Origin of the sequence: Vibrio sp. Vb1127 (assembly GCF_033338735.1) — a bacterium.
Classification (GTDB): Bacteria; Pseudomonadota; Gammaproteobacteria; order Enterobacterales; family Vibrionaceae; genus Vibrio; species Vibrio alginolyticus.
Genome location: NZ_JAWOTF010000005.1, coordinates 173,015 through 230,685 on the forward strand (window position 1 = coordinate 173,015; position 57,671 = coordinate 230,685).

Annotated in this window: 43 protein-coding genes and 1 pseudogene (2 of these 44 running past the window's edge); 27 read left to right on the forward strand and 17 right to left on the reverse strand. The window is 45.5% G+C overall.

Features of this window, described 5'->3' with window-relative positions; all coding sequences use genetic code 11:
• The 5 genes from R7H07_RS09855 to R7H07_RS09875 all read left to right on the forward strand — a co-directional run.
• Window positions 1-789: the 3' portion of an MATE family efflux transporter gene (locus tag R7H07_RS09855; RefSeq protein ID WP_206958975.1), read on the forward strand. The gene continues 516 nt to the left of window position 1, outside the view; 789 of the gene's 1,305 nt are visible here — the last part of the coding sequence; the start codon falls outside the window, past its left edge; it ends in the stop codon at window positions 787-789.
• Window positions 790-961: 172 nt separating this feature from the next.
• Window positions 962-1,723 carry an ATP-binding cassette domain-containing protein gene (locus R7H07_RS09860; RefSeq protein WP_081008274.1) on the forward strand — a complete coding sequence of 254 codons (762 nt, stop codon included), beginning with the start codon at window positions 962-964 and terminating at the stop codon, window positions 1,721-1,723.
• A 20-nt stretch (window positions 1,724-1,743) separates the two neighbouring features.
• On the forward strand, window positions 1,744-2,592 hold the full coding sequence (locus R7H07_RS09865) for an ABC transporter ATP-binding protein (protein ID WP_054577077.1): 849 nt from the start codon (window positions 1,744-1,746) through the stop codon (window positions 2,590-2,592).
• Complete coding sequence (locus R7H07_RS09870) at window positions 2,582-4,096, forward strand: ABC transporter substrate-binding protein (protein WP_054578660.1); 1,515 nt, start codon at window positions 2,582-2,584, stop codon at window positions 4,094-4,096. The genes R7H07_RS09865 and R7H07_RS09870 overlap by 11 nt, the downstream gene beginning before the upstream one ends.
• A gap of 4 nt (window positions 4,097-4,100) precedes the next feature.
• On the forward strand, window positions 4,101-5,855 hold the full coding sequence (locus tag R7H07_RS09875) for an ABC transporter permease subunit (protein ID WP_405537427.1): 1,755 nt from the start codon (window positions 4,101-4,103) through the stop codon (window positions 5,853-5,855).
• A gap of 178 nt (window positions 5,856-6,033) precedes the next feature.
• Here the strand turns inward: R7H07_RS09875 and R7H07_RS09880 are convergent, their stop codons facing one another.
• Window positions 6,034-6,792, reverse strand: coding sequence for a DeoR/GlpR family DNA-binding transcription regulator (locus R7H07_RS09880; protein ID WP_005375354.1), 759 nt, complete (start codon window positions 6,790-6,792; stop codon window positions 6,034-6,036).
• A gap of 274 nt (window positions 6,793-7,066) precedes the next feature.
• On the opposite strand from R7H07_RS09880, the gene ltnD reads away from it, so the two are divergent.
• The 6 genes from ltnD (at window position 7,067) to R7H07_RS09910 (ending at window position 13,206) form a co-directional block, all read left to right on the forward strand.
• Complete coding sequence (ltnD, locus tag R7H07_RS09885; protein ID WP_005375356.1) at window positions 7,067-7,975, forward strand: L-threonate dehydrogenase; 909 nt, start codon at window positions 7,067-7,069, stop codon at window positions 7,973-7,975.
• Window positions 7,976-8,000: 25 nt separating this feature from the next.
• The gene (gene otnK, locus R7H07_RS09890) at window positions 8,001-9,257 is read left to right on the forward strand and encodes a 3-oxo-tetronate kinase (protein ID WP_005375358.1); all 1,257 of its coding nucleotides are present in this window, start codon (window positions 8,001-8,003) and stop codon (window positions 9,255-9,257) included.
• A gap of 11 nt (window positions 9,258-9,268) precedes the next feature.
• Complete coding sequence (locus R7H07_RS09895) at window positions 9,269-9,916, forward strand: aldolase (RefSeq protein WP_005385078.1); 648 nt, start codon at window positions 9,269-9,271, stop codon at window positions 9,914-9,916.
• Window positions 9,916-10,692, forward strand: coding sequence for a 2-oxo-tetronate isomerase (gene otnI, locus R7H07_RS09900; RefSeq protein ID WP_005375365.1), 777 nt, complete (start codon window positions 9,916-9,918; stop codon window positions 10,690-10,692). The genes R7H07_RS09895 and otnI overlap by 1 nt, the downstream gene beginning before the upstream one ends.
• 61 nt (window positions 10,693-10,753) lie before the next feature.
• Window positions 10,754-11,713: a D-erythronate dehydrogenase gene (denD, locus tag R7H07_RS09905; RefSeq protein ID WP_005375367.1), complete on the forward strand. Its 960-nt coding sequence runs from the start codon at window positions 10,754-10,756 to the stop codon at window positions 11,711-11,713.
• A complete protein-coding gene (locus R7H07_RS09910) occupies window positions 11,713-13,206 on the forward strand; it encodes a GntP family permease (protein WP_005375369.1) in 1,494 nt (497 codons plus the stop codon). Before denD ends, R7H07_RS09910 begins: the two co-directional genes overlap by 1 nt.
• Window positions 13,207-13,472: 266 nt before the next feature.
• Here the strand turns inward: R7H07_RS09910 and rcnR are convergent, their stop codons facing one another.
• Window positions 13,473-13,745, reverse strand: a complete 273-nt coding sequence (gene rcnR / locus R7H07_RS09915; RefSeq protein ID WP_005375370.1) for a Ni(II)/Co(II)-binding transcriptional repressor RcnR — start codon at window positions 13,743-13,745, stop codon at window positions 13,473-13,475.
• Between the two features lie 135 nt (window positions 13,746-13,880).
• Here rcnR and R7H07_RS09920 point away from each other — a divergent pair.
• Window positions 13,881-14,956 (forward strand): annotated as a pseudogene (locus tag R7H07_RS09920) (nickel/cobalt efflux protein RcnA).
• A 548-nt stretch (window positions 14,957-15,504) separates the two neighbouring features.
• Entirely contained in the window at window positions 15,505-17,064 is a 1,560-nt protein-coding gene (locus R7H07_RS09925; RefSeq protein ID WP_017635256.1) for a methyl-accepting chemotaxis protein, read from the forward strand.
• A gap of 147 nt (window positions 17,065-17,211) precedes the next feature.
• Here R7H07_RS09925 and R7H07_RS09930 read toward each other — a convergent pair whose 3' ends face one another.
• Window positions 17,212-18,111, reverse strand: coding sequence for a LysR family transcriptional regulator (locus R7H07_RS09930; RefSeq protein WP_064376759.1), 900 nt, complete (start codon window positions 18,109-18,111; stop codon window positions 17,212-17,214).
• A 141-nt stretch (window positions 18,112-18,252) separates the two neighbouring features.
• On the opposite strand from R7H07_RS09930, the gene accD reads away from it, so the two are divergent.
• The 3 genes from accD (at window position 18,253) to R7H07_RS09945 (ending at window position 22,660) form a co-directional block, all read left to right on the forward strand.
• Window positions 18,253-19,116, forward strand: a complete 864-nt coding sequence (accD, locus tag R7H07_RS09935; RefSeq protein ID WP_206958973.1) for an acetyl-CoA carboxylase, carboxyltransferase subunit beta — start codon at window positions 18,253-18,255, stop codon at window positions 19,114-19,116.
• 605 nt (window positions 19,117-19,721) lie between these two features.
• On the forward strand, window positions 19,722-22,148 hold the full coding sequence (locus R7H07_RS09940) for a M9 family metallopeptidase (protein WP_206958971.1): 2,427 nt from the start codon (window positions 19,722-19,724) through the stop codon (window positions 22,146-22,148).
• A gap of 281 nt (window positions 22,149-22,429) precedes the next feature.
• Window positions 22,430-22,660 (forward strand): PAS factor family protein, encoded by a 231-nt coding sequence (locus R7H07_RS09945; protein WP_005375384.1) that lies wholly within the window; start codon window positions 22,430-22,432, stop codon window positions 22,658-22,660.
• A 77-nt stretch (window positions 22,661-22,737) separates the two neighbouring features.
• Here the strand turns inward: R7H07_RS09945 and R7H07_RS09950 are convergent, their stop codons facing one another.
• Both R7H07_RS09950 and R7H07_RS09955 read right to left on the reverse strand, forming a co-directional pair.
• Window positions 22,738-23,115 carry a carboxymuconolactone decarboxylase family protein gene (locus R7H07_RS09950; protein WP_206958969.1) on the reverse strand — a complete coding sequence of 126 codons (378 nt, stop codon included), beginning with the start codon at window positions 23,113-23,115 and terminating at the stop codon, window positions 22,738-22,740.
• A 58-nt stretch (window positions 23,116-23,173) separates the two neighbouring features.
• Window positions 23,174-23,530 (reverse strand): MerR family transcriptional regulator, encoded by a 357-nt coding sequence (locus R7H07_RS09955; RefSeq protein WP_005375386.1) that lies wholly within the window; start codon window positions 23,528-23,530, stop codon window positions 23,174-23,176.
• Between the two features lie 520 nt (window positions 23,531-24,050).
• Here R7H07_RS09955 and R7H07_RS09960 point away from each other — a divergent pair.
• Entirely contained in the window at window positions 24,051-25,400 is a 1,350-nt protein-coding gene (locus R7H07_RS09960) for an alpha-amylase family protein (RefSeq protein ID WP_206958967.1), read from the forward strand.
• A gap of 108 nt (window positions 25,401-25,508) precedes the next feature.
• On the opposite strand, the gene R7H07_RS09965 is transcribed toward R7H07_RS09960, so the two are convergent.
• The gene (locus tag R7H07_RS09965) at window positions 25,509-25,802 is read right to left on the reverse strand and encodes an ArsR/SmtB family transcription factor (RefSeq protein WP_005375388.1); all 294 of its coding nucleotides are present in this window, start codon (window positions 25,800-25,802) and stop codon (window positions 25,509-25,511) included.
• Between the two features lie 245 nt (window positions 25,803-26,047).
• On the opposite strand from R7H07_RS09965, the gene R7H07_RS09970 reads away from it, so the two are divergent.
• The gene (locus R7H07_RS09970) at window positions 26,048-26,341 is read left to right on the forward strand and encodes a hypothetical protein (protein ID WP_005375389.1); all 294 of its coding nucleotides are present in this window, start codon (window positions 26,048-26,050) and stop codon (window positions 26,339-26,341) included.
• 92 nt (window positions 26,342-26,433) lie between these two features.
• Here R7H07_RS09970 and R7H07_RS09975 read toward each other — a convergent pair whose 3' ends face one another.
• The 3 genes from R7H07_RS09975 to R7H07_RS09985 form a co-directional block, all read right to left on the reverse strand.
• Entirely contained in the window at window positions 26,434-28,398 is a 1,965-nt protein-coding gene (locus R7H07_RS09975) for a monovalent cation:proton antiporter-2 (CPA2) family protein (RefSeq protein WP_206958965.1), read from the reverse strand.
• Window positions 28,395-29,012 carry an NAD(P)H-dependent oxidoreductase gene (locus R7H07_RS09980; protein ID WP_005375391.1) on the reverse strand — a complete coding sequence of 206 codons (618 nt, stop codon included), beginning with the start codon at window positions 29,010-29,012 and terminating at the stop codon, window positions 28,395-28,397. Before R7H07_RS09980 ends, R7H07_RS09975 begins: the two co-directional genes overlap by 4 nt.
• A 166-nt stretch (window positions 29,013-29,178) precedes the next feature.
• A complete protein-coding gene (locus R7H07_RS09985; protein WP_005375398.1) occupies window positions 29,179-29,604 on the reverse strand; it encodes a universal stress protein in 426 nt (141 codons plus the stop codon).
• Between the two features lie 445 nt (window positions 29,605-30,049).
• Here R7H07_RS09985 and R7H07_RS09990 point away from each other — a divergent pair, with 445 nt between their 5' ends.
• From R7H07_RS09990 to R7H07_RS10020, 7 genes are all read left to right on the forward strand, one after another.
• A complete protein-coding gene (locus R7H07_RS09990) occupies window positions 30,050-31,621 on the forward strand; it encodes an ATP-binding cassette domain-containing protein (protein WP_203345628.1) in 1,572 nt (523 codons plus the stop codon).
• A gap of 206 nt (window positions 31,622-31,827) precedes the next feature.
• Window positions 31,828-33,987, forward strand: a complete 2,160-nt coding sequence (locus R7H07_RS09995; RefSeq protein WP_065275416.1) for a prolyl oligopeptidase family serine peptidase — start codon at window positions 31,828-31,830, stop codon at window positions 33,985-33,987.
• Between the two features lie 527 nt (window positions 33,988-34,514).
• The gene (locus R7H07_RS10000; RefSeq protein WP_017635247.1) at window positions 34,515-35,306 is read left to right on the forward strand and encodes a hypothetical protein; all 792 of its coding nucleotides are present in this window, start codon (window positions 34,515-34,517) and stop codon (window positions 35,304-35,306) included.
• 90 nt (window positions 35,307-35,396) lie between these two features.
• Window positions 35,397-36,539 carry an efflux RND transporter periplasmic adaptor subunit VmeP gene (gene vmeP / locus R7H07_RS10005; RefSeq protein WP_053303798.1) on the forward strand — a complete coding sequence of 381 codons (1,143 nt, stop codon included), beginning with the start codon at window positions 35,397-35,399 and terminating at the stop codon, window positions 36,537-36,539.
• Between the two features lie 10 nt (window positions 36,540-36,549).
• Window positions 36,550-39,690 (forward strand): efflux RND transporter permease subunit VmeQ, encoded by a 3,141-nt coding sequence (gene vmeQ, locus R7H07_RS10010; protein WP_206958963.1) that lies wholly within the window; start codon window positions 36,550-36,552, stop codon window positions 39,688-39,690.
• 120 nt (window positions 39,691-39,810) lie between these two features.
• A complete protein-coding gene (locus R7H07_RS10015; protein ID WP_017635244.1) occupies window positions 39,811-40,896 on the forward strand; it encodes an OmpP1/FadL family transporter in 1,086 nt (361 codons plus the stop codon).
• A gap of 176 nt (window positions 40,897-41,072) precedes the next feature.
• The gene (locus R7H07_RS10020; protein ID WP_005385112.1) at window positions 41,073-41,870 is read left to right on the forward strand and encodes a hypothetical protein; all 798 of its coding nucleotides are present in this window, start codon (window positions 41,073-41,075) and stop codon (window positions 41,868-41,870) included.
• Window positions 41,871-41,917: 47 nt separating this feature from the next.
• Here R7H07_RS10020 and speG read toward each other — a convergent pair whose 3' ends face one another.
• On the reverse strand, window positions 41,918-42,457 hold the full coding sequence (gene speG, locus R7H07_RS10025) for a spermidine N1-acetyltransferase (RefSeq protein WP_005375417.1): 540 nt from the start codon (window positions 42,455-42,457) through the stop codon (window positions 41,918-41,920).
• 246 nt (window positions 42,458-42,703) lie between these two features.
• Here speG and R7H07_RS10030 point away from each other — a divergent pair, with 246 nt between their 5' ends.
• Window positions 42,704-42,856 (forward strand): hypothetical protein, encoded by a 153-nt coding sequence (locus R7H07_RS10030; protein WP_005375418.1) that lies wholly within the window; start codon window positions 42,704-42,706, stop codon window positions 42,854-42,856.
• A gap of 112 nt (window positions 42,857-42,968) precedes the next feature.
• Here R7H07_RS10030 and R7H07_RS10035 read toward each other — a convergent pair whose 3' ends face one another.
• The 7 genes from R7H07_RS10035 to R7H07_RS10065 form a co-directional block, all read right to left on the reverse strand.
• Window positions 42,969-44,018, reverse strand: coding sequence for a sensor domain-containing diguanylate cyclase (locus R7H07_RS10035; protein ID WP_025998663.1), 1,050 nt, complete (start codon window positions 44,016-44,018; stop codon window positions 42,969-42,971).
• A gap of 282 nt (window positions 44,019-44,300) precedes the next feature.
• Complete coding sequence (locus R7H07_RS10040; RefSeq protein WP_005375420.1) at window positions 44,301-45,152, reverse strand: carbenicillin-hydrolyzing class A beta-lactamase CARB-42; 852 nt, start codon at window positions 45,150-45,152, stop codon at window positions 44,301-44,303.
• A gap of 326 nt (window positions 45,153-45,478) precedes the next feature.
• Window positions 45,479-46,045: a copper-resistant cuproprotein CopI gene (copI, locus tag R7H07_RS10045; protein WP_054578673.1), complete on the reverse strand. Its 567-nt coding sequence runs from the start codon at window positions 46,043-46,045 to the stop codon at window positions 45,479-45,481.
• Window positions 46,046-46,121: 76 nt separating this feature from the next.
• A complete protein-coding gene (locus R7H07_RS10050) occupies window positions 46,122-49,331 on the reverse strand; it encodes an efflux RND transporter permease subunit (protein WP_054578674.1) in 3,210 nt (1,069 codons plus the stop codon).
• Window positions 49,332-49,333: 2 nt separating this feature from the next.
• Window positions 49,334-51,052 carry an efflux RND transporter periplasmic adaptor subunit gene (locus tag R7H07_RS10055; protein WP_206958961.1) on the reverse strand — a complete coding sequence of 573 codons (1,719 nt, stop codon included), beginning with the start codon at window positions 51,050-51,052 and terminating at the stop codon, window positions 49,334-49,336.
• Between the two features lie 164 nt (window positions 51,053-51,216).
• Window positions 51,217-52,608 (reverse strand): TolC family protein, encoded by a 1,392-nt coding sequence (locus tag R7H07_RS10060; protein WP_104029242.1) that lies wholly within the window; start codon window positions 52,606-52,608, stop codon window positions 51,217-51,219.
• Window positions 52,609-52,743: 135 nt separating this feature from the next.
• The gene (locus tag R7H07_RS10065; protein WP_064354572.1) at window positions 52,744-53,166 is read right to left on the reverse strand and encodes a hypothetical protein; all 423 of its coding nucleotides are present in this window, start codon (window positions 53,164-53,166) and stop codon (window positions 52,744-52,746) included.
• Between the two features lie 315 nt (window positions 53,167-53,481).
• Between R7H07_RS10065 and fdhF the strand changes: the two genes are divergently transcribed.
• On the forward strand, window positions 53,482-57,671 hold the 5' portion of the coding sequence (gene fdhF, locus R7H07_RS10070) for a formate dehydrogenase subunit alpha (protein ID WP_206958959.1). Its footprint extends 49 nt past the window's final position; 4,190 of the gene's 4,239 nt are visible here — the first part of the coding sequence; its start codon is at window positions 53,482-53,484; the stop codon falls past the right edge of the window.

Below are 57,671 nucleotides of genomic sequence, written 5' to 3' on the forward strand. Positions count from 1 at the left end.
GATATCGTCTTTGTGTTGTACTTTGATATGGGCATTGCTGGTGTTGCGGTGGCGACACTTATCGCGCAAATCTCGACGTTTGTTATTGGTGCGGTGCTGGTGTTGAAAACCTGTCGCTTCCCGCTGTTTGATCACATTCAGACCGCAAAAATGACGCGTAAAGATCTCAAAGTCATTGCGTCTTCCAATATGGATCTGCTGCTTCGTACTGTGTGTCTATTGGTGTTCTTCAACATGATGGCGCGTGTAGGCTCTCAGCTTGGTTCTGATGTGCTTGCTGCGAACGCAATCTTGATGCAAGTGACCTTTATCGTCAGCTACATGTTCGACGGTGTGGCGAATGCGTCGAGCGTCTTTGCCGGTAAAGCGGTAGGGCAGAAGAATCCAACATTGCTTGATAACGTGATTAAGCTAAACACGCAATGGACCGCGGCGTTCGTTCTTGTATTGACCTTGCTGTTGGTGCAGTTCAAACACCAATTAGTGATGTTGTTTACCACCTTGCCAAACCTTGTTGAACTGTATCTAGACATGAGCCCTTGGTTATTGGCATTCCCGTTGGTTGCTGGTTTTGGTCTTACGTTTTACGGCATCTTTACCGGTACAGGGACGACGCGACCAGTGCGTAACTCTACCTTTCTAACCATGGTGTTGTTCTTAGTGACTCAATTTATTGCGGTGCAATATTGGGGCAACCACGGTTTATGGCTGGCATTCACTCTGTTCTACGTTGGGCGCTTTGTCTTCTTGTTCCCATACCTCGAACAAGTCAAACAAAAGTGTCAGTAATTCACACTGTCACAAACGACCTAATTTAGATGTTCTTATAACAAGGGTGGAGCCATCTGCCCTTGTTGATAAATCTGAAAAAGGTGATGAAATAACCCCTCCGACTGGTTTCCTTGCTTTAACCCGCATGATATTATTTGTGATGTTATATTATTACATTTAGTTTGATGCCGTGATTTCTCAACCAGTACTCTCCGTTAATAATCTCAGCCTTACAGACTCAGAACGCACACTCTTCAAAGACATTTCTTTTGAGCTGTTTCAAGGTGAAGCTCTTGCCATTATGGGACCTTCCGGCATTGGTAAATCCATGTTGTCGAAAGCCGTCGCAGGTTTTTTGCCGTCAGATATTTGGGTAGACGGAAGTATCCAGCTTAACAGCAGTGAAGTCGCACAAACTGCCATGCTGCAACGGAGTCAATCACAGCGTCCCGCGGTCATTTTCCAAGATGCACTTAAAGCGCTGAATCCATTGGCGTCTGTCGAACAACAACTGTGTTTGGCATTGACGGGCAACAAAACACGCTTGTCTTCAGCAAACCGAGAAACGGTGACGACCTTGTTGTCTCAACTCGGATTTGCGGATCCAAAAGCAGCATTAGCGCAGCATCCAAGTCAGCTATCTGGTGGTCAACGTCAGCGTATTTGTATTGCCATTGCATTGCTTGGTAGTGCCAACTTGATCATCGCTGATGAGCCCACCAGTGCGCTCGATCCAATCACCGAAGCGGAGATCCTTGAGTTGTTCCGCTGCAGTGTTCAGCAACGCAGCATCAGTGGTTTGTTGATCACGCACGATCTGTCTGCGGCTTTGGCGTGTGACAAAGTCTTGGTGATTGCGGACAACACCATGGTGGCTTATGGCGCACCGTGGCAAGCCATTCAGCAAAGTTCGCATCCTTTCTGCCAACAACTTGCGCAACTGCTGCCTTAACCTCATCTCTGGAGCCTATTTTGACTAAGCACAACTTGAGCGGGCACACACAGCCTAAATCGGCGGAAGTTCGCTTTGAGCAAGCCAGTGTTCACTATTACTCCAAACCAAGTTGGTTAGGGGGCAAACCGTTCAAAGCGCTCGAACAATTGGATCTTGCCATCGACACAAAGAACATTGCGATTGTTGGTCCTTCTGGTGCGGGTAAATCGACTTTGATTGAGCTTCTGTTTGGTCTTCGTAAACCCACATCTGGTGAAGTGTATGTGTGTGGTTATCCGTTATCGCGTAGCTCGGCTAAGCAGCGACAAGAGTTGTGTCAGCACATTCAGCTGATCCCACAAGAGCCGCAATCGAGCTTGAATCCGTACTACACCGTTCGCCAGATCTTACTGGAGCCGCTAAGCAATATTGGTTTAACGCAAGAGCTTAACGAGAAGGTGGAAAAGGTTTTGGCGGATGTCGGTTTAGATCTCACATTGTTAGATCGTAACCCGCAGCAATTATCAGTTGGGCAAGCCCAACGTGTGGCTATCGCTAGAGCTTTGATTGTCGAGCCTTGTGTGTTGGTTGCCGATGAGCCAACCAGCAGCCTAGACCCCGTCAGTCGTAAACAGGTTCTTGACCTGTTGGCAGGCATTCAAAAGAGTCGTCAGATGCGCCTGATTTTGGTGACGCATGACCTCGATGCGGCACAAACCCTATGCGATGAAATCCTAGTGTTAGACAAAGGACGTGTTGTCGAGCACGGCACAGCACAGAACGTGACAAATAACCCATCACACTTGATCACGAGAGCCTTGATGAGCGCTCAACACAAAAGTAATGAATTCACAAAAACCATTGGAGAGGTTTCTTATGCACCTTAGTACTCCCAAGTTAGCTTTGTCGCTGGCTTTAAGCGCACTGCTGACGGGTTGTTTTGACTCTGGCGAAAGCAAGCCAGAAGCGGAAAAAGCAGCTGCACCGCAAGCAGCGGAAATTCGCGTTGCGATGATGCAACCACCACGCACAGGTTTGTCACCACTTTCAGATGACGCGTTCAAACTGTCACGTTGGAGCACAGCAGAAACGCTAGTGAACTTAAACGATCAGTCGGTAGCAGAGCCTATGCTGGCAACAGAGTGGGAACAAGTTGATCCGATGACGTGGCAATTTACGGTACGTAAGGGCGTGGAATTCCACGATGGTTCTGACCTTGATGCCAACGCGGTTGTGAACTCTCTACAAAAAGCATTAGATGCCGCACCAAAGCCACGCATTTTGGATGGTATCGAATGGCAAGTTCGCGCATTGGACGACTTCACTGTTGAAATCAAAACGACCTTTAACGATCCATTGTTGCCAAGCCGTCTATCTAGCCCACAGTTAGCGATCCTTTCTGGTGCTGCATATCAAGAAAACGGTCGTGTTGTGCCAATCAATGCGGGTACGGGTCCATTCGTTCTGACAGAAATTAACGGTACAACCAGCGCGAAACTGAAGCGTTTTGACGGTTACTGGGGCGAAAAAGCAAAAGTAGACAGTATCTTTGCTGAATACGTACCAAACGGTTTTGCTCGTGCTGCGGCACTACGTACCGGTGAGGCGGATGTAGTTGAAGCGGTTCCTGTTTCGCAAATCGCGATGATGGAATCTTCACAGCTGCACGAAGTTGCAATGCCACGTACCAACACGCTTTACCTAAACAACAAATCAGATGTGTTTAGCCAGTTCGGTTTGCGTAAAGCAGCGGCTCAAGCGGTTAACCGTGAGCAAATCATCAAAACGGTTTACGAGAACCACGCCGATTCAGCGAAAGGTCTGTTAGGTCCAGCATTGGCATGGGCTCAACCAATTCGTGATGCGAACCCTCGTATGGAAACCATGGAAATGCGCCACGCGAACGGTGAGAAGATCACCATCGGTACATTTACCGACCGTGCTGAGTTGCCAGAAGTAGCGGTGCTGCTAAAGCAACAACTTGAAGCGGCTGGCTTTGTGGTTGAGCTAGACGTTCGTGAATACGCACAAATCGAAAACGATGCACTAGCAGGTAAGTTCGATGCGTTCTTGTTGTCACGTGCAACGGTGCTGGATTCTGGTGACCCAGTGGCGTACATGCAAAGTGACTTTAGCTGTAAAGGTTCTTACAACCTAGGTCAGTTCTGCTCTGAAGAAGTGGACGCAGCATTGAAACACGCTGACCGTCAACCATTGGGTGAGAAACGCCAACAAGCGATCATCGAAGCAGAAAGCAAAATCCTTGAGCAATACGCTGTGATTCCACTGCTTCACGAGCGTGTAATCCAAGGTGAGAGTGACCGCGTGAAGAACGCACAACGTGACCCACGTGAGCGTCGCCTGATCGACCAGTTTACTGAGGTGAACTAACTCGATGTCGTCTGTTGCCAACATGCGCTCTCGTTGGAGCGCTTGTATGCCTGAATGGTTTACGCGTTTTTTGTCGCGCTTCCTGTCACTCGGGGTAGTGGTTGTGCTGGTGGGTTTGATGCCGGATATTGCCGGTATCGACCCAAGCCAATCAATCCTCCGTGCCCGTGCGGGTGCTCAACAATTGCTGACGGCAGAAGCTCTGCAAGCCATTCGAGAAGATCTTCAACTTGACCGCAGCGCTGCTGAGCGACTGTGGGATTGGTTGACGCTTGCCATGCAAGGTGACTTAGGTGTCTCTTGGGTGAGCGGGGCGTCCGTCATGGAGAGCGTTCAACAAACCGCAAAAACGTCACTATTACTGATGCTTACAGCGTTAGGTATAGCATTTGTAATGTGCATGGCGAGCGTGCTTTACACCGTGCGTCGTTGGCAACAGAATCGTTTAGACAAGCATCACGACACGCTCAGTTCGGTGTTGGTCTCATTGCCGGAATACGTGATTGCTTCATTGCTGATCATGGTATTTTCCATTTGGTTGGGTTGGTTCCCACCTTATGGTTGGCAAGGCGTGCAAAACCTCTGGCTACCAAGTTTGGCAATGGCATTGCCTGCTGCTGGTTTGTTCGGGCGCTTGCTCAATGACAGCCTCAAGCGTGTATTAGATGAGCCTTGGGTGATCACTTGGTTATCGGCGAACGTCAGTAAGTTCCAAATCTTACGCTTTGCCTTGTGGCGTGCCGTTAGTAACTTGATTCCTCAAATCGCAATGACGGTGATTGGTTTAACCGGCGGCGCGGTTGCTGTGGAACAAGTGTTTTCCATTCCGGGTATAGGACGACTAATCTTAGGCGCAGCGAAATCACAAGATCTGCCGATGCTGCAAGGTGGCTTGTTGGTGTTGCTGGTGTTCTCGATGTTGATCAGCAGTGCGAGCATCTTATTGCAACGCTGGTTACTCGGGCACAGTGTCACAAGTGGCAAGCTGATCAGCAGTCACAGTACGTTCCGTTTTACCCAAAGCACCACCAAACGCATCGTCAGTGCGACAATCTTTGCCTTGCTGATTGGTTGTGCGGGATGGGCGTTAATGCGCGATCCTTATACCATCCAATTTACCCGCCTTGAATCGCCAAGCTTAGCTGCCCCGTTTGGTGCCGATGCGGTTGGTCGAGATCTGCTTGCTCGTGTTGGCGGCGGTATGATGTCGACAATCAAAATGGGCATCATCGCAACGTTCCTAAGTTTAGTGATTGGTTTGTTGCTCGGCTTCGTGACTCGTTATAGCCAAGGCTTAATTGAGATCACCAAAGGTGTTCCATACATTGTGGCGGGTCTGCTGATTGCAGGTCTAACGGGAATGAACCCAAACAGTGCCTTGATTGCGATTGTTATGGTGTCATGGGCACCATTAGCGGCGCACTGTGCGAGCTTGTTGATGGAAGCCAAAGCGCAGCCTTATACGCATCTTGCGCCCATTTGGGGAACCAGTCAGTGGCGAGTACTCCGTTACTACTTGTTGCCTTATGTGCTGCCGCCATTGATTCGTCACGCGTTTCTGCGTTTGCCGTACATTACGCTCAGCCTGACTTCTCTGAGCTTTATCGGACTTGGCGTTAAGCCACCAGAACCTGAATGGGGCTTATTGATTGCAGAGAATCTGCCTTACATCGAGCGCTCACCATTAGGTGTCTTACTACCAATCTCAGGCTTGGTTTTGATGGCAATTGCGGTGAATTTGATTTTTGATGACAAGTGACGAGCAGCGATAAAGCGAAGTGAGCTTCCATATCCCAGATGTAATCAGTAATTTGGTAATTTAGAAAACAAAAGGATGTGTTTTCTGCCAGAAAGTACACAGCACGGTCTATGTATATTGGAAGCACCTATAAATTAACGAGTATAAAAGTTACGCGAACTCAGATATTTAGGTAGTGTTACTCTTTATACACACGTAATCCTTTATCCGTTAATTCTTGAGTGACCACTTCGGATAGGTTTCGATCGGTAATAATTCCGTCCAATTGCTCGATGTCTAATGCATGAAAGCTCGCTATCTGACCGTATTTAGTTGAGTCTGAGATCAGATAATTGGTTTGTGCCGCCTTGATGATTGCTTTTTTAACGAGAACTTTATTTTCATTAGGTGTTGATAAGCCTTTCAAGCTCCAAGATGAAGTCGAAATAAAGGCGATATCAATATTTAGCCCATTCAAGAACTCTGCGACTTTTCCTCCAATGGTGGATTGGTTCTCGCGGTCAATTTTTCCCCCAGTGTGGTAAAGCTCACATTCACTGTGCGTCATAAGGAAAGCAGCAATAGAGAAGTCATTGGTGATCACTAAAAGATCATTACGATTTGCTATTTGATGGGCGATTTCTAGAGAGGTTGTTCCCGCATCCAAGTAAATCGTAGCGTCTTGACCAATTAACGTAGCCGCCAGCTTACCAATTTGAATTTTTTCATCCGCTTGTTGCTCGACCTTCGCATCATGGGAAAGTTCGGAATGTAGAGCTTGAGCGAGTTGCACTCCACCAGAAACAGAAACGACTTTACCTGAGGATTCAAGCTTCACGATATCACGACGAATGGTCATATGTGATACGCCAAGGTGGTCGGTTAAATCTGAAATGCTTAACACTTCTTGATGTGATAACAGGGATAATATGGTTCTTTGACGTTCTGCTGGGATCATAGTTTCACTTCTATATTCTTGTTTTTCAGTATCCTACCAATCTTTTCATTTGTTGTGAATATCTGTGAATTATGTTCTCAACGTTGTAAGAACAGCCTTCGCTTGTGTTAACTGCTCGGAATATCTCTGCCCATAAAGAGGTATATATCACGACATTGTTAATTTGTGTGAAAAAATGTGATTCAAAGCGAGGTCTTAGTATTAATCTTCACATATAATCACATCAACCAAACAAGAATTAACAAAGTTTAATAGACCAGAAGGCATTGTTTTTATGAGTGAAGTTCAATCTGTAGGTGTTATCGGTTTAGGCTCTATGGGAATGGGCGCCGCAAAGTCATGTGTGCGTGCAGGCCTAGATGTCTATGGTTTCGATTTAAATTCTCAAGCGCTTGAAGAGTTAGGTTCATTCGGTGCAAAAGCTGTTTCTACAAATGCAGTTGAGTTTGCAGATAAGCTTGATTCGGTTCTAGTTCTTGTTGTGAACGCAGCTCAAGTTAACACGGTCTTGTTCAAAACCGGTCTTGCTACAGCGCTTAAGCCGAATACGCCAGTAATGGTTTCAGCAACCATCTCAGCAGAAGACGCAAAACAAATTGAAGCGAAATTGGCAGAACACAATCTTGTGATGCTTGATGCACCGGTATCTGGTGGTGCTGCAAAAGCAGAATTAGGTGAGATGACTATTATGGCGTCGGGAGCGCAAAGCACATTTGATGCACTTGAACCAGTACTCAACGCAACGGCAGCTAAAGTCTACAACATCGGTGAAGCGATTGGCCTAGGCGCAACTGTGAAGATTATCCACCAATTGCTAGCAGGTGTTCATATCGCAGCTGGTGCTGAAGCAATGGCATTAGCGGCACGTGCAAACATTCCTCTTGACCTGATGTACGACGTGGTGACGAATGCAGCGGGTAACTCTTGGATGTTTGAGAACCGCATGAAGCATGTAGTTGATGGTGACTACTCCCCTAAATCTATGGTCGACATCTTTGTGAAAGATTTAAACCTCGTATCGGACACAGCAAAAGATCTCAAATTTCCACTTCCTCTATCAAGCACAGCACTAAACATGTTTTTGAGTGCAAGCAATGCTGGTTTTGGGCAGGAGGACGACAGTGCCGTTATCAAGATTTTTGATGGTATTGAGCTTCCAGGTGTAGAAAACAAACAGAAATAAGCGCACGTAAAACGGAGAAAAAATGATGTTATTAGGCGTTATCGCAGACGACTTTACTGGCGCAACAGACATCGCAGGTTTTCTTGTAGAAAACGGCATGCGCACAGTTCAGCTTAACGGTATTCCAAAAGAAGAGATTGATGTAAACGCAGATGCGGTCGTGATCAGTCTTAAATCTCGCTCTTGTCCTGTAGATGAGGCAATCGAGGATTCAGTAGCGGCGCTTAAGTGGCTGCAAGCAAATGGCTGTCAGCAGTTTTACTTCAAGTACTGCTCAACGTTTGACAGCACAGCAGAAGGTAACATTGGTCCTGTAACGGATGCACTGCTTGCAGAGCTAGGTGAAGCGTTCACCATTGTATGCCCATCATTACCAGTGAATGGTCGCACAGTTTACAACGGCCATCTATTTGTATTCCAAGACTTGCTAAGCGACTCAGGTATGCGTAATCACCCTGTGACACCAATGACTGATTCAAGCCTAGTTCGTATGATGGATGCTCAATCTCAAGGCAAATCTGGCCTGGTGAACTTCCAAATAATTGAACAAGGTCCAAAAGCGGTAATTGGGCGCTTTGAAGAGCTAAAAGTACAAGGCAACCGCTATGCAGTGGTTGATGCATTCAATGCAGAGCATCTTGTCACACTTGGTCAAGCGGCGAAGTCTCTAAAACTGGTAACTGGTGGTTCTGGTTTGGCTGCGGGTATTGCTAAGAACTGGATAGAGAACCTTGAAGATCAAAGTGATGCGAAGCAAGAGGGGAACCCTAAAAAGGCACCAACCGTTGTGTTATCTGGATCTTGTTCTGTCATGACCAACCAACAGGTCGCTGTTTACAAAGAAAAAGCGCCACACTTTGCTATTGATGTGAAGGCGTGTCTGACGGAAGAAGATTACTTAAATCAAGTGTTTGATTGGGTCATGACCAACATCGAAAGCGAGTTCGCACCACTGGTTTACGCAACCGCAGATGCAGCGGCGTTAAAAGCGATTCAACAAGAGTTTGGCGCGCATGCTTCAAGTCACGCGGTTGAACAATTCTTTAGCCAACTTGCAGTTAAACTTCAGCAGAACGGTGTGAAAAATTTCATCGTTGCGGGTGGGGAAACCTCAGGGGTTGTAACCCAAAGCCTAGCCGTAAAAGGTTTTCATATCGGTCCTCAAATCGCACCAGGTGTACCTTGGGTGAAGTCACTTGAAGGCGAGCTTTCTTTGGCTCTGAAATCGGGCAACTTCGGCGATGAACACTTCTTTGCCAAAGCACAGTCGTTTTTTGAATAGGTGAGGTTGTGATGAATAAAGAATTGATGACAGAACAACAACTGCGAGAGCAAATGGTCACTATGGCGCGCTCTATGTTTGAACGTGGCTATGCGACTGGCGGCGCTGGCAACCTTTCTCTAAAACTGCCTAATGGACACTTTCTGGCAACGCCAACTGGTTCTTCGTTCGGCCGCTTGATTGCTGAAGAGCTTTCGGTTGTGGATATTGATGGCAACCATATCTCTGGTGAAAAGCCATCAAAAGAAGTCGCTTTTCATCTGGCGATTTATCGAAATAACTCAAAGTGTAATGCGATTGTGCATCTGCATTCTACTTACTTGACGGCGCTTTCTTGTCTTGAAGGTCTAGATCGCGAGAATGCCATCAAAGCTTTTACACCTTACTTTGTAATGCGCATTGGCGAACTGCCAGTGATTCCGTACCTGCGCCCGGGCGACCCTCAGATTGCTGAAGAACTTGCGCAACGGGCTAGTGACTACCGAGCTTTCCTCCTGGCGAACCATGGTCCAGTGATCACGGGTACGGACTTTGAAGATGCAGTGGATAACGCAGAAGAGCTAGAAGAGACAGCGAAGCTAGCGTTCATTCTTAAAGACAGCAACATCCGCTACTTAACGGATACTGAGATTCAAGACCTAAAAGGGAGAGGTAAGTAATGGCTAAATTCGCGGCAAATCTGACAATGTTATTCACAGAAGTTCCTTTTCTAGATCGTTTCGAAAAAGCACACCAAGCGGGCTTCAAAGCGGTGGAATACCTTTTCCCATACGCATTCGAAGCGCAAGAACTAGCAAGCAAGATACAGCAGTTTGGTTTTGAGCAAGCGTTATTCAACATGCCTCCAGGTGATTGGGATGCAGGTGAACGAGGTTTTGCAGCTATTCCGGGGCGTGAGGATGAATTTAAAACGAGCGTCGAGACTGCGCTGATGTACGCCAAGGCACTGAACTGTAAAAAGGTTCACGCTATGTCTGGCATTGTTGATTCACGCTTCACTCGTGATCAGCATATTGAAACCTTTATCTCAAACATTCGTTATGCAGCGGATAAGTTTGCCGAACATGGTGTTGAGCTGATGATTGAGCCACTCAACAATCGCGATGTACCGAACTACTTCGTTGCACATCAACGTGAAGCGGTGGAACTCATCAAACAAGTGGCTCGTCCAAACGTGAAATTGCAGCTCGATCTCTATCACGCACAAATTATGGACGGTGATCTGAGTACGTTGATTCGCGATGTGGCGCCATACACAGGCCATATTCAAATTGCTTCTGTGCCTGAAAGGCACGAACCATCGGAAGGCGAACTGAATTACCCACACCTATTCAATGTTTTGGATGACTCTGGTTACCAAGGCTGGATCGGTTGTGAATACAACCCAAGGCATAGCACGCAGCTGGGCCTTAGTTGGGTTAAACCATACCTATAACAATTTTAATTTCTATCCATAAATAACTTGAAACCAATTACAAAAACAAAGGGTCGTGACTATGAATATTATCATAACTGGAGGGGCGGGTTTTCTCGGAACCCTACTTGCCAAATCACTACTAAAAGAAAACAAAGCTGAAAGTATTACTATTGTCGACATTCAAAAGTCGCGCTTAGAGGGCATTGATGACCGAGTCGTTTCTTTAGTCATGGATATGACAAAGCGAGAAAATATAGACCAAGTTATTACTGCCGAAACGACACACATTTTTCATTTAGCGGCAATTGTATCGAGCCATGCTGAGCAAGATTTTGATTTAGGCGTAGCTGTAAACCTGACGACCACACAGTTATTGCTTGAGCGTTGCCGTAAAGTAAACCCTAATATTCGTTTTACGTTTGCTTCATCTTTAGCTGTATTTGGTGGTGATCTTCCGGAAACGATTACACCAATAACAGCACTTCATCCTCAGTCATCCTACGGGACGCAAAAAGCTATAGGTGAGTTATTGGTGAACGACTATGCCCGTAAAGGCTTTGTTAAAGCTGTATCCGTACGTTTACCGACTATTTGTATTCGCCCTGGGAAACCAAACCTTGCCGCTAGCTCTTTCGTAAGCGGAATTATTCGTGAGCCTTTGAATGCTCAAGAATCAAATTGTCCTGTAGACCCTACGCTAAAACTTTGGATATCGAGCCCGTCTAGAGTGGTGGACAATATTCAATATGCAGGGCTAATGCCTTATGAGCAGTTAAATAATCTGTCCTATAGAACGCTTAATTTACCTGGTATTCAAACTACACCAGCTGAGATGATTCAAACAATGGACACTCTAATGGGTAAACAACTTTCTAATTATATTACCTATGAGCATGATGCGGGTATTGATCGTATTGTGAGTAGTTGGCCACAAAAAATTGATTGTACTAAAGAACTGGAGCTTGGATTTAAATCAGACAGTAATTTCAAGGATGTATTACAACAATTTATTTCTGTTAACAATATGGAGATTGTCTAATGTTACCAACCTCAGTAATTGGACTAATAGTAGCCGTATCAGTCCTTGTTTTTCTTGTATTACGTACAAAAGTACATGTGTTAATTGCGATGTTAATTGCGGCATGTATCGCAGGTATTATTGGTGGGTTAAGTGTTGACGACACGATTGCGACCGTTAGCAAAGGATTTGGTGGAACATTAGGCGGTATAGGGATTGTCATCGGTCTCGGCGTTATGATGGGGGCTATTTTAGAGGCTTCTGGAGCAGGAGAAAGTATTGCCTATAATTTTATAAAGTGGTTAGGAAAAAAGAAAGAAGAGGCCGCTCTTGCTGTAACTGGCTATATTGTTAGCATCCCAATCTTTGTGGATAGCGCGCTTATCATTCTTTATCCAATTGCGAAGTCTTTGTCAAAAACGTCCAATCGCTCGATTTTAACGCTTACGGTTGCTCTGGCGGGCGGCTTGGTCGTAGCGCATCACGCTATTCCGCCGACTCCAGGACCTTTGGGCGTTGCTGGTATCTTTGGTGTCGATCTTGCCAGCATGTTAGGTTTTGGTTTGATGATCGCAGCGCCTTGTGTCATGGGTATTGTTTGGTATGCAAGATGGTTAGAAAAGCAGTTTCCTGAATTCATTCCAACCGAACATTTCTCGAAGTCTAGTGAGCAACTGATTAATGATCACAAAGAGTACATTGCAAGTAAAGAAGCGAAAGACCTACCATCTTTAAGTAAATCTATCGCTCCAATTATTATCCCTATTTTACTTATACTTGCGAAATCAGTGATGGGTTTATTAGAGGGGACTTTCGGTTTCGAAGGGCTGACTGCAACAACATTTGGTCAATTTATCGCTTTTATCGGCAGCCCTACTATTGCACTATCAATAGCGACGTTACTAGCGGTTTACACATTGGGTAATAACCTTACCAAAGAAGAAGCGAATGAAAAGATGGAACAAGGAATCTCCACTTGTGGCATCATTTTGTTAGTAACAGGAGCTGGTGGCGCGTTAGGTGCCGTATTGCGTGAAACGGGTGCGGGCGCAGAGATTGCCAACCAAGTTGCAGGGCTTCCTATTTCTGCGGTTATGATTCCATTTATTATTGCGACGTTAGTTCGTATTATTCAGGGCTCTGGTACAGTCTCCATGATAACCGCTGCTTCTATATCTGCCCCAGTTTTAGTGAATATTCCTGACGTTAACCTTTTATTCGCAGCGACGGCAGCTACGATGGGATCTCTATTTGCTGGCTACTTTAATGACTCGCTATTCCATATTGTTAATCGATTAATGGGGGTGACTGAGGTTAAGAAACAACTCATTATTTGGACTATTCCAACAACAATTGCTTGGGCTATTGGTGGTTCATTAGTCATGATTCTTAACTTATTCTTCGGATCTCATGGTTCAATCTTTGATCCTGTGTTACCACTTGCTGTACTTTTGGGGTGTGTTGCATTTACAAAATCTTACAGCGCTAAGCACGTCGAATTACAAGAGGTATAAAGGTTTACTTGTACTCTTCCATAAAGTAAAAACCTATCACAATATGTATTTTTATCAGATAGTTTAGAGTTTTTTAATAATATGAACGGCCCTATGTTTGGGCCGTTTTAGTTCTTATAAATAAACTATTTAACTTGAACCGATATAGGTTCCATTTTCAACTTAATCAATATGAAATGGAATTTTTATTTCCCGCTTAGTAAGCGATTACCTATAAAGGATCTATTCGAGTTTAACCCTAGTGACTTTACTCTAGCGAAGTAGGGTTACTTTATATAAGAGTCCAGTACTTTTAATACGACTTCCATATCTTTTTCACGTTGAGTTTTGTCTTCCTCAAGTACAACGTGCTCAAGTAAGTGACCTTTAATTACTTCTCGCATCAAACCATTTACTGCTCCCCGAATAGCGGCAATCTGCTGCAACACATCTTGGCATTCATGCTCTTCTTCCAGCATTTTTTTAAGTCCATTCACCTGACCCTGTATTTTACTGACTCGAGTGTTGAGCTTCTTTTGATCTCTGGTTGTATGCGACATGTCTTATCTTCTTTACGTTACGGGCCGAGTTATTCTAACTGATAATGTAGCACTCAATTTATACTGGGGGGTAGTATTTAATACTAGGGGGGAGTATAGTTTGCGATAAATTAGAATCAACAACAGAGAACAACAATGGATTTTGTCGCGTTACTACAACAAGGTAATGGGTGGTTCTTTATTCCCAGTGCCATTTGCTTGGCGCTTTGCATGGTTTAGAACCTGGGCACTCCAAAACGATGATGGCGGCGTTCATTGTCGCGGTGAAAGGAACGGTCAAACAAGCCGTGATGCTAGGTTTAGCTGCCACACTTTCTCACACTGCAATTGTATGGTTAATCGCTGTTGGCGGGATGTATATTAGCCAGAAATTCACCGCTGAAGCGGCTGAACCATGGATGCAACTTATCTCTGGGGTCATTATCGTGACAACCGGCGTATGGATGTTTTGGCGGACATGGAGCGATGAGCGAGCTTGGAACAAAGCTCAGGATCATGCTCGCGACTGGACGACGCAAGTTGTGGATACAGGACATGGGCATGTTTCGCTTTCGATTACACAGGAAGGGGAGCATCACCGTTTCCAATTGCGAACACTCAGCGGTAAACCTTTAACTGCTGAAGGTATCAAGGTTTCGGTATCGAGTGATGGTTATCAACCTGCTGATATCTATCACTTTATAGAGCGTGATGGATACTTGGAATCGGCGTCTTGCATTGAAGTCTCTAATGGACTTTCTGTCACTTTGATCATCGGGCACCATGATCATACCCATGACTTTGATGTACATTTCCGTTCTGGTTCTCATTTAGAAAGCGAAGATAAGGAATATCAAGATGCTCACGAACGCGCTCACGCTTTAGACATTCAAAAACGCTTTGAGAATCGAGACGTGACGAATGGGCAAATTCTGCTGTTTGGATTAACGGGCGGTTTGATTCCATGCCCTGCTGCGGTAACGGTTTTGCTTATCTGTTTGCAGCTTAAGGCAATGACTCTTGGTGCGACTTTAGTTGTGTCATTCAGTATTGGCTTAGCCTTGACTCTGGTTGCTGTTGGCGTTGTGGCAGCAGTGGGCGTGCAAAAAGCGACATCTAAATGGAGCGGTTTGAATGATGTTGCACGTCGAGCTCCTTACTTATCGGGCGTCTTGATCAGTGCAGTTGGTTTGTACATGGGTATGCATGGATACATATCGCTGACAAGTTAAACTCTGTGGTAAAGATTTTTTTCCTTTCTTTTTTATGGGCAATGGCTTCATGCCTGGGTTTGCATATTTTGCTGCCGATTCTTGATTGAGAATCACTCGCTCTGACATCGCTGCCATATCTACAAACCAAGTCATTCTCGCTTCACCAAGCATCTCGGATTACAACCGCTGCGATTGTGGCTCTAATATCTGAACCTGAGATACTAAATGATAAAACGGGAGCACTGACCACAGCGCTCCCGACGGCAAAACGCTAATTAGCACTCTTTTCTTTAATGTTCGATACCAATTTGGTCGCATAGTTAAATTTAACTATGCAAACGTTTCCTTTTGCGTACTCGTCCCTTCGCCAAACCTCGTAGAAATGTGACGTTTTGAAGACTTTTTTTCCTTCTGTCTAAAGTAATCGGGAACCAAGCAGATACATAGTTATAAAGTTATGTCTTGCTCTGCCAAACAGACCCAAAATGCAGTTTGGTTGGTTTTGGAGAAGAAAGGCTTAGCGCTCGATTAATGAGCATCAATTGAATTGTATTGAGACAATTATAATGAAAAGAATCATCTTATTAGCAGTCTGCGCCATGTTTGGTATTGCTGTCGTGGCGAGTATGGCATCAACGTACCTAATTTCGAGTCAGAAAATCGATGACATCATCTTAAACAAATCCCAAGTTCAAGCTGAGTTTCTAGCGGGAAATGCGAGTTATATTTTGGAGAACTCAGCCAATCCAATGCAAGATTTACAATCGCTTGTTGAGGGGCTGAAACAACGTTCAGACGTGAGTTATGCCGTTGTAATTGACCGTAACGTAACGGCAGTAGCCCACAGTGATAAGCACAAGCTGAACAAAACCTATAACGATGAATATACTGTTGAAGGCGCGACGAGAGGTGTTCAACAGTACTCAAAGTGGTATGCCGATGTCCAGAAAGTATGGGTGTTTGACATCATGGCACCAATTTATGTGGATGGTCAGTTATACGGTACTTTTGATATCGGTATTCCTATTACCGAAGTGAGCCAAGCGACGAATGGAATTATTACTTACCAGTTGATCTCTATGGTGGCGATCTTCGTTATGTGTGTTTTGATTCTGTCACTTCTGCTAAATAAACTGATGAGACCGCTTTCTGCGCTTAAAGACGCTCTACAAGACATCTCAAAAGGAGACGGAGACTTAACCGTTCGTTTGCCAGCGAAAGGTAATGACGAAGTCGCGCAAATTTCTTCTGCTTTCAACGTTTTTGTTGGGAAAGTACATGAGATTATTACACAAGTTGTAAATACTGGTGTGGAGCTTAATAGTTCAGCTGTCGCTTTGCGTGGGCAATCTCAACAAGCGCTCACAAGAGGGCAAGAGCAGAACGAGCAAACCATGCTGGTTGTCACATCCATGAACGAAATGATTGCGACGGTCAATGAAATTGCCTCCAATGCTGCCGGAGCAGCAAATGCTGCGAGTGCAGCAAGTAATGAAGCGCAAGATGGCTACACGACGCTAGAAAGAACCAAAACGGCGATGACGAATCTTGAAAACGAGATGAACAGCACTTCCAACATTATCGTGAGTCTTGCTGAAAATACTCAGTCGATTGGTAGTATTCTAGAGGTGATTAGAGGTATTTCGGAGCAAACCAATCTATTGGCTCTCAATGCGGCTATCGAAGCGGCACGCGCTGGTGATGCCGGCCGAGGTTTTGCAGTAGTCGCTGATGAAGTTCGCAACCTAGCGACTAAAACGGCTCATTCTACCGATGAAATTGACAATATGATTCACCAGCTACAAACTGAAGCTCAAAGTGCGGTGAATTCAATGAGTAATAGTAAGACTCTTATTGAAGAAGGAACGGCAGAAACTGAGTTAGCTCGACAGGCTTTAGAAGCAATAGCTGCACAAGTGACGACTATTTCAGATATCAATACTCAAGTAGCAACCGCAACAGAACAGCAATCAACGGTAGCAAACGAAATTAATATGAACATGGATACCGTCAGCCACTCAGTGAAAAGTGCGCTAACAGCGAGTGAGCAACTAGAAGAATCAAGTCAACAACTCGCGGAGCTATCGCGAACACTCGATCGTCACGTAGGAGCGTTTAGAATCTAAACGCCAACTGACCCTCTTTAATAAAAGCCAGTAAATGTTAATTGCTGGCTTTTTTATTTGAAAAAATCGAGTCTCAAATCGCTTAGCGGTGTTTGTCCTTTCTAGACGATAAAACAGAATACGATAAATTAGTTGAGTAAAGCTTAGCTAGGCGTTAAGTTTTGCGTTTTGCTTTAAATGTTCAACAAACATAGATATTTTCTTAGCTACATGTTTTCTTGACGAGTAAAAGGCGTAAAGCACTAAATCCTCAGGTTCGTACTCTAGAGTGACGATTTCTAGCTCACCATTTTTGATCTCATTTTGGCATGACTCAATTGGCAATATTGCGTATCCAAGCCCTGATAACGCGCCATATCTGGCGAGATGACCGCTGTTTACTTTGAATGAAGATTGCACAGTTTGAGTAATATGGCCCCCAGCAGGGTTTCTGAATACCCATGGTGCACCATTTACTGCGGTAAGCGTCGTGATGCAGGGAACATGACTTAGATCCGTAATTTTGTAAGGGGGGGCGTATTTCTCAATTAGTTGAGGCGCGGCTAAAATGGCACTGGGCCAGCGTTTTATCTCTCTCGCCACCCAGTTACTGTCTGACAAAGTCCCTCTATGAAAACTCAAAATGACATCAAAGCTGTCAATAACATCATCTTTAGGGTTTAGCGTTGTATCGCAAGACAAAGAGATTGACGGGTATTGCGTGCAAAAGGTGACAACCGCTTTGGCCAGTACAGGTGTGTCTGGCATAAGAGTTCGCAGTTCCCCTGTTACCGTGTGCGAGTGGCGCGTTACAGTTTCTAGTGCGGCGTTGAGTTGCTCCAATAACGGACGAGTGCTGCTATAGAGCTCTTCTCCAGCCTCGGTAGGCGTCATTCGCCTTGTTGTTCTATTGAACAACCTAATGTTTAACTTTTCTTCAAGCAGGGCAATGTGTCGGCTGATATTTGATGTTGGTATATTCAAACACTCAGCGGCTCGCTTAAAGCTGTTGTTCTCATAAACACAGTGAAAACTTTTTAACCAGATTTGGTCAACGTTATCAAACATTTCATTATCCCACTTTATTGGATTATCAAGCCAGCATATCGCACTTTATCCCTGTACTAAGTTACATACAATTTTATTTACAAGTTTAAGCGAACAAACAACGAGATATCGCGCTAGAACGTAATCAATAGTGGTGAATTTATGAGCTGGTTAGAACGGTTATTTGAGAATAAAAATATAATAGGTTCGCGCAAAGCGTCTATCCCTGAGGGCGTTTGGACAAAGTGTCCTGAGTGTGAACAAATACTTTATCGTGCCGCGTTAAAAGAAAATTTGGAAGTATGCCCTAAATGCTCATATCACATGAGAATGGCTGCGCGTCAAAGGTTGATCTCTTTTCTGGACCATGGAACACAACAAGAGTTGGCAAGTGAGTTGGAGCCACAAGATATTTTGGGTTTTAAAGACTTAAAGCGATATAAAGAGCGAATTGCTTTAGCACAGAAAACGACTGGAGAAAAAGATGCGTTGGTGGTGATGGAGGGCAAGTTATTGGGGCTGCCTGTTGTTGCGTGTGCATTCGAATTCTCTTTCATGGCAGGCTCGATGGGCGCAGTGGTTGGCGAGAAGTTTGTCCGAGCAGTTGAAAGCGCAATTAATACAAAATCTGGGTTAGTATGTTTTTCCGCTTGCGGAGGGGCGCGCATGCAAGAGTCTTTGGTGGCACTCATGCAAATGTCAAAAACCAGCGCCGCGTTAAACCACTTATCTGAGCACAGATTACCCTATATCTCAGTATTGACGGACCAAACTTATGGTGGCGTCTCGGCGAGTTTAGCCATGTTAGGAGACATCAATATTGGTGAACCTAAAGCAAGTATTGGCTTTGCGGGAAGACGTGTCATTGATCAAACGGTACGTGAAAAGTTACCAGACGAGTTTCAGCGAAGTGAATTTTTACTAGCGCATGGTGCGTTAGATATGATTGTCGATAGACGTGAAATGCGCGATCGCGTTGGCCGCTTATTGGCTAAGTTAACTAATGCAAGAGTGACTTCAGAATAGGGGATGTTTGATTTGAAACTTACACGTGTTCAGAGGCGAACCTCACAAAGCGTTCCTTTTGTTCGCTCCTTGGTTCTGTATTCATTAAGTTTAGATCCCGTGTCGTTCAATATGGTTCCACATCAAAATGGCCGCAGACTAAACCACAAAGTAATATGTATTCTCTCTGGCTAAATATTCGCTTTGTTTACTCATCGACCACTCTAAGAGGAATGCTTCTAATTCGGTGGCACATCTAGCATTAATGTTAATTTTTAATGCGCACTTGATTGTGTATTTTTGGAGTGAGTTGTAAACACAAACAGATGGCATCATGAGTCAAGCTATCAGTTACACTTTTTGACTACCTTGAACTCCATTGGAAAGGTTAAAGAGGAACGTTTTAGAACCATTTTCTTTATTAAGCGATAATTTAGAAAAAGGTAAATTAATGTTTTTATTGATAATTGTGAGTTTTTTTGGAGTGGGATTGCTCCCATTCAATTAGAGTAAAAGACCTATTTTTGGGAGCGGTTTCATAAATTTTATGACACTGATTTCACTGTTTGAGCTGTAAAGAATATAAACCCCCACTCAATGTATGTTAATAATCAATGAGTGTTGTTATGTCTCATATCCGTTTTTTCCCGCGCCATCGTTTGGCGCTTGCTTGTATGCTAGCGAGTGTGTCTGGCTTCTCTTTTGCACAAAATCAGTGTGCTGTTGCTGATTTACAACAATCGCGAGATCTGGCTACTGCCGTTTCTGGTGCTGAGTATGATTGCTACCACGCTTGGTTTTCAGCACCTTCAGAAACGCTGAATGATATCTATAGTGAAGCGAGCCTAAGCCGTATCCAAGTCGCGCTGGATCAAGAAATCGCTCGCTATCGTGGTGAAGCAGATCAAGCTCGTATTCTAGAGAACCTAGGCGAATTTATTCGAGCGGCCTACTACGTTCGCTACAACGCTGGTACTGGTACACCTGAGTTTTCGCAAGCGTTGAGTCAGCGTTTTGCTCAGTCGACGAACCTATTCCTAAACAACCCTCATGCTTTGGATCAAGGTCGTGAACAAGTTGGTGCAATGAAGAGCCTGACTTTGATGGTTGATAACGTTAAGCAGTTGCCGCTGACCATGGATAGCATGATGGCCGCGTTGATGCACTTTAATCGTGAAACCGCGCAGGACACGCAATGGGTCGATGGTTTAAACAACTTGTTCCGCTCTATGGCAGGCCATGCGGCGAACGATGCGTTCTACCGATACATGGCAAACAATACACACCATATTGATACGTTGGTGAAATTCGCATCTGATAATGCTTGGGCATTAGATACGGATGCAAGCTTTATCGTTTTCAATGCATTACGTGAAACTGGTCGTTTGCTCGCGAGCCCAGATCAGGAGACCAAACGCAAAGCATTGGCAGTAATGCAACAGGTGATGCAGCGTTATCCACTGGGTAGTGAGCATGACAAACTATGGCTTGCTGCCGTTGAAATGATGAGCTACTACGCACCAGAAGGCCTAAATGGTCTGAATATTGAGCAAGCCAAGCAAGATTTAGCTGCACGTGTAATGCCAAATCGTTTTGAATGTCAGGGACCTGCCATTATTCGCTCTGAGGATCTGACCGATGCTCAAGCAGCGAAAGCGTGTGAAGTGCTAGCGGCAAAAGAAGCCGACTTCCATCGAGTTGCGAATACGGGTAATCAACCTGTCGCTGATGATTTGAATGATCGTGTTGAAGTGGCGGTATTCGCGAGTAACACTAGTTACGTTGATTACTCTTCATTCCTATTTGGTAATACAACGGACAACGGTGGTCAGTACCTAGAAGGTGACCCTTCAAAAGCGGACAATACTGCGCGTTTCGTCGCTTATCGCTACGCGAATGGTGAAGATCTCTCTATCTTGAACCTAGAACATGAATACACGCACTATTTAGATGCACGATTTAACCAATACGGTTCGTTCAGCGATAACTTGGCTCATGGTCATATTGTTTGGTGGCTAGAAGGTTTTGCTGAATATATGCATTACAAGCAAGGTTACCAAGCTGCGATTGAGCTGATTGCAGATGGTAAACTTAGCCTTTCCACTGTGTTTGATACCACGTACTCTCACGATACCAATCGTATCTATCGTTGGGGTTATCTAGCTGTTCGATTCATGTTAGAAAATCATCCACAAGACGTCGAAAGCTTGTTGGCATTGTCGCGCTCTGGCCAGTTCGAACAATGGGCACAGCAGGTGACGTCTTTAGGTCAACAATACGATGCTGAGTTTGAACGTTGGTTGGACACATTAAAAGTGGAACCTGAGCAACCTGGTACAGACCCAGAAGAGCCAACAGAACCAACAAGCCCTGAAGCACAAGTGACTGAATTGACGGCGAACCAAAGCCTTCAGCTCAGTGGCGAAGCATACAGCGAAAAACTGTTCTACGTTGATGTTCCAGCCAACACCGTTAACTTCAATGTATCTATTGAGGGTGCGGGTGATGCGGATCTTTACATGAGCTACAACAAAGTAGCGCATTACTATGATTTCGAAATGAGTCAATATGCTGATGGCAGCAATGAAGAGATTGTGTTTGAACCAGAGCAAGATGGTTACGTTAAAGCGGGTCGTTACTACATCAGCTTAACTGGACGTGATAGCTATGACTCAGTGAATCTTGTGGCTGCGTTAGAAGTGGAAGCGCAAACACCGCCAACCCAGGTGCAAGATGATTTAGCTCCTGTGGTATTAGAGTCTGGTGAAGCCAAAATGCTTACCGTTCACAAGCAGCGTTATGCAGCAGTTTATGTGCCTGAAGGTGTTGAAGAGGTTCGTGTATGGCTAACGGCTCACTCTCAAACTGGTAATGTCGATCTATACGCGAGTAGGGAGCATTGGCCTACAGTAGAGCAGCACGAGTATGCGTCCAACTATGCAGGCAGCAATGAATACCTTGCGATTCCTGTTACTGAAGCAGGGTACGTGCACTTCGCTCTTCAGGCTCCAGAGCAAGGCGATGACGTTGAAATGCTAGTGCACTTCAACTAAAAAATTCGATTAACTAAAGTCGAGATAAAACGTCGCTGATACAGCGACGTTTTTGTTTATATCGGACACGATTATAAACAAACAGCGGCGAATGCTAGTTAATCGGCTGATCTATCGAGTTATCAGTTGCCCTTTTTCTAAACGGCTTTAGGTTTGTATTGCAATTTACCGCGCACATAAACTTTTTTAGCGACGCGTTCTGTGACCTAGCTTCTGATTTGTGCTTCCCAAATGGATACAATATATATGCACCCCGTGCAATAAAGTGAAAAGGGAAAGACATGAAAACGCTTATTTATGAAACGTTGATTAGCCTTGCTAACCAAGAACCAGAACAACATGCAAGAATCCGACAAAATCTCTATGAACAGTTGGATCTGCCGTTCGATAAGCAGCTGGCTTTGTATTCTTGTGCCCTTGGTCCTGCAAGTTCAGGCAAGTTGGAGAGCAGTCAAGGCATTAACAACGCGGTAGATTGCGCGGTTAAACTGCTTGAAACTCCTGAGCGCTAATTCACTCGTTGTTTTAATCACGGCCCGAACCCCAAGGGCCGTTTTTAATTGCGGTTAAATTGATTTCAACGTCGTTATTACTCTGCTCTTTCCGCTAGCACTTCTTTGAATGCAAACATGCCGTTTAATGCCGCGGGAAAACCTGCGTAGACGGACATCTGCAAAATGATCTCTTTAATCTCATCCTCGCTACAGCCTACATTCAGCGCTGCATTTAAGTGCACTTTTAGTTGCGGCGCGCAATTCCCCATTGCCGTTAGCGCGGCGACGGTTGCGACTTCTCTCGATTTTAGGTCTAAGCCCGGGCGAGCATAAATATCGCCAAACGGATACTCAATGGTGTACTGAGCTAAATCTGGACAAATATCTTGTAAGGTTTCGATGACATTATGACCAGCGTCGCCATCAATTTGAGAGAGTAGTTCTAATCCTTTGTTAAAGCGTGATTGTTCCATCGGTATGTTCCTAGTGAATAAACGTAAACACACCTTAATCGTTAGAGTTAACTCTAAGTCAACGAACTTTTCCGCTTTTATACAAGGCAATTTTTTCTTCTAGAGCCGATAAGTGCTTTTTCTGTTGCTCAATGTGGCGTTTGAGGTTTTCTTGGTGTTGTTCTAACAGGGCTTGACGTTGTGGTACAGATTGAGAGCCGACTTCCCTTAATTTGGCATACTCTAGAATCTCTTCAAGTGGCATTGCAGTTTCTTTTAAACGCTTAACAAAGCTTATCCAGTTTAGATCTTTCGAACTATACATTCGATGTCCACTCGCGTTTCTATGGACATGTTTAAGTAAACCGATTTTTTCATAGTATCGAAGAGTATGAGCAGATAGCCCGACGAGGTCAGAAAATTCTTTGATATTCATTATTATCCTCCAAGGTAGAGCATACCCCATAGAGATAAGCTAAGTTTCGCATTTTGAAGTCATTTCGGGACAGATACAAACAGAAATCTTTAGTCTTTTAACGCTAGGTATGGTGATTTACTGGATTTTTGAAACGCGCCAAACGTGATCCATCTGCCAGTTTCGTTTTATTAACAATTGATTACTCAACGGGTTGGCTTGGCTATTTTTATCCTTTGGGCCTACTTTAGGGCGTACGTAGGTCTTATATTTTATCTTTTTCAATTGAAATTTTTGTTAAATAAAACAATGACTTAGTGTTTTGTTGGGCTGTTTGGGGTGTATGTTGTGTGCCCGTTATTCACTCAGAACGATTTATCGCTGTGCAATGGATGAGTCGCTACGCCTTCGATTTCAGCCTTGAGTTAGTGCTAAAAGGGTGAGTGCCTCTGATGAATAGCTTTTATAATTTCGATTATTGAATTCACTCACAAAAAAATGCAAACAAGTAATCGTGAGTGGAAACGAGCAGGAGAACAACATGAGTGGCTCACAGGAAACACAATCATTCGGTGCAAACGTTATCTTACATGCGTTTGATTGGAAGTATGCTGACATTGCCCAACGAGCAAAAGAAATCCGCGAGCTTGGTTATGGCTCTGTGTTGGTTTCGCCACCAATGAAAAGCGCACACGATGAGCGCTGGTGGCAGCGTTATCAACCACAAGATTATCGTGTTATCGATAATGCCTTGGGTGATACCAAAGATTTTATTCATATGGTTCGTGAGCTGGAGCAAGTTGGTGTGTGGGTTTATGCCGACGTAGTGTTTAACCATATGGCAAATGAGGCCCACCTTCGCAGAGACCTTCAGTACCCAAGACAAGAGGTCTTGGAGGAATACCAGAACAACAAACAGAAATATCAGTCGCTAGCGTTGTTTGGCGATCTATCTCAACCACTTTTTGATGAAGAGGACTTTGTTGAAGCATTCGGCATCAAAGACTGGAAAGATAAGTGGCAGGTTCAAAACGGACGTATCACAGGTGGGCCAACCGATCCTGGCTTGCCAACTCTTCGTGTTTGTGACCATGTTGTTGAGCAGCAGCGAGCGTACCTAAAGGCGCTGAAAGCTATTGGTGTGAAAGGTTTTCGTATTGACGCTGCGAAACACATGACGTTAGAGCATCTTAAGCGTGTTTGGACAGACGACATCACGCGGGATGTGCATATATTTGGTGAAATTATTACCGATGGCGGTGCGACGGAAGAAGAGTATCAGCTGTTTCTTGAGCCGTATCTACAGGAAACTCGCCTAGGTGCGTACGATTTCCCTTTGTTCTCAACCATGTTTAAGGCGTTTGCTAAAAAGGGCAGCTTCAAGTCTCTGATTGATCCCTATTGTTTTGGTCAGGCTCTGTCCCCCGGTCGTGCGATTACATTTGCTATCACACATGATATTCCTAACAATGATGTCTTTCTTGATCTCATCATGGACGAGGAAAACGAATGGTTAGCTTATGCCTATATTCTAGGCCGAGATGGTGGTGTGCCGTTGATTTATACCGACTTAAACACCAGCGGTATTAAAGGTAAAAATAGTCAGCCAAGATGGCAAGGTGCATGGAGTGATCCGAGAATGGCAAAAATGATCCAGTTCCATAATATGACGCATGGCGAGCCGATGAGTGTTCTTGAAGGTAACGATGACATGCTCGTACTTAAGCGAGGTGACAAAGGTATTGTGGTGCTTAATAAATCGCAGCGTCAACAGTCTTTGACATTAAAAATCGATGGTAATTGGGTTGATTTGATGACAGAACAAATCATTCCAACTGACGGTAAGTTAATCGTACCATCTAAGTCGTCGATGTTACTCGTCGCGAAGTAGAAGATGTACACACCGAGGTTAGCAACTTCGGTGTGTATGTTTTTCATCGTCATTCACGTTCTGCTGAAGTTCAATAGAAACTCAAACTCTCTCGTTTTTGCTAGAAATTTATGAGCACTCGTTAACGCAACATTCTGCTTTTAAAAAACCAATTACGTCATCTAAGCACTGATACTCTGCAACACAAAAAAGGGTTCTACCCTCGCGGCGCTGGGTGAGAAGACCAGCTGAAGCAAGGCTCGAGATATGATGAGAGAGAGTGGATGCTGGAATGCCAAGCTTTTCTTGTACGCCGCCTACCGCGATACCTTTGTATCCCGCTTTGACGACTTCTTTGTAAATACTTAAACGAGTCGGATGCCCTAACTCTTTTAGTGCTTTAGCAACGGCTTCAAGCTCCATACTGACCTCTAAAGAATGACCACAGTAATTTTGTTTCGATAATAGGGAAAGTCTCGGTAAATGCCAACTATTACGATCTCAGAACAATTTAAATCAGATGAGATTCATACTGGCTCATGCCTTCATGACAACAGTTGTCTGTTCTAATGAGACAGATCAATCTTCATTATTATTTCACGCCACGTTCAAAATCCCTCGTCTACACTCAATGTTGAGTTGTCAGTTGGCAGACCAAGGAGGCGGCCATGATTGCGGTTCATAGAGATTATTGTTTGTCTAACAGTTCGGAGTTACATGCCCACGTTAAAGTCAACCCTGTTGGTAAATTAGAAGTTGAGATTGTTGAACTTCAAGAGCGCCACACCACAGAGTTTGATGATTTGTCTTTTGAGAGTCGTGGGTGTGAAACTCGAATCTGTGGTAAAGAAGACACAACTCCGTGGCAGTTCAATCTTGCAGTTACTGATGCGTTAGAGCTTTCTCATTTAGTGGAAGAAGCAAACGAAGAGTATGAGATTTTAATGAATGATCTTATGTAATATCGAGAAGATCATTTTATCCTGCACGGCGTGTGGCTCTGTACTGAAAAAATAAAAACCTCCCAAGTGGGAGGTTTTTAATATGGAGTGCGTTATCGTTGGATAGGCTCTTCTCTTGGTGGTGTTAGCTCTTGGACGTTATCTTCATTAAAGTCATCGGCGTAACCTTTAGGTGGCGGTGTCCAACCACGTTCTGACCGCGATAGTTTGTCATGACGATCTTTTTGCATCTCTTCCGCCATTTTCTCCTCTAACTGAATAAACAGTTGTCGGAAATTGTTGTCATAGCGTTCACCTTCAGAATCATCCTCCCAAGCTTTGTAAAGTATTTCTGACTTACGTGCTTCAACACGCTTATATGTCGCCTTCTGTTGTTCAACAAAGAAGGGGTGAATGCCAAGGGCTTTCATTGTGTGACCGCCCATCTCCAATGCAGAATGGTAGGTCTCTGATTCAATAATATCAGCCCCCGCTTGACGCAAAAGATAGCCATGTCCACGGTCAAAGGCACGTGCAATCACTGTTACTTTTGGGTACGTGTGCTTAACGTACTTCACCAGTTCTACACTCGATTCTTGGTTATCAATCGCCACAACCAAAGCAGCGGCGTGCTCAATGCCGGCTGTATGTAGCATATCTGGTCGAGTCGCGTCGCCAAAATAGGCGCGAGTGCCAATTTGGCGCATGTTATCGACTTGGTCAGATTGATGGTCAAGTACCACGGTAGTCACGCCGTTTGATACCAATAGGCGATTCACTATTTGTCCAAAGCGGCCGATGCCGGCGATGATCACCGTGCCTGTTTCCTCAATCGTATCGCTTTCGCGTTCATTTGACTGGCTTTCAAAGCGCGGCAGAATCACTCTATCAAACAGAATAAACAAACCTGGTGTCAGGAACATCGAAATCGCAACCACTAACGCAAGAGTTTGTGAGAGTTCAAATGGGATGACGTGGTTTTGCACTGAAAAGCTTAGAAGCACAAAGCCGAATTCACCTGCTTGAGCCAAGCTTAGGGTAAACAGCCAGCGGTTGCTGCCTTTCACCCTAAATATCAGTGCAAGAATAAACAGCACCAAGGCTTTCAAAACCATCACGCCAATGGTCAGCGCCATGATCAGCCAGAAATCACCAAATAGAACCGAGAAGTTGATCCCTGCGCCAACGGTAATAAAGAAAAGACCCAGCAATAAGCCTTTAAATGGTTCGATGTTGGACTCTAATTCGTGGCGGAATTCACTGTTTGCCAATACAACGCCAGCCAAGAAGGTTCCTAGGGCAGGAGATAAGCCCACTAAACTCATCAGCGCAGCGATACCAATGACCAGCATGAGTGCAGTTGCGGTAAAGATTTCTCGCAAACCAGAGCTAGCCACATAATTGAGCAGCGGTCGACTTAAAAAGTGTCCACCAACGACGACGATTGCTATCGATGCTGTGATTACGATGCCGTATGCCCAGCCTGGCAACCCCGCAACGAGGCTTAATTCTTCATGGTGCGCTGCGGCTGTTTGTGCTGCGGACTGTGCCTGTTCAATTAATTCAGGTAAGGCCAATAGGGGAATGAACGCCAACATTGGTATCACTGCAATATCTTGAAAAAGCAACACGGAGAAAGCGTTTTGTCCACCTTCCGTCTTCGTTAATCCTTTTTCGCTAAAAGTTTGCAAAACAATCGCAGTAGAAGAGAGAGCGAAGATCAAACCTATGGCTAAGGCTATGGTCCAAGGCTGGTCAAAGTATAAGGCAATACCCATAATCGCCGCGACGGTACCGCCGACTTGCAGGCCTCCTAAGCCCATTAAGCGATTGCGCATCGCCCACAACATTTTGGGTTCGAGCTCTAAGCCAACGAGAAACAGCATCATCACCACGCCAAACTCGGCAAAGTGCTGTATTGTCGTTGTTTCTTCACCGACTAAACCGATAATTGGGCCAATGACCACACCTGCGATGAGATAGCCTAAAACGGACCCAAGTCCCAAACGCTTAGCAAGTGGGACTGCAATTACAGCAGCAATCAAATATACGAAGGCTTGTAAGAATATCCCTGTCATGAAGCCTCCTTAATGAGCTCTGGCAATGCGCTGTTAAGCTTGATTAATGACGCCGCAGCTTCAACATCCAACCTATCTTCGACTAAAGCTGTTAGCAGGCTCTTGTACCGCTCAACATGACGAGGGATTCGCCCTTCTTCATCGGCTGTACGTGCACCAAACATCGCGAGAGGGGCAATGTAGTTCATGCCGGTCAGTGCGGACATTTGTTCAATAGGCGCAAGCAGTTGACGAATCGTAAAGTGGTTGTAGCCCTCTGCCTTATAAGCTTCTTCTTTACCCCCTGCAGACAGCACACAAAGCATGGTCTTACCTTGCAGTGCTGTGCCATCTGTACCGTAAGCAAAGCCATACTCCAAAACCAGATCTTGCCACTCTTTTAAAATCGCAGGCGTTGAATACCAATATAGTGGGAATTGGAAAATCACCACGTCATGCTCACGTAAGCGTTGCTGCTCACGGTCGATATTAATATCGAAACGAGGGTATTCGCCATAGAGATCAACACATGTCACGCCTTCAATTTTTTGAGCTTCTTTGAAAAGTGGAGTATTCACTTCTGAACGATGCTGGGAAGGATGAGCAAAGAGAATGAGTACTTTTTTATTTGCCATAGGGATCCTTGCTATCTAAATAACCATGCCCAGTAGGAGCGCGGGTTGGTTAGAAAATGTAACTCATAAATGATCGCCAAGCTAGTTTGGAAAACTGTTTAAGCTGTTTCAATATCAATAAAAAACCACCAAATAAATTGGTGGTTTTGGGAAGCGTTACGTTTTACTAATCATGAATAGGGACGACTAGAATATCCACCGGTGACTTGTTAATTAAGTGTCTGGAGTAAGAAATAATCTTGCTCCAGAAATCTTGGTGGTGGCCACAAATCAGAAGATCCACTTCTTGCTCTTTAATGGTGACCTCTAATTTATCAGCCAAGTCGCCAGTACCTACGAAGAAATGTTTAAGTGGGTAATCCATGTAATCACTAAATGTTTTTAAACATTCCATTGAATGCTCATTCAACGGCCTTTGATCCGGGTTTTCTTTAATGTCTACAAGCTCACGATAGATTTCTCCGTGCGTACCATCAATATGAATAAAGGAAATATCGGAGTCGAGATAGTTTGCCATTGATACCGCTCTGTCGATAAGCACGGTGCTTTCATCTGACAGTTCGAGTGCAACAAGGATATGTTTGTATTTCATAACCACGCCCTTATGTGGATTATCTTTACCCTAAGCATAGTATGGCTTGGATAAAAATTGTGTTGCTAAGATCTCGAAATTGTTCAAAGACTTGTTAAAAAGTTAATGTGATATAACAACTTACTGTGAAACTTTCTTTTTGTTCACATTTGGTTAGAAAGCTTGCTTTTTGAACAAAAAAGCGGCTACACTCTGTGCATCATTTCTCTAGGAGATTACGCCAACATGAAGAACTAAACCTGTCATCCATATTTTTACTTATTTTTTGGATCTGCAGGGTTAGTAGGCGTAGCTCACTTTCCGATATTTCTTTGCAACAAGACGACTTTTTGATTTGACGTATATCGTCGAGCTTTACATAGAGCTTAATGCGTTTGTGCACGCGTTTTGTTGCCATTTCAAATCATAGCTACGGCTGTTGTCCCTGTCATACAGGAGGCAAATTATGCCAGTTTTACAAGCTTTTAATGTTAGCCATCAGTTTGATAATGGCGATACGCTATTCCAGTCTATTTCTTGTTCCATGACTAAACGACGTGTTGGTTTGGTTGGGCGCAATGGCATCGGCAAGTCGCTTTTGGCTTCCATTTTAGCGGGAGAAACTCAGCCTGCCAGCGGTGTTGTGACTGCTCCCTCTTCTTTCATGATGTATCGCCAGCAGCCGTCTGATCTGCTTTCAGGTCAGCAATCGATCGCCCAGTTTCTGGGCAAAGATGCGGTCTTGCATGCTTTAAAGCAGATTGAACAAGGTGATGTTTCTGAACATTGGTTCGAACTGGTTGGTGAGCAGTGGGATATTGAATTAAAACTCAAACAGCAGCTCGCTGCGATGGGATTACCGCAAGACCCTGATTTCTCTTGTGCTCGGCTCAGTGGTGGTCAGTTGGCACGTTTGCAGCTATGGCAGTTGTTTGAAAACGAAACGGAGCTTTTGATTCTCGATGAACCATCCAATCACCTCGATACCCAGGCGAAACAATGGCTGATAGAGTCTATGACGCATTTCAGCGGCGCGATTTTACTCATCAGTCACGATCGTGAGCTGCTGCGAGAGATGGAGGAAATTTGGGAACTCTCGGGCCTAGGCTTACAAGTTTTTGGTGGAAATTACGATGTGTACGCCGAGAAAAAACGCACTGAACTGCAAGCGATCGAGAGGCAGTTAGCGCAAGTCGATAAACAGAAAAAACGGTTAGCCGAGCAAGCCCAGAAAAATCGCGAAAAAGCAGACCAACGCGCCGCGCAAGGGAACAAACTGCGCAAAGAAGGCAGTCAGCCCAAAATTTTGCTTGATGGAAAAAAGGATAGTGCGACCGCCAGCGCCTCAAATCGCAATAAGAATGAGCAACTCAGACAAGCGCATTTACAAGCCAAAGAACAGGCGTTGCAATTGCGACATGAGCAACTCAAGGCGCAAAAGCTTTATCTTACAGATAATCCGAACCGTTCGCGAAAAGTATTGTCGATACAAGAAGGTATATTACCTTTTGGGAATTCTACACCTATCACGTTGCAGATTTTTGCGAACGACAAAGTCCATCTCAAAGGGAAAAATGGCTGCGGAAAATCAACCTTGTTAAAGACGTTGCTTGGCGAGTTATCGTTGCAGAGTGGTGAGCTGAAAGTGAATACGCCTTTGTATTATCTCGACCAACATTTTGGTGCAGTGAATCCAAATCTTTCGTTACTTGAGAACGTAATGGAGAGCTGCCAAGAGATGACGGAAAGTGAAGCGAGGACCTTATTGGCCGGGATCGGTTTTCGTCGAGATGCTGTGTTTCGATTGGGGCGCCTACTGAGCGGTGGCGAGAAGATGAAGCTCGCGATGCTGATAGTCAGCCACCAAAACTCTCAGCCTTTGCTGCTGCTTGATGAGCCAGATAATCATCTCGATCTGGAGTCAAAAATAATGCTTAGTCAGGCGTTAAATGTATACAAAGGTGGATTTGTTCTGATTAGTCACGACCAAGATTTCGCTTCTGAGTCTGGGGTTTTGCGCCAAATCGAGCTGACTTAGACGAAAGAGAGTAAACGTCATCGTAGCTCTTCAGTATTGTTCCCAAGTTCTACACTTCCACTTACTAGTTTGTAGAACTGGAAGGAAATGAGGGAGTTAGGATGGCTTTCACAACTCGTTTAATGAAATTAGATTCATTTTGTCGATATATAGTAGAGTTCTGATGTATTGCACAAAAAGACAACAGAAAAATAAAAAGGAATTTCATGAAAAAGAACACCCTAGCACTCACAACGGCTCTCGCACTCGGAAGTGTGTTGTCTGTGGCGTATGCAAATGAAGCGGCGCAATCGTCGGTTGAACAGGTAACCCCGAAAACCATCACGTATCCAACCACACAAAAAGTGGATGTTGTCGATGGCTACTTTGGTACAAAAGTGAGTGATCCTTATCGCTGGTTGGAAGACGATCTCAGCCCAGAAACCGCAGAATGGGTTAAGGCACAAAATGCAGTGACGTTTGATTATCTGTCGAAAATCCCTTACCGCGAGCAGATTGAAGAGCGCATCACTAAGCTCATGGACTACGAAAAGCAAAGCCAACCGTTCAAAGAGGGTAAGTTCACTTATTTCTACAAAAATGACGGGCTACAAAACCAAGATGTGCTTTATCGGCAGTTAGGTGATGGCGAAGCAGAAATTTTCCTCGATCCAAATACTTTTAGTGAAGATGGCACCACATCGTTAGCGGGAGTGAGCTTTTCACGTGATGGTTCTTTGGTTGCATACAGCATTTCGGAAGGCGGTAGCGATTGGCGCAAAGTCATTGTGTTAGACACAGAAACCAAAAAGCCCGTCGGCGAAACGCTGGTGGATATTAAGTTCAGCGGCATCAGTTGGCTCGGCAATCAAGGTTTCTATTACTCAAGTTATGACAAGCCAAAAGGGAGTGAACTTTCCGCGAAGACAGACCAACACAAGCTCTACTTTCATAAACTTGGAACGAAACAAAGTGAAGACCAATTAATTTTCGGTGGTGTAAAGGACGAAAAGTATCGCTACGTTGGGGGTTACACGTCGGAAGATGAACGCTACTTGTTTATCTCAGCCAGCGTATCGACGTCGGGCAACAAACTGTTCTTTAAAGACCTGAGTAAGCCAAATAGCCCGCTGAAAACCATTTTAGATAACACCAGTTCTGATACTTGGGTGATAGACAACCAAGGCACGAAACTGTACTTGGTTACGAACCTTAATGCGCCGAACAAACGCGTCGTGACGGTGGATGCAAGTCAGCCGCAGCCCAAAAACTGGAAAGATTTGATTCCTGAAACAAAGAACGTGTTACGTGTTTCTACCGCGGGTGGCAATTTGTTTGCGAGCTATATTGTTGATGCGATCTCGATGGTGAAGCAATACGACATGAACGGCAAACTCATCCGAGAAATCAAATTGCCTGATATTGGCAGCGCATACGGTTTCTCGGGGAAAAAAGAAGAAACCGAAGTCTACTACTCTTTCACCAACTACAAGATGCCAAGCACTACCTATCGTCTGAACATCAAAGATGGTGATAGCGAGGTGTACTACAAATCTAAAGCGCCATTTGACCCTGTTTTGTATGAATCTCGCCAGGTGTTTTACACCTCAAAAGACGGAACAAAAGTGCCGATGATCATCACCTATAAAAAAGGGACACCGATGGACGGCAGTGCACCAACCATCCTATATGGTTATGGCGGTTTCAACATTAGCCTCACGCCATCTTTTAGCCCGACACGTGCGGCTTGGTTAGAGCTTGGTGGTGTTTACGCGGTAGCGAACATTCGTGGTGGTGGGGAATATGGCAAAGAATGGCACAACGCTGGCATTCAAATGCAAAAGCAAAATGTGTTTGATGACTTTATTGCGGCGGCTGAATACCTAATTGATGAAAAGGTAACGTCATCAAACAAGTTAGCCATTAACGGTGGATCGAATGGTGGCTTGTTAGTGGGGGCCGTTATGACGCAACGTCCAGAGCTGTTTAAAGTGGCGCTGCCAGCAGTCGGCGTACTGGATATGCTGCGTTACCATACTTTTACCGCAGGTGCTGGTTGGGCGTATGACTACGGCACGGCAGAGCAAAGTAAAGAGATGTTCCAATATCTGAAAAGTTATTCGCCGGTGCACAATGTAAAAGCAGGGGTGGAATACCCAGCAACATTGATTACAACCGGTGATCATGATGACCGTGTTGTTCCTGCTCACTCATACAAATTTGCTGCTGAGTTGCAATCGAAGCAAGCGGGTTCAAATCCGACCTTAATTCGCATCGAAACCAATGCAGGACATGGTGCAGGCACACCAACGCGTAAAATAATTGAGACAAATGCAGATATTTATAGTTTTGCACTGTTCAATATGGGAATAGAGAAACTGCAATAGTGCGAATTGTTTGCGTTTTAGTTATCGAAACGCATCGGCGATTTATCGCTCGATAATAAAAGGGAATCACAGAGAGTGATTCCCTTTTTATTTATTATAGGCCTACTATTCTAATCTGATGCTAGGCTAATCAAACTAAGGTTTTTAAATTATTATAATGTTCTAATTAATCTGAAGAGTGTTGTACGATCGAAATGAAACATTGATCGCGATCACCTAAATCCATTGCACTCTCTATTCATATGGTAAAATTAATTAATCATTTGTTCTAATGATAATTGAATTTTCATAAGTTTTAATATTTCCTTCTTCATTGGTATTACCAAATTTCAAGTTATATAAGATATAAGTAGCGGTGATTGAACTTTTACGATGCTTTATTTTATTTTAATTAAAACGTCGAATGTTTCGTCATTATTGAATTTGCTTTGATAATTTATGTTATCCAAAGCGAGTTGTGTTGCTTGCTATTTATGATGACCTCATGACGTGAATAATTTTATAATCATTAAAATGGATACAGTTTTATGAATTTAGTGAAACCGTCTGTTGCCATTATGGTTGCAGCCCTACAACTCGCGTCTTCTGCCTATGCGCAGACAAACAATAACGAAGAACTACAAGATATGTCTGACCCACTTGCGGTATACACCCAAGCTGGCTTTGGTATTACTGATAAAGGCGCGAACATCAAAATCGGTCAAACTTACCAATCTAGCCAGCCTGGTACCATGGCGATGAACATCATTGAAATGAAAGGCATTGGTGGTGAGCTATTTGGCATTCGCGACAATGACGATCCAATATATGCCAACGTTGATGACAGCATTGACTCTTTCCGACTACGTAATTTCCAAGTAGAAGTCGCAAAAGGTCTAGGCCGTCAATTAGATGTAAACTACGACGTTGATAACGATAAATTAGATGCATCTTATAGCTTTATTCAAGGTCTACCTAAGTTTGGTATGTTGCAGCTATTTCCTTTAGCTGGTGCGGGTGTCACTATTGCTAATGATTTTAGTGGTGATGACAAAGGTTATGAAATTCCAGGTACTTTCACTGTTGTGGGTATGTACTCAAAAATTGAATTAACCGATAAAATCTGGATTAACTACAACCCAATGTATATGCATACGTTGTCAGGGTCTAGTCAATATAAAGATACTTATTACGCGGGTGAAGATAATATCTTGACTCATGAGTTTGCGTTGTCTTATCAAATTAATCCTCGCGCAAATATTCGTTACTTTGCAAACTGGAATGAGCACGTTAATTTCGGTGATGGTGATCACCGTATCGAATTTAACTACCAATTCTAACTCCCTCGTTTATTTCCAGAATAGAAAGTGTGTTTATCCATATATTTAAATATTTAGGCTAGGGCACTTTCTAAATAAAGTAGGTTTATCATGAAAGCCAAATATAAATTTGCGTTGGTATCTATTGCTATATCTTCTGCATTACTATCAGGATGCAAAACTGGCGATATCGCAACGAAAACAGCCCAAGCACCCTCTGTTGAAACCGTTACCCTAACCGAAACAAAAATCACTCCTTATCATACTTTTATCGGTCGAACTGAAGCGGTAAATGACGTTGATATTATGCCGCGAGTCGGTGGCGAATTAACCGCGATTCATTTTAAAGATGGCGATATGGTCGAAAAAGGCCAATTGTTGTTTGAAATCGACGACCGTCCTTACAAAGCGGCACTGGCGTATGCAAAAGCGTCGTTGCAAAAAGCAAAAGCACAACTCGTTCAAACTACGCGTGATGCAGAACGTGTGAAGAAACTCATCAAAGATAAAAGCATCAGTGAGCAGCAATACGATGACGCCATTGCTGCGCACGCCGCAGCGATTGCTTCGGTAGAAGAGGCGAAAGCGACGCTGGTTTCAGCAAGGCTCGATCTTGAATTTAGCTCTGTACGTGCGCCTTTCTCTGGCCGCGTGGGTTTCAGCAACTTCCGAGTGGGTGACCGTATTTCGAAAATTCAAATCGTTCCTCTTGTTTCGATCACTCAAGTAGACCCAATTCGCTTTGGCTTTGATGTGGATGAGAAGCTCTACCGCCGAGTAAGAAGTGCCATTGATGTGGCTCATCGTAATGATGACAAACTGGATGTTGATTTAACACTGACGCTTTCAGACGGTTCATTGTATCCGCTTGATGGCAAGATCTACGCCGTTGGCAATAAGATCGATTTAGAAACAGGCTCAATTCGAGCAGAAGCACAATTCGATAATCCAACTTACGCGCTTATGCCGGGTGAATATGGCAACTTGACCATCAAGCTGCGCAACAAAACCATTGATGGTTTGCTTATCCCATCGGCGGCTGTTCAACAAGACCAAGCGGGTGACTACGTCATGGTGGTTGGTGATGATCACGTGGTGTCTCGTCGTAACGTTGAACTCGGTCAGACCTACGGTGTGAAACGTGCTGTGCTGACTGGTTTGGCGGCTAACGAAAAAGTCATCGTCCATGGTCTACAAAAAGTGCGTCCGGGTGCAACGGTGAAAGACGTTGAGCTACAGAGTGAACAAGGCTGAGTGAGTACTGATGTTAAGTAAATTTTTCATTCACCGGCCGAAATTTGCTTTGGTGATCTCACTGGCGATGACATTGATGGGTATGATCGCCCTGAAAGTCTTGCCAATTTCTGAGTATCCTCAAATCTCTCCAACGGTAATTACGGTGAGCACCATGTATCCGGGTGCAAATGCGGACGTGGTTAAAAAGACCGTAGCACAACCGATAGAAGCCAAAGTCAACGGCGTTGAAGACATGATTTACATGTCTTCTGTGATTGGTAACGATGGCTCATACACATTGCGTATTTACTTCCGAGTGGGCGCAGATGGCGATATGGCGCAGGTTCGTGTGAACAACTTGGTGGCACAGGCGACGTCGTCTCTACCACAAGAAGTAAACCAAATCGGTGTGACGGTTAAGAAGAAATCTTCCGACATGCTGGGCGTTATCACACTGCGTTCTCCGAAACAGTCTCACGACAGTATCTACCTTTCTAACTACGCGGATCTCAATATTGTCGAGCGTCTAAAACGTATCGAAGGTATGAGTGACATTACGCTGCTGGGTAAGAAAGACTACTCAATGCGTATTTGGTTGAACCCAAATAAACTGGCTACCTTGAAGCTTTCTGCTAGCGATGTTATTGGCGCAATTAAAACGCAAAACATCCAAGTGGCGGCGGGTAAGATCGGTGGTATGCCAGCTCCGGGTGACCAGCAATATCAATATGTTTTGCAAACCAAAGGCCGCCTCACTTCTGCGGAAGAGTTCGAGAACATCATCATTCGTGCGAGCAAGAAAGGTTCTTTGATTCGCTTGAAAGATGTGGCTCGTGTCGAAGTTGGTGCACAAGGTTACGAAGCTGATGGTCGTATGAATAACGAACCAGCCGCCGTTCTGGCCTTGTACCAGTTACCGACCGCGAACGCGCTAGACGTGATGGAACGCGTGAAAGAGGCCATGAAAGAGTACGAGAAATCATTCCCAGATGATTTGGTCTACGACATCGCTTATGACTCTACCGAATACGTAGAGACATCGATTGATGAAGTGTACGAGACGCTGGTGATTGCGGTACTTCTTGTAACCTTCGTTGTGTACGTTTTCTTGCAGAACTGGCGAGCGACGATCATTCCAACCTTAGCGATTCCGGTTTCCATCATAGCGACGTTCGCAATCATGGGCGTGATGGGCATGACCATCAACACCATTTCGTTGTTTGGCTTGATCCTCGCCATCGGTATCGTGGTAGACGATGCGATCATCGTGGTAGAGAACGTGGAGCGGGTTATCCATGAAGAGCATTTAGACTCGATTCCGGCCACGATCCAAGCTATGAAAGAAGTGACGGGGCCAGTATTGGCAACAACGCTTATTTTGTTGGCGGTATTCGTACCGGTTGCGCTATTGCCGGGTATTTCCGGTCGAATGTTCAACCAGTTCGCAGTCACCATCTGTGTGTCGGTGCTGATCTCTGCGATCAACGCATTAACGTTAACGCCAGCGCTTTGTGCGTTGATGTTGAAATCAACTCACTCGCAACCTATTGCGCCTTTGCGTGCGTTTAATCGAGGTTTTGAAGCAATAACGCGCAAATACCAAGGTTTAGTTGGCTTCTTGAGCCGTCGTATTGTGCTGAGTATCGGTGTGTATGGCGCGCTTATTGCGGTGCTGGCGTTTGCGTTCATGACCGTACCTTCTTCTTTCGTACCGAACGAAGATAAAGGCGTGTTCATGGTCGAAATGCGGTTACCAGACGCAGCAGCATTGCAGCGTACTGCACCATTAATGAAGAAGTACGTTGATGAACTAAAACAGATGGAAGGTGTGGAGAACGTGGTTTCGGTTGCGGGCTTCTCGGTAATTAACATGGCGTCGATTCCAAACTCGGGCATGTTGATCATCAAACTGGATAACTGGAGCAAACGTAAAGACCCTGAGCTACACCAACGCGCATTGATGAATAAAGTTAACCAAATGCTGAACTCAACGCCAGATGCCGCTTCGTTCGTTTTCGCGACGCCGGCAATCAAAGGTATGGGTGCGGTAGATGGTTTCAACCTTGTGCTGCAAGACAACTTGGGCCGTTCTCCACAAGAGTTGGCAAAAACAACCGCTGATTTTGTTGCCCAAATCAACCAACTGCCTGAAGTGGCGCGTGCGTTCTCGATTTTCCGTGCCAACATTCCGCAACGTTACATCGATATTGACCGCGATAAAGCGATTTCGATGGGCGTACCGTTGAATGAAATCTTCAGCACACTGCAAGCGCAGTTGGGCGGTGCCTACATTTCTGACTTCAACTTGTTTGGTCGTTCGTACCAAGTGAAAGTGCAAGCAGAAGAGCAATATCGTGACAACATCGACGACATCGACCATCTGTTTGTTCGTTCTAGCTCTGGAAAAATGGTGTCACTGGCAACGCTAGTGAAAGTGAAGCCGATCTTCGGCCCAGATACCTTGTCGAACTACAACATGTTCAGTTCTGCAACCGTGAACGGTGCGCCAGCGCCAGGTTACAGCTCGGGTGATGTTGTAAAAGCCATTGAAAAACTGGCTGCGGAATCTTTGCCAAGTGGTTACTCATACGAGTGGTCAGGCATGACTTACCAAGAGATGAAAGCAGGCAACATGGCGCCGATCGCGTTCGCATTGTCTTTGCTGTTCACATACTTGTTCTTGGTGGCTCAGTACGAAAGTTGGACCATTCCTGCAGCGGTAATGATGGCGGTTCCAGTCGCGATTCTCGGCGCAATGGGCACGCTACTGCTGGTGGGACAACCGTTCGACTTGTACGTGCAGATTGGTGTGGTCATCTTGATCGGTATGTCCGCCAAAGTGGCGATTCTTATCGTGGAATTTGCCAAAGTTCTGCGAGAAGAAAAGGGCTTATCCATCATTGATGCTGCCAAAGAAGCTGCTCGAATCCGTTTCCGTGCAGTACAGATGACCGCATTTGCCTTCATCTGGGGGGTATTCCCGTTGGTGATTGCATCGGGTGCCGGTGCGGCATCTCGTCACTCACTGGGCTTTGCAGTATTCGGCGGCATGATTCTCTCTACGTTTGTAGGCACGTTACTGACGCCAGTGTTCTTCGTGATGATGCAATATCTGCGCGAGAAGTTTAAGCGAAAGAAACCCACTGAACTTGAGGTGAGCGAGCAATAACGCTGATTTCAACTGACTGACTCCACAACACCCCCACGCTGTGTGCGATTGGCCAATGCCTTTCATTGATATACAACCACCGTCGCAGCGTGGGTTCCCCAAACAATAATAGGTTTTAGCATGAAAAATCTTTCAAAAATCGTCGTAGCGAGCTCTCTACTGACGTGTGCTGCTGCGCAAGCGGGTGGGTTATACCTTTACGAAACAACTGCATCGGATATTGGTTTGGCATCCGCTGGTATGGCGGCTCGTGCGCAAGATGCCTCAGTAATGGCAGCAAACCCGGCTGGTCTGGCGAATGTTTCTGGTAAATCTTTCTCTGGTAACCTGATTGGCCTTTACGGTGACGCGCAACTAGACACGATGACTGGCGATGCGGGCAACGTGATTGGTTTTGTTCCTATGGCGTCGGCATTTTACAGCCAACAAGTAAACGACAAATGGACGCTGGGTATTGGTCTGTATGGCAACTACGGCCTTGGCCTCGAGTACGAAGGTCTTTTGGATAATCATTTAGATATTCCTACAGCAACGACGCAAGCCTTAACCATTCAACCTTCCGCTTCTTACCGCATCAATGATCACTGGTCTGTGGGTGCGGCGCTTGGTATTCAGTACGGTATGTATGAAGTGGAAACGAAGGGAGTCTTGAACTTCAATGACGAAGACCAAGATACTCAGGTCAACGGCCGAGTAGGTGTGCTTTATGAGGCAACATCAGGCACGCGTCTTGGTCTGTCTTACTCTTCTGAAGCCGAATTTGAATTCGACAAGAGTAACTCCATTGCTCCACAACAACTGATCTTCAGTGCTTACCACGAAGTGAATGATGACCTAGCGGTGATGTGGAACGTGAACTGGCAAGACTGGAGCGAATACACAACCACGCTGAACGTAGAGACACAAGACACTTACCAAATCGCATTAGGTACTCAGTACAAACTGAATGAAAAAATGATGTGGAATGCAGGTTTTGCATTCGATACCAGCATGTATGAAAGTCAATCAAACGGTGACATTACCGTTCCTACTGGCAAGGCGTACCGCATTGGTACAGGCATTGATTACAAATTGGATTCAGAAAACTCAATTGGTTTCGCGTTGGAAGCGATCTTGATGGAATCGTCGGAAACGCCACGCTTACAAGCTGGCTTTGATGAGCCTGCTCTGTACTTCATGAGCATGAGCTACAACTGGAAAAACTAATCATTCCTAATCGCTAAAACGCCTTCCTTACAGGCCATTCCACCCTAACTACCTGCACTGGATGCTGTCACACCATCTAAGGTAGTTAGGGCGCTTCTGTCACATCCAGTGAGTGATGATTCAAAAAGTCTCTGCGCAGCTAAGTGCGGGTATTCAACATCTCAAAGGACTAAAAAATGAAAAATAAACTAGCGTTAGTGTGTACGACTTTGTTGGTCAGTACGCTGGCTCATGGTGCCGAGCATCGAGTAAAAGACAATAAAAACAAGTTGGCGGATGACCCAACAAAAGTCATCACGAAATTTGGCGCCTCATACGCAAACAACTACGATTTTGATGATCAAAACATCTCATTCTCGGGCTCACTTGCGCTTGACCAAGCGCGCAAAATCAACCTGCGTATCAATGATGATGCGAGCGAGTGGCGTATTGGTGGCTCGTGGTTGTTTCCGGTCGGTATCGTGAACTTCAACTTCGGTAAAAATGAATACGTAAACGGCGCGGATCAAACCAACTACAGCGTTGGTACCTTTATGCCGCTAAGTTATTTCGGGATTGAGCCAGCAGGCTTCCAAATTTTCCCAATGGCAGGCTATACGTACAACACTGGTGATGTTCCTGTTTGTGACGGTGCAGAAAGTAGTCTCTGTAGCGAGCCTAACTTTACGGGTACGCCAAGTGCAGAGAATGGCTTCAATATGATGAGCTCTTCAGGCAGTAGCGGTTACGTTGGTGCATTTGCGCTGAAATCGTTTACCAAAGAGCTGACGTTAATCAGCTTCGCAGCAGGCACTTACGGCTCAGAAAACAGTGAAGGAGAGAACTACAAAGGCTTCTTTGGTGGTATTGGTCTTGGTTACCTCGTGAGCAAACGCCACTCTTTTAACGTAATGACGTTTGTCATGGACAACAACACCTATTTGGATGAAGCAGACAAGCGCATCGTATTATCATATCAATATCAATTTGAATAAATAAAAACGCAGCCCAAATAGCTGCGTTTTTACTTTGATAGAATGAACTAGTGAATTGAGTTGTTTTCTTCGATCTTTTTCTGGTATTGGTGTTTTAATATATACATGCGCTTAACATCGCTGTAAGCGCCGTTAATAAAGTATTCTTCTACAAGGTGACCTTCTTCGATAAAGCCGCACTTTTTGTATAAGTGAATAGCGACTTCGTTATCCACTGCGACTAATAAGTAGATTTTACGTAGATTAAGAATTGAGAATGAGTAATCTAACGCACGATTAATCATCTCTGTCGCATAACCTCGGCCTTGATGCTCTGGGGCGATGATTATCTGAAATTCCGCGCTGCGGTGAATGTAGTTAATCTCGATCAGCTCAACTAAGCCAATTACGATGCCGTCTTCATCTTCGACGACAAAACGCCTTTCAGCGTCATCATGTATATGTTTTCGATAAAGTTCTTCGAGCTCGTCATAAGACTCGTAAGGTTCTTCGAACCAGTAGGCCATGATATTTCGGTTGTTATTCAGTTCATGAATAAAGCGCAAATCAGAACGCTCTAATGCACGCATTTTTAGGCCTTTCTTCATCATTTTTCTCCAATGAGGGCGGAGAATACCTCCGCACTTGATGCTAGAAAATATTACCGTATTTCACAAGAATAGCGCATCTTTTTTTGGAAAATATCCTGTGATTTTCAATGTGGAAACTTAGAGTTCACGACAAATATAAATTAATCTTTACGATAAAAAACTCGATTAGGTGCTTTGCCTAATATCGTATTAAATACCGCGCAACGACTTAGTGTCTTAATCTAAACAAACAAGGTATTCAATATGTTTTCAATCGGTGACGTAGTAGTAGCGACTAAAGGTATCGATCTTGGCGAAATGGTTGTTACAGGTTTAAGCAGTGGCGGTTTTTACACACATGTAAAAGCAGGCGAAAAAACACTAACTTACCCAGCTAAAGATCTTAAGAAAGCATAATTAAATTTGCTCATTCTTATTTTAAACTGGCTTAAAGTTCGTATTAGTTATTTTAAGCGGGTTAGAATCGATAAAAGGTAGCGCAATGAGTCGCTACCTTTTTTTATTTTTTCTACCTTTCTTCACCAATATGAAACTCAACGCGATTTCTTCCAGTTTCTTTTGCCTTGTAAAGTGCTAAGTCGGCGCGTTTAACTAATGGTTCAAATGAGTCGTCGAGACGACAGACTTGAGTGACCCCAATACTCGCGGTGAAGCTCATATCACAACCTGAATGTTGAACGGTCGTCGTTTCTAGTGCATTACGAATTGTTTCTAATGTGTCTAGAGCTTGCTGTGATGAGCGACTTCTTAATACGATGGCAAACTCTTCACCGCCAACTCTGGCAAGTAAGTCACAATCAAGTAGATGACTTTTAATAGTATTGACTGCATGGATCAGTGATTTATCGCCTGCGTCATGACCAAATCGGTCATTGAGGCTTTTAAAATTGTCGAGATCTAAAATAGCAACATGGAAGTCAATGCCCAGGGTTCGGTATTCATTTAGGCGGCTTTCGATTTGTCGCATGAACTCTCTGCGGTTTGGAATACCTGTTAGATCATCCGTCGTGGCGAGGTGTTCCATTTTCATAATCTGTATATGAAGGGCAATGTTTAAAGCAATCCAATTAGCGATGCACTGAAGCTGTGCCGCTTGTTCGTTTGTGTAAATGTGCGTTTGATGATGCGCAACATTAAGCGTTCCTAGGCAGACTTTACCGTGCATTAAAGGCGCGTCCATACACGTCCCCATACCATTGGATGCGAGCATCACACAATCGATCTCATCAGATTGCGTAACATCGTCGCAGATCATCAGTTGTTGCTTTTTGAACACTCGGCCAACAAACGCTTGATGAATGGGCACTAAAAATTCAGCGGGAATCGCTTTACTACCAGAGAAAGAGTAGACCTTTAAATGATCATTGTTTTCATAAAGTGTGATACTCGCACGGTCAGAATTAAATATACGATTTATCCATTCTGCCACCGTATCAAGTACTTGCTGTAGTGTTTCCGATTGAGCTAAAAAGTGAACAAACCCTATCGGCATACATATCGGACTTTCCATGTTTTGCATCGATAAGTCATCAGGGTTAAAAGTTCTTTCAAGTCTCAATAGACATCTCCTTGGCAATGTTGCAAATAACAACAATAAATTACGTGAAGCTATTTTGTAGAAAATGTGCTTCTTGGTAAGAGTATGGTTTAATTATCGCCATTTGTGTGAATTTGGTTGCTTAATGTGGGCGTTAACTCACCCTAAATAAGTAAATCTTATACCTATTTATAAGTAAGTCATTACTCAATAAGTGGTGTTTTTAAGATGGAAGTACAGAATGAGCCCTTCTGGAATAGAAGGGCTAGAAAAGGATACAAATAGGGTCAGGTGAGTGGTGACTTAATTGTCTTTGTACTTTTGTAAAATCAACTGACTTATCTGCGCAACGAGTTGGTCCCTAGCTTGAAGTGAGAGCTCGGTTTCTGTGACATAAATACTAATGTAAACAGGTCGATGATTTTCCTTCCATATAATCGCGTTAATGCCCCGCGAACCATGACCTCCCGCACCAGAACGGTCTGCAATAGACCAACCTGTTGGTAATACAGAACGCATTAACGAGTCTGAAACTTTGTTGTCCTGCATCCAGATTTTTAATTGTACACGAGACTCATAAGACAACGTTTCGCCTTCGACCAAAGTTCGAAGAGTGTTTAGTATGGCGTTAGGTGTGGTTGTGTCGCGGCTGTCGCCTGGTGTGGCTTCGTTCAAGCGAGGTTCTATTCTGTCTAGGCGCGTTGCTTTATCTCCAATTGTTCGCAGAAACATTGTTACGGCCTTAGGGCCGCCAATTTCATTTAATACTAAGTTGGCTGCGGTATTATCACTCATTAACATAGCGGCTTCACACGCGTGCTCTATGCGTGTGTTTTGGCCTGCGAGCTTATCCATCACTGGAGACCATACAACGATACTGCGCTCATCGACTTTTGCGGTCGCATTTTTACTTAGCTTACCGCTGTCCATATCACTTAGCATTTTGGCACAAGCTAGGGTTTTGAATGTGCTCATGAGTGGGAAGCGTTCATCGCCACGGTAATCCCAACGCTCGTCTGCTTGGGTATCCCAAACTGACACCCCAATTCTGCTTGAGGTTTGTTGCTCGAGGAGAGAAATGTCCTCATTCAGTTGGGACGCGTAACTTAGGGTTGAGCAAACCATTAGCCCAGCCAACAAAAATAACTTTTTCATGGATCGTGTTCTTCAATTTTAGTTTTAGTTCGCACCGTAGCGATGTCACGTAAACTATAACGAGCCAATACTCTAAACACTGTTAAATCTATGTCTATTTTATGTAGGATTCTTTGCAATACGCTTAAACGGTCTCAATATGGGGAGAAGAGTGTTGCTATCAAGGCCTGTAGTTTGGCTTATATATTACGTCGGTGATTCGGTCATAAAAATATCTTAGCGTGAGACACTGGCTCAGAATTTCTTATCATGAGCTAACGAATAGTTTGATCCAGAGAAATAAAAGGAGCTGAATCATCAGCTCCTTTGTCTAGTTGGATAATTACTTACAGTTCAATCTTTTTAACCATGCCCGATTCTGCATGGCCCGGAATGTTGCACGCGAACTCAACATTGTTGTCACCGTGGAAATGCCACAACAACTGCTTCGCTTTACCCGGTTCTACCGTCACAGAGTTGCCCGAGTCGTGCATGTGATCACCGCTCATTGTCTTCATCATTTCGCGATGTTTTAGCTGCTCTTTAGCCGAACCAATCGTAAACTCGTGGTTGATCTTACCTGTGTTCATGACTACAAACTGCACCACATCGTTTGGCTCAATCTTAACGTCTTTCTTGAACTTAATAGTCATGTCATCACCCAAGATAACGTGTACCACCTTGTCTGGCTTTGCACCTTTTGCTGGCATACCTACTGCCGACATGCCCGGCATATCCATCATGTTTGAATGGTCCATTTTACTGTGGTCCATCTTCATGCTGCCGTGGTCCATATTTTCATGCTTCATGTTGCTATGATCCATGTTCGCGTGGTCCATGTTTGAATGATCCATTTGGGCAAACGCAGTCGTTGTTGTTAGGGCTAGAGTAAGAGTGATTAGTGTCTTTTTCATTTTTATATCCTTGTTTTAATTCATTAATAACTTGGTTGCTTCCCCCCAAACGAATTGATTGAGGGGAAGGTAGGGATTAAGCCTTGTTGCCAGTGCGATCTGTGCTGGCGGCGTTTTCGATTTGGTTGCCAGTTTGCGTGCTTGTTTGGCTCGGAGTTGAGTTGCTTGGGCGCAACTCACGTTGTTTCCACAGCTTGAAGATGGCTGGAAGTACCAACAGCGTCAGCAGCAGTGCTGAGGCCATACCGCCAATCATTGGCGCGGCGATACGTTGCATTACTTCTGATCCTGTACCTTCGCCGTACATGATCGGAATCAGACCAATAATTACTGTCAGTACCGTCATCATTACTGGGCGAACACGCAGGCCCGCACCTTCACGAATGGCATCGGTTAGGTCTTTCGCCTCAAGCTTTTGTTTACTCTCTTCCGCATCCAGCTTCTTGTAGTGCCATGCTTGGTTGAGGTAGACGAGCATGATGACCCCAATTTCAACCGCGACGCCTGCTAGGGCAATAAAGCCAACCCCGACGGCAATTGAGAAGTTGTAGTTGAGGATATGCATGAGCCACAAACCACCGACCATAGCGAGCGGTAGGGTAAGCATGATGATCATCACTTCGCCAACGCGACGGAAGCTGAAGTAAAGCAGCAGCATAATGATGGCGATAGTGATTGGTACCACGACACTCAAGCGGTCTTTCGCACGCTCCATGTATTCGTATTGACCAGACCAAGCCAGCGAGTAACCCGCAGGAAGTTCCAATTGATCAGCCACGACCTGTTGCGCTTCTACGACGTAAGAGCCAAGGTCACGACCATCGATGTCGACAAATACCCAGCCGTTTGGACGCGCGTTTTCTGTCTTGATCATCGGAGGGCCGTCTTCGTAACGAATGTCCGCTACGTCAGCCAGCGCAATACGAGCGCCATTTGGTGTGACTAATGGTAGGTTTTGCAGTTTAACCACTGAATCACGGTAGTCTTGTGGGTAACGAACATTGATTGGGTAACGCTCCAAGCCTTCAATGGTTTCACCCACATTCATGCCACCCACCGCAGTGGAGATCACTTGCTGAACGTCTTTGATGCTTAAGCCATAACGCGCTGCGGCACGACGTTTAATGTCGATCGTGACGTAACGACCGCCTGCTACACGTTCTGCGTAAACCGATGCCGTGCCTTGTACGCCATTAAGAATTGGCTCTAGCTGAGAACCGATCTTCTCAATCACTTTCAGATCAGGTCCGGCGATCTTAATGCCGATAGGGGTTTTGATGCCCGTTGCCAACATGTCGATACGCGTTTTGATCGGCATTACCCAAGCGTTAGTAAGACCAGGGAACTGAACCAGCTTGTCGAACTCTTTGCGCAGTGACTCGGTTGTTACCCCTTCACGCCATTGGTCGCGTGGCTTCAACTGAATCACGGTTTCAATCATGGTGAGTGGCGCTGGATCGGTTGCGGTCTCAGCTCGGCCAATTTTGCCCCATACGGTTTTCACTTCTGGAACGGTTTTGATCAGCTTGTTGGTTTGTTGTAGAAGCACGCGCGCTTTACCAATTGAGATACCCGGATAGGTCGTTGGCATGTACATCAAGTCGCCTTCATCCAGCGGCGGGATGAACTCGCTACCCAGTTTACTGGTTGGGTAGTAAGCCGATGCCATTAGACCTAATGCGATAACAATCATGGTCTTAGGGTATTTTAAGCTGGTGTTCAACAGCGGGCGGTACAGCGCGACCAAGCCGCGGTTAACCGGGTTTTTGTGTTCCGGTAACACCTTACCGCGGATGAAGTAGCCCATAAGTACAGGCACGAGCGTGATTGCCAAACCTGCTGCCGCTGCCATGGCGTACGTCTTAGTGAACGCAAGCGGCGAGAACATCTTGCCTTCTTGGCCTTCTAAGGCGAACACCGGTACGAAACTAAGAGTAATGATCAGCAATGAGAAGAACAGCGGAGCGCCGACCTCTTCTGCGGCTTTGCCAATCACTTGCCAGCGGTTTTTATCGGTCAGTGGCGTTCGTTCAATGTGCTTGTGAACGTTTTCAATCATCACGATCGCACCATCTACCATGGCTCCGATGGCTATCGCAATACCACCCAAGGACATGATGTTGGCGTTGATGCCTTGCCAATGCATTACGATAAACGCACTAAGAATGCCAACCGGTAGGCTCAGAGCGATAACCAATGAAGAACGAATGTGGAACAGGAACAACGCACACACAATCGCGACGACGATGAACTCTTCTGCAAGCTTCTTCCAGAGGTTTTCTACCGCTGAATCGATAAGAGTAGAACGGTCGTAGGTTGCAACAATTTCCACGCCTTCTGGTAGGCTGCGTTGTAAGTCTGCGAGTTTGTCTTTGACTTTCGCAATCACTTCACTGGCATTTTCACCAAAGCGCATCACGATAACACCACCCACTGCTTCACCTTCGCCATTCAGCTCTGAGATACCACGGCGCATTTGTGGGCCAAGGTTAATGTCTGCGATATCACCTAATAGCAACGGCGTGCCTTTCTCAGTGACTTTGAGAGGCAGTGACTTGATGTCTTCAATGCTGGTTAGGTAGCCTGTGGTACGAACCATGTGCTCGGCTTCGGCCACTTCGATAACGGACGCGCCGGTTTCTTGGTTGCCGTTTTGGATTGCCATGTTCACTTGTTGCAAAGTGAGGTTGTACGCACGCAGCTTGGCAGGATCAATCTGCACTTGATACTGCTTCACCATACCGCCCACGGTAGCGACTTCAGAAACGCCATCAACGGTTTGCAATTCGTACTTCAAGAACCAGTCTTGCAGGCTGCGAAGATCAGCCAAATCATGCTTGCCAGTTTTGTCTTGTAATACGTAGCTGTAAACCCAGCCCACGCCCGTTGCATCAGGACCTAGGGTTGGTTTTGCGTTCGGTGGCAGCTTTGGTGCTACTTGGCTTAAGTACTCCAACACGCGTGAACGTGCCCAGTACATGTCGGTATCATCGTTGAAAATGATATAAACGTAAGAGTCACCAAAGAAAGAGTAGCCACGAACCGTCTCAGCTCCCGGCACGGCAAGCATGGCGGTGGTGAGTGGGTAAGTAACTTGATCCTCGACGACTTGAGGAGCTTGACCCGGATAGCTTGTCTTGATGATCACTTGCACATCAGAAAGATCTGGAATCGCATCAACAGGCGTATTCTTTACACTGTAAAGTCCGCCTAATACAAGGGCTAAGGTCGCGACCAACACTAGGAATCGGTTGCTCAGTGACCAACGAATAATAGCATTGATCATAATTAACCCTCGACGGCTGTTGTTGCAGGAACTAGCTGTCTAAGAACGTAGTCAGATCCTTGTTTTTCAACTAGAAACCGAACTTTCTGTCCTTCTTCAAAACCCGAGAGATCAACATCTTCACCGACAGAGAAGTTCATCTCGCCAGCATCCCAGTTCCATTCTGCAACCGGTAGGTGGTTTAAGGTGATCATGCCAAAATCAGCCATCAGCATTGTGATGTCACCAGTTAGCCAAACCTCTGCGGCAATGACGCTGTTGTCTGCCTTGTAGTCGATGATTTGGTACTGACCGGACTCCGTCTTTTGCATTTCAAATTCGATAGCCTGACCTTTTTTCAAGTCACCCATTTCAACGCCATCTGCGAAAGTGAAGTTCATTACCATGCCCGGCCAATCCCATTCTGGTACAGGTTGGTGGTTGATGGTCAGCATGCGGTGATCTTTCATTACGTCTGTGATTTCACCTTTGGCCCATGCCGTTTCTGCTGCCGCTTCTACACCATTGATGCGAGACAGATCTGCCGACTGGCTTGATTCAGAGTCGAGCATGAAGTGAGATGACGTAACGATCTTGTCGCCTTGTTTAAGTCCTTGTAATACTTCGATTTGTTCGCCAGCTTCGCGGCCAACTTCAATTCGAGCAGAACGGTATTTGCCATCACCTTCCGCCAGAACAACGCGAGTCATACCGCCAGAGCGGATAACAGATGATTTAGGAATCGTTAATACTGCATCGTCAGTGACAGGCTGCAGGGCAATATTGGCGAACATATTTGGCTTCAATGCGCCATCTGGATTAGGGAATTTAAGACGCACACGCAACGTACGTGTTTTCGGATCGAGGATTGGGTACACGTAATCTACGACACCTTGCCATTCATTGCCCGGAATCGCGTCAAGGGTCATCGTGGCTTGAGAACCTGCTTTCATCCAGTGTGCTTGACGCTCAAAGACTTCTGCATCAACCCAAACATTGTCCAAGGGACCTGCACTGATCACCGCTTGAGCAGGGGACAAATAGCCACCTTCACGCACGTTTAAGCTCGCGATAACGCTATCAGCAGGTGCTTTGATTTCAATGGTTTGTGATGCTTTACCACTACGAGTAATGGATTTGATTTGAGCACGGTCAACCCCAAGCGTTACCAAGCGTTCGGTCGCGCCTTTTACAAGACCTTTGCGGCCAGTGCGGTACGCATTCAGCAATTCTTCTTGTGCTTTAACCAGTTCAGGAGAATAGAGCGTGAAAAGCACATCGCCTTTCTTCACTTTCTCACCCACGGCATTGATGTAGAGTTTTTCTACCCAACCCGCCACACGAACGTTGGTTTGCCATAACAGACTTTCATCAAAGGCAATATAGCCAACCGTTTCGATGCGTGGTGATAGCTGTTGTAGTGTCGCGTTTGCGGTTTTAACCCCGAGGTTGTTCTCTACTGAAGGGTCAATAGTCACTGTACCCGGTGCGTCTTGTTCACCGGATAGGTCTTCTGCGTAAACCGGAATCAAATCCATGCCCATTGGGGACTTACCCGGCTTGTCGCGTTTGTAGTTCGGATCCATTGGGGCAACCCAGTAAAGCGGATCATTAGAGCTTGAAGCAGGTTCACCACCCATCGCACTCATGTCGTGAGCCGAGCCCGTAAGAAAATGATTAGCACCAAACCCTAAAGCACCACCAACAATCAGCGCAATGGTTGCAATTTTTAATGTTTTCATTGTTTTACCTTATTTTCCCCTTCACATTTGACGCTACAGCGTTGTTGCCTGCTCTCGTTCACCCAAATCACATAGAGGATCCCTTAGTTTGTTAGGGAAAGTGCTCATGGGATTCTCTTGTTTGCCGCCTAGCTGTAGCCCCAACTGTCTTGGGGAATCACAAATTAATATGTCGAAATAGAGCGAGCTTCCGGTGAAGCCACTTGGTAGTCGAAACCACCGAGTAGGGTGGCTAAATTGCTGTTTGCGATGTTGAGATCGGTCAGTAGACGTTGTTGCTCCAATTGCAGAGCCAACTCGTCAGTCGTGGCGGAAATCACATCGTTAAACTGCGCTGTGTTGTTTTGATAACCCCGCTCAACGGCTTGAATGCGCGCTTTCGCTTGAGGCAATAAGGTGGATTGATAACGTTCTAAGCGTTGGGTTAAGTTGCCGCGATCAACCAACAGAGTGTTCACCTTGGCATTCATCTGCGTTAGTAAGGTGTCTTTTTGTGATTGTGCCGCGCCAACTTGGTATTGAGCGGCCGCGAGATTGCGATCTTGGCGGTCACCCGTAAACAACGGAATGTCCATGGTTAGGTAAGCGCTGACCAAATCGGAGGCGGGTTCACCCATCATGTTGTCGGCTTGGCGGTAGGCGTACATTACTTCGACGCCAAATTGTGGGTTGTAGGCTTGCTCAGCAATTTCCACCTGCGTTTTATTGGCAGAAATACTGACGTCGGCCATCTTAACCATCGGGTGTTGGCTGAGTTGCTGATAATGCTTGGTGGAACCCTGACTGGCAGCAAGTTTGCTGTTCAGTGTGTCCCAATTAAGTTGATTGCTCGCGTGCAGAGCCTCTTCGTTTGCCAACCAATCTGACCCCAACCATTCGGAGAGTTGAGAGATAAGACGACGTTGCATTTGTGCGTTGGCTTGCAGTTTCTCATCCAACTTGCTGACTTGAAGCTGGGCATTGAGCAGATCTTGCGCTTCACTCTTACCAATCGAATAGTTGGTTTGAATAAAGCTTTCCATCTCCTTCATCAACTTGCGATTCTCAAGCATGATTTGTTCAGCGCGTTGCTGGTAACCAAGTTCTAACCAAAGTTGAGTCATGCTGTTGGCTACTTCAAGCTCACGAGCATGGACTTGAAGCCCAAGGCCGTCGGCTTGTTGATTGGCTTTCTTCTGCTGTAAATCAAGCGTCGAGCCACGCTCAAACTGTTGCATTAAACCAACGGAGATGTTGGTCATTGGGTCTTCATCGAATTTGAAGCTGTCGACAGGCAAGCCACCAAAACCCACTTTCAGTTTTGGGTCCATCAAGGTCGCACTCGCGACGCCCGTTTCACGCATGGCAGCAGATTGCGCAGAGTATTGCTTACGATTGCCATCGTTACTCAAAGCGACGTTGATCAGTTGGGCAAGCTTGGTCGTTGAAGCTCGCTCACTTGATGCGGAATTTTGCGCTGCGTGCGTCTCTTTTCCTGCGGCGTTAACCAAGGTAGGCGCAGCGACCAGAGCCACCATAAAAATAGGTGCAGCTAAGCGGTATGGTTTGATATCCATAATCTAAATCCAGTGTTCGCCGGATCGATGGAGGTGCGGATTTTATTGCGGGAACAGTAAAGCCTTGTTACCTCATCGTTCAGGCGCATTAAAACAACCTGCGATACACGCGCAGGGTCGAATGCTAGGACGGATTTAGGCTATTGGAGGTCGATATAGGTCGCGGCTGACGTGTACGACTGGGGAAGCAACTTCAGGAGTAATAGTTGCGCGATAGATGACGGGCATTGGGCTATTGGTAGGATTCGGTAGGGGGACGAAAACTATCGTACACGCGGCAGTACAGCAGGTATGAACCATGCCAGAGCCTCCACCACAGTTCATGCTGGTTTCTCTTGCATCGCCATCTTCGGACATAGAAGCGTCTGTCATGGAGACGTCCATCATACCAGGCATACCACAGTGTTCGCTGTCACTCATCATAGAAGGATGATGAGCCATGCCAGTAGACATCATTTGAATATTCATCAACAGCTCACTGTTCGCCACACTAGATACCAACAGTACTAGCGTCGTGAAGAGAGTTAACCAGATTGTATGCAGCGATTTTAAGTGCATACCTTTTCCCATGTGTTTGATGAAAATGATGAAAACCCTTCGATTCTAAAGGTTAACCTAAGGGTAAGGTCAATCATTTATTACTCTTATTATCAAAATAGTCCAACCCTTCAGTTTTCGCACTTTCGAGGGAGTAAAACGTTTGTTAAACACCGAGTGTTGAAAGTTAGCGAAAGAAGCCCTCGCTTTTTATGACACGTGAAAAATGTGGTTTATAAGTTTTACATCACACTAACTTGTCTTACAAATGATTATCCTTATAGAGTGCATGGTTTTACTTGTGCAGATTTGGATTTGCTTTGCTGCGGGGGTTGCATGATAGAAATTGTCATCGATGGAAAATATAGAATTGTAGAAGAGGGTCTAACCCTTTTAGAAGCAGCAAAAGTGTGTGGGGTCGAGATCCCATCGCTGTGCGGAATGAACAAAAGTAATGAAAAAGTACCGTGTGACTTGTGTGTGGTTGAAGTCGAAAGCGGCGGTACTAAGCGTGCGTGTGAACTTGAAGTTTACCGCGGCCTTAATGTGGTCACGCAATCAGAACAATTAAGCGAGCACCGCAGAAAAGCACTCAACCGTATCATGACGGACCATTACGCCGATTGTGAAGCGCCATGTAAAACCGCGTGTCCAGCGGGCGTTGATATCCAATCGTACCTTTATCACATCGCACAGAACGATCATCAAAAAGCGATTGAAGTGATTAAGCGTACGCTTCCTATGCCGCTATCGATTGGTCGTGTGTGCCCAGCATTTTGTGAGAGCGAATGTCGCCGCTCGTTAGTCGATGAGCCTATTGCAATTCGTCAGCTAAAACGTCATGCCGCGGATGCAGATCTGTCTGCGCATGAAGCCTATGTGCCAGAAAAGAAACCAAGCAAAGGTTTGAACATTGCCGTCGTCGGCAGTGGTCCTGGTGGTCTAACGGCCGGCTACTACCTATCGAACGAAGGCTATGACGTTACGGTCTTTGAATCCATGCCAAAAGCGGGCGGTTGGTTGCGTTATGGCATCCCAGAATACCGTTTGCCAAAAGACATTCTAGATAAAGAAATCGAACTGATGTGCCGCAATGGCATGCAAGTTCACACCAATCAAAAGCTGGGTGTTGATTTCACGCTCTCTCAATTGAGTGAAGAATACGACGCGGTGTGTTTGGCTGTCGGCGCGTCTCAAGCGGTTGAAATGCATTACACAGGCAGTGATCTTGAAGGTTGCTACTTAGGTGTTGATTATCTTAAAGATTACGTTACCGAACAAAACTACGTTACGGGTCAGAAAGTCGCGGTGATCGGTGGTGGTAACACGGCAATTGACTGTGCTCGTACTGCGCGTCGCGCTGGTGCAGACACCACGTTGATTTACCGTCGAACCCGTGACGAAATGCCAGCAGAAGACTATGAGATTGTCGAAGCGGAACACGAAGGGGTGAAATTCCACTTCTTAACCAACCCGGCAGAAAACCTTGCCGATGAAACCGGACGCGTGAATGCAATTCGTCTAGAACGCATGGCGTTGGGTGAGCCGGATGCATCTGGTCGTCGAAGCCCTAAACCAACCGGTGAGTTCTTCACCGAAGAGTTCGACACCGTAATTGCGGCAGTATCGCAAAAGCCAGACCTGAGCTTCCTAGAAGGTGAAGACTTATCTATTCCGCTTACGCGCTGGAACACCTCTGATGCAGATGAAAAGACCATGCACACCGGCACGGGTAACATCTTCAGTATTGGTGATTTCCGCCGTGGTCCAGCAACGGCAGTTGAAGCCGTGGGTGATGGCCGCGTTGCGGCAAAAGCCATTGATCTGTTTTTGAATGGCGATATGGCCGATATGCCAAAGGCGGCGTTCAACTCGCGCAAAGAGAAGAAACTCTCTCAAGTCGATCCGCTTCACTTCGAGAACATCCAGAAAGTCGCTCGATCTATCATGCCAGAATTGACTCCAGCACAACGCGAGCAAAGCTTCGCTGAAGTGGAGTTGGGCTTTGATAACGAAGAAGCGATGCAGGAAGCGGCGCGCTGTCTTGAATGTGGTTGTCAGGCAAATACCGATTGTGCGCTGCGTGATTACTCCACCGAATATGAAGCCGAGCAAAGCTTTGACTTCTCCTTGCAGATTAAATCGCATCAAGATTGGTTAGATCTCCGTGCGAAAGACTTGCGTCATAAGTACGAAGTTGACCGTAGCTCTGAGTTTATTGAGTTTGATGCTAACCGCTGTATTAGCTGTGGGCAGTGTATCCAAGTGTGTCGCGACAAAGCCGTGCACGGCGTACTGAACTTTGTGTGCGACAAACAAGGTCGTCCTGCATTACGTCCTGATGATCGTCCACACTTTGGAAGTAACAAGAATGGCTTAACCCTAATGGGCGATTCGAACTGCGTGCAATGTGGCGCGTGCGTTCAAGTGTGCCCAACGGGCGCGATGGTTGATAGTCGTGACCGTTCGCAAGGTCGTACTGAAGATCTGAAAGCGGTCGACACCATTTGTACATACTGTGGTGTGGGCTGTAAGTTGACCATGTTCGTGGACGAGACAACCAACACGATTCGTTACGTGAAAGGCGGTGACTCGCCGGTGAACCAAGGCATGCTGTGTGTGAAAGGGCGCTTTGGTTTTGATTTCATTGGCAGTGAAGAGCGTCTTACCACGCCATTGATTCGTAAAGACGGTTGGTTGCAGCCTGCAAGTTGGGAAGAGGCGATTCAACTGATTGCGAGCAAGTTCTCTGGCATCAAGCAAGATTTTGGCAGCAACGCATTGGCGGGTTTCTCTTCAGCGAAAACCACTAACGAAGACAACTACGCATTCCAAAAATTTGTCCGTCGTGAACTGGGTACTAACAACGTCGACCACTGTGCGCGTTTGTGTCACGCATCGAGTGTAACCGGTCTTGAAGCGTCACTGGGTAGTGGTGCAATGACCAACGACATTCCAAGTATTAAGCACTCGGATGTGATCTTTATTATTGGTTCGGATACTACATCAGCACACCCGATCATCGCTTCACACATCAAACAAGCCATTCGTCACCACGGCGCTCGTTTAATTGTGGCTGACCCGAAACGTGTCGATATGGCAGAGCATGCTGAGTTGTACATGGCGCACCGTCCGGGTACTGATGTGATGCTCCTGAACGGCGTCATGCAACAGATCATCAAGAACGGTTGGTACGATCAAGAGTACATCGAAGAACGTGTCGACGGCTTTGATACCTTACTGCAAGAGGTGATGTCGCCAGCTTACAACCTCGATAAAGTGGAGTTGGTTACAGGCGTAAAAGCCGAAGACATTCAAGCAATGGCGCGCATGATCGGTACGGCAGATCGTACCGCTGTGTACTACTCGATGGGTATTACTCAGCACACGACAGGTCATGACAACGTGCGTTCTATCGCTAACCTGCAGCTGCTGTGTGGCAACATCGGTATTGAAGGTGGTGGCATTAACCCATTGCGTGGTCAATCTAACGTGCAAGGCGCGTGTGATATGGGCGCTTTGCCAAACAGCTTCCCGGGCTACCAAAAGGTATACAACCCAATTGTGCGTCAGAAGTTTGCGATTGAATGGAACGCGCCAAATCTGCCTTCTGAGCAAGGTCTAACCCTGACAGAAATCATTGATGCGGCTTGCCATCGTGACGTCCGTGGTATGTACATCATGGGTGAGAACCCAGTGTTGAGTGACCCGAACCAAGCGCATGTGATTGAAGGTTTAGAAACGCTCGACTTCTTGGTGGTTCAAGACATCTTCCTAACGGAGACTGCACAATACGCGGATGTGGTTCTGCCTTCTTGCTCGTTTGCAGAGAAAGCGGGTCACTTCACCAATACGGAGCGTCGTGTTCAGCGTGTGAATCCGGTTGTCACGGCACCGGGTGAGGCAAAAGAAGATTGGTGGATTATTCAAGAAATCGCCAATGCCATGGGCAGTGATTGGGATTACCACTGCGTGTCTGATATCACCAATGAAATTGCACGAGTGACGCCTCAATACGCGGGACTTCGTTGGGATGCCATTACGCCAAACGGTGTGCAATGGCCGAGCAACAAGAACAACCCAGCGGGTACTCGCATCATGCACCAAACCCAGTTTACTCGTGGTAAAGGGCAAATGGTGGGCGTACCGTTCCGTTATGCGGCTGAGCTGCCAGATGAAGAGTATCCACTGGTGCTTACTACAGGTCGTGTACTTGAGCAGTTCCACACTGGCACCATGACGCGCAAAACCAAAGGGTTGGATAACCTTGCTGGCCCTCGCGCAATGGTTAGCGTGGAAGACGCAGAAGCACTTGGCATCAGTAATGGTCAGCGTCTTACAGTGTCTACACGTCGCGGCAGCATTGAGATTGATGCCTTTGTGACTAAGCGTATTCAAAAAGGTGTGGTGTTCATTCCATTCCACTTTGTTGAATCGCCGGTGAACCGTTTAACGACAACGGCGACTGACCCGCATGCGAAAATCCCTGAGTTCAAGGTCGCAGCGGTTAAAGTGGAAGTGAGCGA

Excerpts from the sequence above, each read along its gene's own strand:
- R7H07_RS09870 (WP_054578660.1), top strand. The coding sequence starts at position 2,582 with ATGCACCTTAGTACTCCCAAGTTAGCTTTGTCGCTGGCTTTAAGCGCA.
- R7H07_RS09875 (WP_405537427.1), top strand. The coding sequence starts at position 4,101 with ATGTCGTCTGTTGCCAACATGCGCTCTCGTTGGAGCGCTTGTATGCCT.
- R7H07_RS09880 (WP_005375354.1), bottom strand. The coding sequence starts at position 6,792 with ATGATCCCAGCAGAACGTCAAAGAACCATATTATCCCTGTTATCACAT.
- ltnD (WP_005375356.1), top strand. The coding sequence starts at position 7,067 with ATGAGTGAAGTTCAATCTGTAGGTGTTATCGGTTTAGGCTCTATGGGA.
- otnK (WP_005375358.1), top strand. The coding sequence starts at position 8,001 with ATGTTATTAGGCGTTATCGCAGACGACTTTACTGGCGCAACAGACATC.
- R7H07_RS09895 (WP_005385078.1), top strand. The coding sequence starts at position 9,269 with ATGAATAAAGAATTGATGACAGAACAACAACTGCGAGAGCAAATGGTC.
- otnI (WP_005375365.1), top strand. The coding sequence starts at position 9,916 with ATGGCTAAATTCGCGGCAAATCTGACAATGTTATTCACAGAAGTTCCT.
- denD (WP_005375367.1), top strand. The coding sequence starts at position 10,754 with ATGAATATTATCATAACTGGAGGGGCGGGTTTTCTCGGAACCCTACTT.
- R7H07_RS09910 (WP_005375369.1), top strand. The coding sequence starts at position 11,713 with ATGTTACCAACCTCAGTAATTGGACTAATAGTAGCCGTATCAGTCCTT.
- rcnR (WP_005375370.1), bottom strand. The coding sequence starts at position 13,745 with ATGTCGCATACAACCAGAGATCAAAAGAAGCTCAACACTCGAGTCAGT.
- R7H07_RS09925 (WP_017635256.1), top strand. The coding sequence starts at position 15,505 with ATGAAAAGAATCATCTTATTAGCAGTCTGCGCCATGTTTGGTATTGCT.
- R7H07_RS09930 (WP_064376759.1), bottom strand. The coding sequence starts at position 18,111 with ATGTTTGATAACGTTGACCAAATCTGGTTAAAAAGTTTTCACTGTGTT.
- accD (WP_206958973.1), top strand. The coding sequence starts at position 18,253 with ATGAGCTGGTTAGAACGGTTATTTGAGAATAAAAATATAATAGGTTCG.
- R7H07_RS09940 (WP_206958971.1), top strand. The coding sequence starts at position 19,722 with ATGTCTCATATCCGTTTTTTCCCGCGCCATCGTTTGGCGCTTGCTTGT.
- R7H07_RS09945 (WP_005375384.1), top strand. The coding sequence starts at position 22,430 with ATGAAAACGCTTATTTATGAAACGTTGATTAGCCTTGCTAACCAAGAA.
- R7H07_RS09950 (WP_206958969.1), bottom strand. The coding sequence starts at position 23,115 with ATGGAACAATCACGCTTTAACAAAGGATTAGAACTACTCTCTCAAATT.
- R7H07_RS09955 (WP_005375386.1), bottom strand. The coding sequence starts at position 23,530 with ATGAATATCAAAGAATTTTCTGACCTCGTCGGGCTATCTGCTCATACT.
- R7H07_RS09960 (WP_206958967.1), top strand. The coding sequence starts at position 24,051 with ATGAGTGGCTCACAGGAAACACAATCATTCGGTGCAAACGTTATCTTA.
- R7H07_RS09965 (WP_005375388.1), bottom strand. The coding sequence starts at position 25,802 with ATGGAGCTTGAAGCCGTTGCTAAAGCACTAAAAGAGTTAGGGCATCCG.
- R7H07_RS09970 (WP_005375389.1), top strand. The coding sequence starts at position 26,048 with ATGATTGCGGTTCATAGAGATTATTGTTTGTCTAACAGTTCGGAGTTA.
- R7H07_RS09975 (WP_206958965.1), bottom strand. The coding sequence starts at position 28,398 with ATGACAGGGATATTCTTACAAGCCTTCGTATATTTGATTGCTGCTGTA.
- R7H07_RS09980 (WP_005375391.1), bottom strand. The coding sequence starts at position 29,012 with ATGGCAAATAAAAAAGTACTCATTCTCTTTGCTCATCCTTCCCAGCAT.
- R7H07_RS09985 (WP_005375398.1), bottom strand. The coding sequence starts at position 29,604 with ATGAAATACAAACATATCCTTGTTGCACTCGAACTGTCAGATGAAAGC.
- R7H07_RS09990 (WP_203345628.1), top strand. The coding sequence starts at position 30,050 with ATGCCAGTTTTACAAGCTTTTAATGTTAGCCATCAGTTTGATAATGGC.
- R7H07_RS09995 (WP_065275416.1), top strand. The coding sequence starts at position 31,828 with ATGAAAAAGAACACCCTAGCACTCACAACGGCTCTCGCACTCGGAAGT.
- R7H07_RS10000 (WP_017635247.1), top strand. The coding sequence starts at position 34,515 with ATGAATTTAGTGAAACCGTCTGTTGCCATTATGGTTGCAGCCCTACAA.
- vmeP (WP_053303798.1), top strand. The coding sequence starts at position 35,397 with ATGAAAGCCAAATATAAATTTGCGTTGGTATCTATTGCTATATCTTCT.
- vmeQ (WP_206958963.1), top strand. The coding sequence starts at position 36,550 with ATGTTAAGTAAATTTTTCATTCACCGGCCGAAATTTGCTTTGGTGATC.
- R7H07_RS10015 (WP_017635244.1), top strand. The coding sequence starts at position 39,811 with ATGAAAAATCTTTCAAAAATCGTCGTAGCGAGCTCTCTACTGACGTGT.
- R7H07_RS10020 (WP_005385112.1), top strand. The coding sequence starts at position 41,073 with ATGAAAAATAAACTAGCGTTAGTGTGTACGACTTTGTTGGTCAGTACG.
- speG (WP_005375417.1), bottom strand. The coding sequence starts at position 42,457 with ATGAAGAAAGGCCTAAAAATGCGTGCATTAGAGCGTTCTGATTTGCGC.
- R7H07_RS10030 (WP_005375418.1), top strand. The coding sequence starts at position 42,704 with ATGTTTTCAATCGGTGACGTAGTAGTAGCGACTAAAGGTATCGATCTT.
- R7H07_RS10040 (WP_005375420.1), bottom strand. The coding sequence starts at position 45,152 with ATGAAAAAGTTATTTTTGTTGGCTGGGCTAATGGTTTGCTCAACCCTA.
- copI (WP_054578673.1), bottom strand. The coding sequence starts at position 46,045 with ATGAAAAAGACACTAATCACTCTTACTCTAGCCCTAACAACAACGACT.
- R7H07_RS10050 (WP_054578674.1), bottom strand. The coding sequence starts at position 49,331 with ATGATCAATGCTATTATTCGTTGGTCACTGAGCAACCGATTCCTAGTG.
- R7H07_RS10055 (WP_206958961.1), bottom strand. The coding sequence starts at position 51,052 with ATGAAAACATTAAAAATTGCAACCATTGCGCTGATTGTTGGTGGTGCT.
- R7H07_RS10060 (WP_104029242.1), bottom strand. The coding sequence starts at position 52,608 with ATGGATATCAAACCATACCGCTTAGCTGCACCTATTTTTATGGTGGCT.
- R7H07_RS10065 (WP_064354572.1), bottom strand. The coding sequence starts at position 53,166 with ATGCACTTAAAATCGCTGCATACAATCTGGTTAACTCTCTTCACGACG.